55 protein-coding genes, 1 riboswitch and 1 other annotated feature (1 of these 57 running past the window's edge) are annotated in these 57,671 nt (G+C 34.1%); of the genes, 23 read left to right on the top strand and 32 right to left on the bottom strand.

All coding sequences use genetic code 11. The features are described from left to right. A protein-coding gene (gene leuS / locus V7056_RS09085; protein ID WP_499701225.1) for a leucine--tRNA ligase crosses the window boundary here: on the bottom strand, nt 1-2,077 show its 5' portion. Its footprint begins 341 nt before the window's first position; the window shows 2,077 of its 2,418 coding nt (coding positions 1-2,077); it begins with the start codon at nt 2,075-2,077; its stop codon lies off the left edge, out of view. A gap of 87 nt (nt 2,078-2,164) precedes the next feature. After that, nucleotides 2,165-2,382 (bottom strand) — a binding site (T-box leader). Between the two features lie 64 nt (nt 2,383-2,446). Next, a complete protein-coding gene (locus tag V7056_RS09080; RefSeq protein WP_499701223.1) occupies nt 2,447-3,646 on the bottom strand; it encodes an MDR family MFS transporter in 1,200 nt (399 codons plus the stop codon). Between the two features lie 178 nt (nt 3,647-3,824). Here V7056_RS09080 and V7056_RS09075 point away from each other — a divergent pair, with 178 nt between their 5' ends. Then, nucleotides 3,825-5,441, top strand: coding sequence for a cell shape-determining protein (locus V7056_RS09075; RefSeq protein WP_499701221.1), 1,617 nt, complete (start codon nt 3,825-3,827; stop codon nt 5,439-5,441). A gap of 56 nt (nt 5,442-5,497) precedes the next feature. Here V7056_RS09075 and V7056_RS09070 read toward each other — a convergent pair whose 3' ends face one another. Together V7056_RS09070 and V7056_RS09065 are read right to left on the bottom strand one after the other, a co-directional pair. After that, the gene (locus V7056_RS09070) at nt 5,498-5,644 is read right to left on the bottom strand and encodes a glycogen biosynthesis protein GlgD (RefSeq protein WP_142283130.1); all 147 of its coding nucleotides are present in this window, start codon (nt 5,642-5,644) and stop codon (nt 5,498-5,500) included. 65 nt (nt 5,645-5,709) lie between these two features. Continuing rightward, entirely contained in the window at nt 5,710-5,973 is a 264-nt protein-coding gene (locus tag V7056_RS09065) for a DUF2524 family protein (RefSeq protein ID WP_499701306.1), read from the bottom strand. 201 nt (nt 5,974-6,174) lie between these two features. On the opposite strand from V7056_RS09065, the gene mnmL reads away from it, so the two are divergent. The 4 genes from mnmL to V7056_RS09045 all read left to right on the top strand — a co-directional run bounded on the left by mnmL (nt 6,175) and on the right by V7056_RS09045 (nt 12,033). Next, nucleotides 6,175-7,137, top strand: coding sequence for a tRNA modification radical SAM protein MnmL/YtqA (mnmL, locus tag V7056_RS09060; protein ID WP_499701219.1), 963 nt, complete (start codon nt 6,175-6,177; stop codon nt 7,135-7,137). Next, nucleotides 7,134-7,709, top strand: coding sequence for a tRNA 5-(aminomethyl)-2-thiouridylate-methyltransferase MnmM (gene mnmM, locus V7056_RS09055; RefSeq protein WP_499701217.1), 576 nt, complete (start codon nt 7,134-7,136; stop codon nt 7,707-7,709). Before mnmL ends, mnmM begins: the two co-directional genes overlap by 4 nt. A 121-nt stretch (nt 7,710-7,830) precedes the next feature. Beyond that, nucleotides 7,831-8,286: a hypothetical protein gene (locus V7056_RS09050; RefSeq protein WP_499701215.1), complete on the top strand. Its 456-nt coding sequence runs from the start codon at nt 7,831-7,833 to the stop codon at nt 8,284-8,286. 627 nt (nt 8,287-8,913) lie between these two features. Continuing rightward, a complete protein-coding gene (locus V7056_RS09045) occupies nt 8,914-12,033 on the top strand; it encodes an MMPL family transporter (protein ID WP_499701213.1) in 3,120 nt (1,039 codons plus the stop codon). 100 nt (nt 12,034-12,133) lie between these two features. Here the strand turns inward: V7056_RS09045 and V7056_RS09040 are convergent, their stop codons facing one another. Then, nucleotides 12,134-12,430 carry a DUF3817 domain-containing protein gene (locus V7056_RS09040; protein ID WP_499701211.1) on the bottom strand — a complete coding sequence of 99 codons (297 nt, stop codon included), beginning with the start codon at nt 12,428-12,430 and terminating at the stop codon, nt 12,134-12,136. A gap of 416 nt (nt 12,431-12,846) precedes the next feature. Between V7056_RS09040 and V7056_RS09035 the strand changes: the two genes are divergently transcribed. Next, nucleotides 12,847-13,998: a cation:proton antiporter gene (locus tag V7056_RS09035; RefSeq protein WP_499701209.1), complete on the top strand. Its 1,152-nt coding sequence runs from the start codon at nt 12,847-12,849 to the stop codon at nt 13,996-13,998. Between the two features lie 14 nt (nt 13,999-14,012). On the opposite strand, the gene tbcS is transcribed toward V7056_RS09035, so the two are convergent. Then, the gene (gene tbcS, locus V7056_RS09030) at nt 14,013-15,107 is read right to left on the bottom strand and encodes a tetraprenyl-beta-curcumene synthase (RefSeq protein WP_499701207.1); all 1,095 of its coding nucleotides are present in this window, start codon (nt 15,105-15,107) and stop codon (nt 14,013-14,015) included. A gap of 95 nt (nt 15,108-15,202) precedes the next feature. Between tbcS and V7056_RS09025 the strand changes: the two genes are divergently transcribed. The 5 genes from V7056_RS09025 to speE all read left to right on the top strand — a co-directional run bounded on the left by V7056_RS09025 (nt 15,203) and on the right by speE (nt 20,998). Next, nucleotides 15,203-15,733 carry a gamma carbonic anhydrase gene (locus V7056_RS09025; RefSeq protein WP_499701205.1) on the top strand — a complete coding sequence of 177 codons (531 nt, stop codon included), beginning with the start codon at nt 15,203-15,205 and terminating at the stop codon, nt 15,731-15,733. 217 nt (nt 15,734-15,950) lie between these two features. Then, nucleotides 15,951-16,484, top strand: coding sequence for a phosphatase PAP2 family protein (locus V7056_RS09020; protein WP_499701203.1), 534 nt, complete (start codon nt 15,951-15,953; stop codon nt 16,482-16,484). A gap of 11 nt (nt 16,485-16,495) precedes the next feature. Beyond that, nucleotides 16,496-17,650 carry a glycosyltransferase family 4 protein gene (locus tag V7056_RS09015; protein ID WP_499701201.1) on the top strand — a complete coding sequence of 385 codons (1,155 nt, stop codon included), beginning with the start codon at nt 16,496-16,498 and terminating at the stop codon, nt 17,648-17,650. 188 nt (nt 17,651-17,838) lie between these two features. Continuing rightward, a complete protein-coding gene (speD, locus tag V7056_RS09010; RefSeq protein ID WP_499701199.1) occupies nt 17,839-18,684 on the top strand; it encodes an adenosylmethionine decarboxylase in 846 nt (281 codons plus the stop codon). Next, entirely contained in the window at nt 18,671-20,998 is a 2,328-nt protein-coding gene (gene speE / locus V7056_RS09005) for a polyamine aminopropyltransferase (protein ID WP_499701197.1), read from the top strand. The genes speD and speE overlap by 14 nt, the downstream gene beginning before the upstream one ends. A 51-nt stretch (nt 20,999-21,049) precedes the next feature. Here the strand turns inward: speE and V7056_RS09000 are convergent, their stop codons facing one another. From V7056_RS09000 to V7056_RS08985, 4 genes are all read right to left on the bottom strand, one after another. Continuing rightward, complete coding sequence (locus V7056_RS09000; protein ID WP_499701195.1) at nt 21,050-21,475, bottom strand: OsmC family protein; 426 nt, start codon at nt 21,473-21,475, stop codon at nt 21,050-21,052. A gap of 52 nt (nt 21,476-21,527) precedes the next feature. Next, nucleotides 21,528-22,223, bottom strand: a complete 696-nt coding sequence (locus tag V7056_RS08995) for a pirin family protein (protein WP_499701193.1) — start codon at nt 22,221-22,223, stop codon at nt 21,528-21,530. Nucleotides 22,224-22,421: 198 nt separating this feature from the next. After that, nucleotides 22,422-22,850: a FosM family fosfomycin resistance protein gene (gene fosM, locus V7056_RS08990; RefSeq protein ID WP_499701191.1), complete on the bottom strand. Its 429-nt coding sequence runs from the start codon at nt 22,848-22,850 to the stop codon at nt 22,422-22,424. Nucleotides 22,851-22,864: 14 nt separating this feature from the next. Next, nucleotides 22,865-23,200 carry a thioredoxin family protein gene (locus V7056_RS08985; RefSeq protein ID WP_499701189.1) on the bottom strand — a complete coding sequence of 112 codons (336 nt, stop codon included), beginning with the start codon at nt 23,198-23,200 and terminating at the stop codon, nt 22,865-22,867. A gap of 234 nt (nt 23,201-23,434) precedes the next feature. Between V7056_RS08985 and V7056_RS08980 the strand changes: the two genes are divergently transcribed. Then, nucleotides 23,435-23,947 carry a DinB family protein gene (locus V7056_RS08980; protein WP_499701187.1) on the top strand — a complete coding sequence of 171 codons (513 nt, stop codon included), beginning with the start codon at nt 23,435-23,437 and terminating at the stop codon, nt 23,945-23,947. 40 nt (nt 23,948-23,987) lie between these two features. Here V7056_RS08980 and V7056_RS08975 read toward each other — a convergent pair whose 3' ends face one another. Further along, entirely contained in the window at nt 23,988-24,521 is a 534-nt protein-coding gene (locus V7056_RS08975; protein WP_499701186.1) for a cysteine hydrolase family protein, read from the bottom strand. Between the two features lie 249 nt (nt 24,522-24,770). Between V7056_RS08975 and V7056_RS08970 the strand changes: the two genes are divergently transcribed. Continuing rightward, entirely contained in the window at nt 24,771-24,959 is a 189-nt protein-coding gene (locus V7056_RS08970) for a hypothetical protein (protein WP_499701184.1), read from the top strand. A 147-nt stretch (nt 24,960-25,106) separates the two neighbouring features. Next, nucleotides 25,107-25,748: a hypothetical protein gene (locus V7056_RS08965; protein WP_499701182.1), complete on the top strand. Its 642-nt coding sequence runs from the start codon at nt 25,107-25,109 to the stop codon at nt 25,746-25,748. Nucleotides 25,749-25,793: 45 nt separating this feature from the next. Here V7056_RS08965 and metK read toward each other — a convergent pair whose 3' ends face one another. After that, a complete protein-coding gene (metK, locus tag V7056_RS08960) occupies nt 25,794-26,990 on the bottom strand; it encodes a methionine adenosyltransferase (RefSeq protein ID WP_088002496.1) in 1,197 nt (398 codons plus the stop codon). Nucleotides 26,991-27,198: 208 nt separating this feature from the next. After that, nucleotides 27,199-27,311: riboswitch (SAM riboswitch) on the bottom strand. A gap of 321 nt (nt 27,312-27,632) precedes the next feature. On the opposite strand from metK, the gene pckA reads away from it, so the two are divergent. Then, complete coding sequence (pckA, locus tag V7056_RS08955; protein WP_499701180.1) at nt 27,633-29,219, top strand: phosphoenolpyruvate carboxykinase (ATP); 1,587 nt, start codon at nt 27,633-27,635, stop codon at nt 29,217-29,219. A 60-nt stretch (nt 29,220-29,279) separates the two neighbouring features. On the opposite strand, the gene V7056_RS08950 is transcribed toward pckA, so the two are convergent. The 4 genes from V7056_RS08950 to V7056_RS08935 all read right to left on the bottom strand — a co-directional run bounded on the left by V7056_RS08950 (nt 29,280) and on the right by V7056_RS08935 (nt 31,295). Further along, on the bottom strand, nt 29,280-29,402 hold the full coding sequence (locus tag V7056_RS08950) for a hypothetical protein (protein WP_499701178.1): 123 nt from the start codon (nt 29,400-29,402) through the stop codon (nt 29,280-29,282). Nucleotides 29,403-29,629: 227 nt separating this feature from the next. Next, on the bottom strand, nt 29,630-30,106 hold the full coding sequence (locus V7056_RS08945) for a hypothetical protein (RefSeq protein WP_499701176.1): 477 nt from the start codon (nt 30,104-30,106) through the stop codon (nt 29,630-29,632). Between the two features lie 145 nt (nt 30,107-30,251). After that, nucleotides 30,252-30,647 (bottom strand): SRPBCC family protein, encoded by a 396-nt coding sequence (locus tag V7056_RS08940; RefSeq protein ID WP_499701174.1) that lies wholly within the window; start codon nt 30,645-30,647, stop codon nt 30,252-30,254. A 24-nt stretch (nt 30,648-30,671) separates the two neighbouring features. Then, nucleotides 30,672-31,295, bottom strand: a complete 624-nt coding sequence (locus V7056_RS08935) for a hypothetical protein (RefSeq protein ID WP_499701172.1) — start codon at nt 31,293-31,295, stop codon at nt 30,672-30,674. A 268-nt stretch (nt 31,296-31,563) separates the two neighbouring features. On the opposite strand from V7056_RS08935, the gene V7056_RS08930 reads away from it, so the two are divergent. From V7056_RS08930 to V7056_RS08920, 3 genes are read left to right on the top strand one after another with little or no spacing between them, the layout of a single operon-like run. Then, complete coding sequence (locus tag V7056_RS08930; protein WP_499701170.1) at nt 31,564-32,562, top strand: ABC transporter substrate-binding protein; 999 nt, start codon at nt 31,564-31,566, stop codon at nt 32,560-32,562. A 12-nt stretch (nt 32,563-32,574) separates the two neighbouring features. Further along, complete coding sequence (locus tag V7056_RS08925) at nt 32,575-33,339, top strand: ABC transporter ATP-binding protein (protein ID WP_499701168.1); 765 nt, start codon at nt 32,575-32,577, stop codon at nt 33,337-33,339. Further along, the gene (locus V7056_RS08920) at nt 33,299-34,138 is read left to right on the top strand and encodes an ABC transporter permease (protein ID WP_499701304.1); all 840 of its coding nucleotides are present in this window, start codon (nt 33,299-33,301) and stop codon (nt 34,136-34,138) included. The genes V7056_RS08925 and V7056_RS08920 overlap by 41 nt, the downstream gene beginning before the upstream one ends. Nucleotides 34,139-34,403: 265 nt before the next feature. Here the strand turns inward: V7056_RS08920 and ytkD are convergent, their stop codons facing one another. Beyond that, nucleotides 34,404-34,883 carry an RNA deprotection pyrophosphohydrolase gene (gene ytkD, locus V7056_RS08915; protein ID WP_499701166.1) on the bottom strand — a complete coding sequence of 160 codons (480 nt, stop codon included), beginning with the start codon at nt 34,881-34,883 and terminating at the stop codon, nt 34,404-34,406. 164 nt (nt 34,884-35,047) lie between these two features. Between ytkD and ytzI the strand changes: the two genes are divergently transcribed. Continuing rightward, nucleotides 35,048-35,203: a YtzI protein gene (gene ytzI, locus V7056_RS08910; protein ID WP_499701164.1), complete on the top strand. Its 156-nt coding sequence runs from the start codon at nt 35,048-35,050 to the stop codon at nt 35,201-35,203. 9 nt (nt 35,204-35,212) lie between these two features. Continuing rightward, complete coding sequence (yidD, locus tag V7056_RS08905; RefSeq protein WP_499701162.1) at nt 35,213-35,455, top strand: membrane protein insertion efficiency factor YidD; 243 nt, start codon at nt 35,213-35,215, stop codon at nt 35,453-35,455. A gap of 52 nt (nt 35,456-35,507) precedes the next feature. Here the strand turns inward: yidD and menC are convergent, their stop codons facing one another. The 6 genes from menC to V7056_RS08875 form a co-directional block, all read right to left on the bottom strand. Next, nucleotides 35,508-36,620, bottom strand: coding sequence for an o-succinylbenzoate synthase (gene menC, locus V7056_RS08900; protein ID WP_499701160.1), 1,113 nt, complete (start codon nt 36,618-36,620; stop codon nt 35,508-35,510). A 12-nt stretch (nt 36,621-36,632) separates the two neighbouring features. Beyond that, on the bottom strand, nt 36,633-38,072 hold the full coding sequence (locus V7056_RS08895) for an o-succinylbenzoate--CoA ligase (protein ID WP_499701158.1): 1,440 nt from the start codon (nt 38,070-38,072) through the stop codon (nt 36,633-36,635). 87 nt (nt 38,073-38,159) lie between these two features. After that, on the bottom strand, nt 38,160-38,978 hold the full coding sequence (menB, locus tag V7056_RS08890) for a 1,4-dihydroxy-2-naphthoyl-CoA synthase (protein WP_464960543.1): 819 nt from the start codon (nt 38,976-38,978) through the stop codon (nt 38,160-38,162). Continuing rightward, nucleotides 38,975-39,829, bottom strand: coding sequence for a 2-succinyl-6-hydroxy-2,4-cyclohexadiene-1-carboxylate synthase (menH, locus tag V7056_RS08885; protein WP_499701156.1), 855 nt, complete (start codon nt 39,827-39,829; stop codon nt 38,975-38,977). The genes menB and menH overlap by 4 nt, the downstream gene beginning before the upstream one ends. Further along, a complete protein-coding gene (menD, locus tag V7056_RS08880) occupies nt 39,813-41,552 on the bottom strand; it encodes a 2-succinyl-5-enolpyruvyl-6-hydroxy-3-cyclohexene-1-carboxylic-acid synthase (protein WP_499701155.1) in 1,740 nt (579 codons plus the stop codon). The genes menH and menD overlap by 17 nt, the downstream gene beginning before the upstream one ends. Continuing rightward, nucleotides 41,542-42,948, bottom strand: coding sequence for an isochorismate synthase (locus V7056_RS08875; protein WP_499701153.1), 1,407 nt, complete (start codon nt 42,946-42,948; stop codon nt 41,542-41,544). The genes menD and V7056_RS08875 overlap by 11 nt, the downstream gene beginning before the upstream one ends. Nucleotides 42,949-43,093: 145 nt before the next feature. Here V7056_RS08875 and V7056_RS08870 point away from each other — a divergent pair, with 145 nt between their 5' ends. Then, nucleotides 43,094-44,026, top strand: a complete 933-nt coding sequence (locus V7056_RS08870; protein WP_499701151.1) for a 1,4-dihydroxy-2-naphthoate polyprenyltransferase — start codon at nt 43,094-43,096, stop codon at nt 44,024-44,026. Between the two features lie 99 nt (nt 44,027-44,125). Then, nucleotides 44,126-44,875, top strand: coding sequence for a TraR/DksA C4-type zinc finger protein (locus V7056_RS08865; RefSeq protein ID WP_499701149.1), 750 nt, complete (start codon nt 44,126-44,128; stop codon nt 44,873-44,875). 306 nt (nt 44,876-45,181) lie between these two features. Here V7056_RS08865 and V7056_RS08860 read toward each other — a convergent pair whose 3' ends face one another. Further along, nucleotides 45,182-45,382 (bottom strand): cold-shock protein, encoded by a 201-nt coding sequence (locus V7056_RS08860; protein WP_088002455.1) that lies wholly within the window; start codon nt 45,380-45,382, stop codon nt 45,182-45,184. Between the two features lie 474 nt (nt 45,383-45,856). Between V7056_RS08860 and V7056_RS08855 the strand changes: the two genes are divergently transcribed. Beyond that, a complete protein-coding gene (locus V7056_RS08855; RefSeq protein ID WP_499701147.1) occupies nt 45,857-46,648 on the top strand; it encodes a TIGR00266 family protein in 792 nt (263 codons plus the stop codon). Between the two features lie 79 nt (nt 46,649-46,727). Here V7056_RS08855 and V7056_RS08850 read toward each other — a convergent pair whose 3' ends face one another. The 8 genes from V7056_RS08850 to V7056_RS08815 all read right to left on the bottom strand — a co-directional run bounded on the left by V7056_RS08850 (nt 46,728) and on the right by V7056_RS08815 (nt 57,578). Continuing rightward, nucleotides 46,728-47,525: a lipase family protein gene (locus V7056_RS08850; RefSeq protein ID WP_499701145.1), complete on the bottom strand. Its 798-nt coding sequence runs from the start codon at nt 47,523-47,525 to the stop codon at nt 46,728-46,730. A 59-nt stretch (nt 47,526-47,584) separates the two neighbouring features. Continuing rightward, nucleotides 47,585-49,993, bottom strand: a complete 2,409-nt coding sequence (locus V7056_RS08845) for a glycogen/starch/alpha-glucan phosphorylase (RefSeq protein WP_499701143.1) — start codon at nt 49,991-49,993, stop codon at nt 47,585-47,587. Between the two features lie 23 nt (nt 49,994-50,016). Further along, complete coding sequence (gene glgA / locus V7056_RS08840) at nt 50,017-51,450, bottom strand: glycogen synthase GlgA (RefSeq protein WP_499701142.1); 1,434 nt, start codon at nt 51,448-51,450, stop codon at nt 50,017-50,019. Next, nucleotides 51,444-52,463 carry a GlgC family sugar phosphate nucleotidyltransferase gene (locus tag V7056_RS08835; protein WP_088002440.1) on the bottom strand — a complete coding sequence of 340 codons (1,020 nt, stop codon included), beginning with the start codon at nt 52,461-52,463 and terminating at the stop codon, nt 51,444-51,446. Before V7056_RS08835 ends, glgA begins: the two co-directional genes overlap by 7 nt. Nucleotides 52,464-52,511: 48 nt before the next feature. Next, nucleotides 52,512-53,639, bottom strand: a complete 1,128-nt coding sequence (locus tag V7056_RS08830) for a glucose-1-phosphate adenylyltransferase (protein WP_499701137.1) — start codon at nt 53,637-53,639, stop codon at nt 52,512-52,514. Further along, nucleotides 53,587-55,524 (bottom strand): 1,4-alpha-glucan branching protein GlgB, encoded by a 1,938-nt coding sequence (gene glgB, locus V7056_RS08825; RefSeq protein ID WP_499701135.1) that lies wholly within the window; start codon nt 55,522-55,524, stop codon nt 53,587-53,589. The genes V7056_RS08830 and glgB overlap by 53 nt, the downstream gene beginning before the upstream one ends. 600 nt (nt 55,525-56,124) lie before the next feature. Then, nucleotides 56,125-57,027 carry a DMT family transporter gene (locus tag V7056_RS08820; RefSeq protein WP_499701134.1) on the bottom strand — a complete coding sequence of 301 codons (903 nt, stop codon included), beginning with the start codon at nt 57,025-57,027 and terminating at the stop codon, nt 56,125-56,127. Further along, complete coding sequence (locus V7056_RS08815) at nt 57,027-57,578, bottom strand: bifunctional transcriptional activator/DNA repair enzyme AdaA (RefSeq protein ID WP_499701132.1); 552 nt, start codon at nt 57,576-57,578, stop codon at nt 57,027-57,029. The genes V7056_RS08820 and V7056_RS08815 overlap by 1 nt, the downstream gene beginning before the upstream one ends. Nucleotides 57,579-57,671: the final 93 nt, after the last annotated feature.

Below are 57,671 nucleotides of genomic sequence, written 5' to 3'. Positions count from 1 at the left end.
GTTCAGCTTTGTAAGCTTCATTTATGAATACCATCATTTGTGAAATAGCAGTATTGAAACGAAGTCCTTCAAAGTCTTCTGTTACTTTTTTCACTGTTTGGTGATAAGTTTTTTCAAGATTGCTTACTGTTATGCCTTCAACAACTTTATCTGAAATTTGATCGTTATCAGAAACAAATAAACGCCATACTCGATCTAGGAAACGTCGTGAACCATCTAATCCATTTTCTGACCAAGCGATCGAAGCATCTAACGGTCCCATAAACATTTCATATAAACGTAATGTATCTGCACCATGACTTGCTACGATATCATCTGGGTTTACGACATTTCCTTTTGATTTGGACATTTTTTCATTATTTTCACCTAAGATCATTCCTTGGTTAAATAACTTTTGGAAAGGTTCTTTAGTAGGAACGACACCTAAATCATAAAGGAATTTGTGCCAGAAACGAGCATAAAGTAAGTGAAGTACTGCGTGCTCTGCTCCACCGATATAAACATCAACTGGTAACCAGTGTTTTAATAAATCTGTATCTGCAATCGCTTCATTATTTGTAGGATCGATGTAACGTAAGTAATACCAGCAGCTTCCACCCCATTGTGGCATTGTATTTGTTTCACGTCGCCCTTTTTTACCTGTAACAGGATCAACTACATTTACCCATTCTGTAATATTTGCTAATGGTGATTCACCAGTTCCGCTTGGGCGAATATCATCAGTTTTTGGTAGAATTAGTGGTAATTCTTCATCAGGAACAACTGTCATTGTACCGTCTTCCCAGAAAATAACAGGAATCGGTTCACCCCAATATCTTTGACGAGAGAACAACCAATCTCTTAAACGAAACGTAACTTTTTTCTCTCCAGTTTTTGAAGAGTCTAACCACTCTAACATTTTTTCGATTGCTTCTTCTTTATTTAAACCATTTAAGAAATCAGAGTTAACATGTTTACCATCGCCAGTGTAAGCTTCTTTTTGAACATCTCCACCTTCAACTACTTCAACGATTGGTAAGTTAAATTGAACTGCAAACTCGTGGTCACGTTCGTCATGTCCAGGTACTGCCATAATTGCACCAGTACCATAGCTTGCAAGTACATAGTCAGCGATCCAAATTGGAAGCTTTTCATTGTTTACAGAGTTCACTGCATAAGCTCCTGTAAATACACCAGTTTTATCTTTAGCTAAATCTGTACGCTCTAAATCACTTTTTGATTTGATTGAATCGATATATGCTTCAACTGCATCTTTTTGCTCAGCTGTTGTAATTTTGTTTACTAGATCATGTTCCGGAGCTAATACTAAATAACTTGCACCGAATAATGTGTCTGGACGAGTAGTAAATACAGTTACTTTTTCATCGTATCCTTCAACTTTGAAGTAAACTTCAGCACCTTCAGAACGACCAATCCAGTTTCGTTGCATTTCTTTTAAGCTTTCTGGCCAATCTAATTCTTCAAGATCTTCTAATAATCTGTCTGCATAAGCAGTAATTTTTAAAATCCATTGTTTCATAGGACGACGTTCAACTGGATGTCCTCCACGTTCACTCTTCCCATCGATTACTTCTTCATTTGCTAAAACTGTTCCAAGTGCTGGACACCAGTTTACCGGAATTTCATCAACATACGCTAATCCTTTTTCAACCATTCTTGAAAAAATCCATTGTGTCCACTTATAGTAACTAGGATCAGTTGTATTTACTTCTCGATCCCAATCATAAGAGAAACCTAGAGCTTGAATTTGATTTCTAAATGTATTGATATTTTTTTCCGTAAACTCAGCTGGATCATTTCCAGTATCAAGTGCATATTGCTCAGCAGGTAATCCGAATGCATCCCACCCCATTGGATGAAGTACATTATACCCTTGCATTCTTTTCATTCTTGATAAAATATCTGTTGCTGTATAGCCTTCCGGATGACCTACGTGAAGACCCGCACCAGATGGATATGGGAACATATCTAGTGCATAAAATTTTGGCTTGCTTGTATCGTCAGTTGTTTTAAATGTTTTATTATCTAACCAATACGATTGCCATTTTTGTTCAATATTACGATGATTAAAACTCATATTATTGCCTCCTTTTTAATGATTAAATGGCTCGGCTGACAGTATCGCAGGTATTTTTTATGAAAATAAAAAAATCCTCCCGCCCCAAAAAGGGACGAGAGGATTTCCCGCGGTACCACCCAAATTAATGTATAAATACATTCACTTGTTTCCGTAACGTGGAACACGACATTCATTACTTGGTAAAAAACCGTTCACAAATGTGGCTTATGGGCGAGTTCATGAAAAGAAGGGATTGACTTTCACCAGCCGTCAACTCTCTAAACCTCTTCACTTTCATTACTATTCCCAATCATTGCCGATCATTTAGATTTAATTTATACCATTTTATTATAACCAAGGAAAAAGGTCAATTATACATTGCCTATTTTATGAAGCAACAGTTTGTTCTTGTGCATTCATAACCTTTTTTGCAAATTTTTCATACAGTACAGAAAAAAACATACTGATTACTAAGAAGAAAACCAATACTATAAATAATATTTTCATACTAAATGTATCTACTACTGCCCCTCCAAGTAAAGGACCAATCATTCGCCCGACCGTACCAGCACTATTTACGATCCCTTGATACATTCCTAACTTATCCTTTGGAGCAAGCATATTTGCAATTGTTGGAACTGCTGGCCATACAAACATTTCGCCAATTGTTAAAATAATCATTCCAATCATAAACATTGAAAACTGTTCTGCAGTACTGACAAGAATTGTGGACGCAATAAAAAATCCAATTCCAAATAACATTTGCTTTCTCATACTTGTAACATATTTTCGAATAATCGTTGATACAATTGGTTGAGCTAAAACAATCAACGCGCCATTTACTGTCCAAAGAAGACTATAATTTGTTAATCCAATTTTTAAATTAGACATTTCTGAAGCAATTGTCGTCTGCCACTGAACATACACTAGCCAACATAAAACATAAGAACAACAAACAATTAATAAAGCTTTCATTGATGGAGTTAGAGAAAACTTAGGCTTATCTTTCCCTACACTGTCCACTACCTTTTCATCCTTTGTTATTTCCATATTTCTAAATCCAATAGCTGCTACAAAAAAGAAAATAATATATAAGATCAAATTAGCTGTAAAAATATAATTGATATCGAAATCCGCTACGATTCCTCCTAAAGCAGTACCGATTGCAACACCTAAGTTTTGAGCAACATACAGTGCATTAAATGCTTTACGTCCACCCTCTGGCCAAGCAGCCCCGACCATTGCATACATAGATGGAAAGACAATTCCCACACCGAAACCTAATGTGATTAAGAAAAAACTATAAAATGACCAAGAATGATTTATGACTAAACCTAATATTGAAAGAAAAGTAATAATGATCCCTGTTAAAATTGACTTATAACCCCCAAATTTGTCAAAAAGCCAACCGCCGAGCATATTACCAAAAACGCCAGCCAATGAGTTAAACATTAAAATAAGCCCTGCTACTGACAAGGACTTTCCTAAATGTTCATGTATATATATCGCATTGAATGGCCACAAAAAAGAATTTCCTGTTACGTTTAAAATCATACCTATTAATAAAAACCAGAGTTTTTTTGGCATTCTGTACTCCCCTTTAAGCCGACCCTTTTTCTCTATATAACTTATTTATTGTAGAGGAGAAAATGTAACCTTTCAACTAAAAAAACTGGGGAATATTTTTCCTTTTAAAATATACTTAATTCAACACTCAAAAATTCTGTTAAGATTAAATTCAGAATGAAAGAAAAGAGGTCATAGAATGGCATCATCTTTTAAAATGACTAAATACATTACATTTATTATTTTGACGGTAGTCTATTATTTTATCATGCAGTATTTTAACTTATTGCCACATGATACTACGATTAGTTTTATCGGATTTGGTTTAATGAGTATTATTCCATTTGCAATTTTAGCAGTATTGTTCATTATTGATTTTAAAAATTTCAAGGCGCAAGTTAGCGTAATTGGAGCAGCACTGATCGCCATAATCCTATTCATCGTCCTTATAGTTTTGAACTCAAGACTTGGTGATGCTAGCGCTTATCGAAATATGATTGGTGACGTCGAGAAAAAAGAATTTGTGAAAGATATGAAGGTTGCTGATTTAGATCAAATTCCAATCGTTGATCATTCATTAGCATTAAACATGGCTGATAAAAAATTAGGTGAGGTTCCATCACTAGGATCACAATCAGACATTAACCACTTAACACTTCAAGAAGTAAACGGAATCATGTATTACGTTGGTCCATTAGAACATACGGGATTCTTTAAATACTATAAAAATAAAATTGGTACAAAAGGATATTTAATGGTGAATGCCAGTAATCCAGATGATGTTAAATTAGTTACAAATTTAGATGGAAAGAAAATTCATTTACGCTATTTAGATAGTGCCTATTTTGGTGACGATTTAATGAGATATGCATTCCGTCATAATAAAAATACAGGTTTAAAAGACTATACATTTGAAATTGATGATAACGGGAAGCCATATTGGGTTATTTCAAAATTTGATTATCATAAAATCGGTGGTGCAGAAGAAATTACAGGTGTCATGGTAATCGATGCTCAAACGGGTATTACAAAAGAATATTCTTTAAAAAATGCACCAAGTTGGATTGAGCGCATGTACCCTGCTGATACAGCTGTCGAACATTTTGACGATTGGGGCACGCTAATTCATGGTTACTTTAACTGGAGTGACAGGGATAAAATTGCAACTACAGAAGGAATTAAAGCAATTACGAATAATGGAAAGATGTATTACTATACAGGCGTTTCATCAGTTGGTAGAGATGAAAGCTTAAGTGGTTTTACGTTAATCGATACCCGAACTGGGCACACGACAATCTACAAAATTTCTGGAGCAACTGAAAAGGCTGGAATGACATCTGCAGAAGGTAAAGTCCAACAATTTAGATATAATGCAACCTATCCAACATTAATTAATATACAAAATGAACCAACTTATTTTATGGCTTTAAAAGACAAAAAAGGCCTTATTAAAATGTATAGTATGGTAAATGTAAGAAACTACAATATTGTAGGTACAGGAAATACCCTCCAATCAACGCTAAATAATTATATTGAGGTATTAGCTATGAAAGGATCCTCTGCAAACTTAAAGGATTCTGATATGTACCAGGAAATTGAAGGAAAAGTTAGCCGAATCGGATTAACCTTGAAACAAGGTGAAAGTATTTACGATTTAATGCTTGAGAAAGACGGCAGGATTTTCTCTGTTTCAACAGAAATTTCACGTGAAATTGCACTTACAAAAATCGGCGACCCCGTAAAGATTTCATATATCAAAGTTGGTGACACAAGCTATATTTTAGCAAAAACATTTGATAATAAAGCAATCCAGTAACTAATAAAAGAAACTGCCCTAATAGGGCAGTTTCTTTTGTGCTTGATGCATTGTAGTTACTGCTTAGATCTTTGCGGTTGACCTTTTTTTGCATTACTTTGTTTTACTTTGTCGACAGCAGAAAGTTCTCCTGAGAACTCAGTAATTGTAGCGTTTTTTGTTTTTTGTTCTGGATTATTACTTTTTGATCGGTTCTTTGCCATATTATAGTTCCTCCCAAGATACATAAATTCACGAGTGTATTCTTGCATATGTTTTCACCCTCTACTTAGTGCGGAGTTATGATCATTTGATGCTGTAATTGGACTAGTTGTCTGCGTAAACGATTAAATTCGTCTCGGTTTTCTAGGTTTGCTAGTCGTTCTACTTGCTCAAGCTTTTGAATAGCTTGCTCTAGCTGCATTTGTGCATCTGAGTACTCTATCCCATTAAAATGTTCCTGTCTCATACCTTCTTCTAACTGTAGTACTGCATAGTCATAGGCAGCTTTTGCTTGCTTCACTTGTTCTTGTCCGAATGCGCGATCTGTTATTGGCAAAATAATTCCTCCTTCAGACTTTACAAAGTAATATATTTGGGCGGCTTTTTGGCTACCTAAAGGATAGTGTCTCCCAAGCAAGCAAACAAAGTACAAAAATTTGTTTACAGTAAAGAGAGGTTTTTCCATTTGGTTTTCTAATGCGAGCGTGATAAAATCGAGAATAGTGACTTAAATTAAGGGAGGGATGAGGAAATGACAAATAATAATCCTTTTCCATATACAATAGATCATAAAAGATATCATTCGTGGAATTATCATTTAAGACAGCAATTCGGCGAAAAAGTATTTAAAGTTTCCATTGATGCTGGCTTTGATTGCCCAAACAGAGATGGTACTGTTGCGTTCGGTGGTTGTACTTTTTGTAGTGCTTCTGGGTCAGGTGATTTCGCAGGTAACCGTGCGGAAGATGTTGTTACCCAGTTCCATAAAATCAAAGATAGAATGCATGAAAAATGGCAAACTGGAAAGTATTTAGGATATTTCCAAGCCTATACAAATACGCATGCCCCAGTAGAAGTTCTAAAACAAAAATTCGAACCAATTTTAGAACAAGAAGGCGTTGTAGGTCTATCCATCGCAACAAGACCTGATTGTTTACCAGATGATGTTGTAGAATATTTAGCTGATTTAAATAAAAGAACGTATTTATGGGTTGAGCTTGGATTACAAACAGTTCATGAAAAAACAGCAAATATTATCAACCGAGCTCATGACTACAAAACTTATGTTGAAGGTGTCGAGAAATTACGAAAGCATAATATCCGTATTTGTTCACATATTATTAATGGCTTACCACTTGAAACACCTGAAATGATGATGGAAACTGCTCTTGAAGTAGCAAAACTTGATATTCAAGGAATTAAAATTCACTTACTTCATCTTTTAAAAGGAACAGCGATGATGAAACAATATGAAAAAGGTCTAGTTGAATTTATGGACTTTGATGATTATATCAAGTTAGTCGTTGATCAGTTAGAGATCATTCCAAGTGATGTAATTGTTCATCGAATTACCGGTGACGGCCCACCTGATTTATTAATTGGACCAATGTGGAGCTTGAAAAAATGGGAAGTATTAAATGCGATTGATCGTGAATTTGAGCGTCGTAATAGCTGGCAAGGTAAATTTGCAAAAAATCGAGTACAATTAACATGATTTTAGAACGAATTCTACCCTATGCTCGAAAACTTCTTCAATTAGCTGTAAAAGAAGGAGATATTGCCATAGATGCAACAATCGGTAATGGTCATGATACAGCTTTTTTAGCTAATTTAGTTGGAGAAACGGGACATGTTTATGGATTTGATATCCAAGAGTTAGCGATACAAAATACGACTGAACGTATTCAAAAATACAATTTATCTAATCAAGTGACACTCATTCAAAATAGTCATTCCCATGTACAAAATGAGGTACCAAATCATTTACATGGAAAAGTAAAGGGTGCAATTTTTAACTTAGGTTATTTACCTGGTAGTGATAAAACAATTGTCACTGTCCCCTCATCAACAATTTCTGCGATTGATCAAATTCTTGAAATAATGGCACCAGAAGGAATAATCGTTGTAGTGATCTATCATGGTCATGAAGGTGGAGAAATTGAAAAAGATACATTGATGGACTATGTTCAAAATATTCCACAGGATCACGCACATGTATTAACATATCGGTTTTTAAATCAAGCAAACAATCCACCTTTTATCGTTGCAATTGAAAAAAGAGGTTAACTTCTCAAACTGTCTAGTTTTATTACTAGACAGTTTTTTTATGTAATTTTTATTTTTGGTAAATTTTTCTTAAAAAGTTGGGCACTCTAAAAAAATAATAATATGAAAAGGAGTTTTTAGAATGAAAAAATTGATTCTAGCTAGTGCAATGGTAAGTGCTTTAACTTTTGGTACGATTTCAGTAGGTGCACAAGAAGTTGATTGGTCTAAATTTAATCCTAAACATAATGAACCACAACATCATGGACACCCACATCATCATGACAATAAGCATCATGAACTGTTAAATAAGCATAAAAAAGAAGTTGTTAAATATATCTCTAATTATGTTAATCAACCAGAAGCTAATGTGAATAAACTTGTAAATGATCAAAAGATTGAAATGAAAAAACTGATCTTTGTAGCTGTTGTTTCTAAACTGTCAAACCAACCAATGGAAAATATTATCGCAGCTAAAAAGGAAAATAAATCATTTAAAGATTTATTAAGTAAATATAATATTGATCATGAACAATTTCATAATGAAATGAAAAGAGTTCATGAAGATCTTTTTACTAGATTTGCACCAAAAAACTAATCATAAAGCATATCTTCAATATTGTTTTGAAGATATGCTTTTCTTGTATCATTTGAAAAGACCATGATAAATTTAATTTTGTAATGCTGCGAACAAAAATTTAATAAAGCATCCTAAATCCATTTATTGTTAACTACCTCCATATTTAATTACTCTTTAATATCATTGCCTCGCATTTTCAATTATTTAGCCACTTCATTTAGCCTTTATATACTTAAGTATTTTTCGACCTTTTTCGACATGTCCAGTTACTACTCAAATATTACTTTAAAATAAAATACCGTAATAATAGTTTGATTGTAATGAAAACGTTTTCTACGTGTAGTCTATTTGCATTATATACAATAATTCTCTTATGACAAATTGATTATCTCTTATCATTATTTCACAATACGAAAAAAGGAACATTAGACAAGCTTCGAGTTGTAAATTGAAATATTTTTTAAAAACTTTGTCTAATTTTTTGTCTAATTTTTAAAATAAGTCTGAATTAAAATGATATACATACAGTCTTTTTGTACAGGTTTTAGCTCTAATTATTTATTTTAACTAAATTCAGAATTTTCAATCTAAATTCCTGTAACTGTACAAAATGTTGTATTAATTAAATTAAACGGAGGTGTATCAATGTCATCATTTTTCGTAAAACGAAAATACTTAGTTGTTGCTATCTGGCTAGTACTTGCGATCGCACTAAGTTTCTTATCCCCTTCCCTATCTTCTTTAGTTGAAGAAAAAGGAACATTAAAGTTACCCTTAAGCACGCAAGTTATGAAAGCCGAACAGATCCAACTTGATCATGACATGGATCCGAAGAACAAAAAGAGTTTTGCTATTGTTTTTTACAGTAATGAAAAATTATCGGACTCAGATAAAGAGGCTGTAAAAGATGTTGCAAGTAATCTTGAAGATAATAAAGATTCAATTGGTCTTGTTTCTGTATCTAATTCAATTGACGAACCCGCTTTAAAAAATACATTAGAATCAAAAGATGGAAAAGTAATCTTATTATCAGGTACGTTAAATATTAAAGGTAAAAATTTAACAACTCTGTACAAAGAATTACAATCATTGTCAAAAGTTGATGGGTTAGAAAGAATTGTAACAGGTAAGATTTTCGTTGATGAACAAGCAAATTTACAAAACGAAGAAGGGCTAAAAAAAGGGATTATCATTGCTGGAATTCTTGCATTAGTTGCTTCGGTAATAATCACACGTAAACCACTTGTTGTAGTATCTGCTGTTGTTCTAACTTTAGTTAATTATTTAGTAAGCGCTTCGATTTATAGCTTATTAGTAGATAATGGTCAGCTTCCGATTACGAACATCGCTCCACTTGCTTTAGGCTTATTCGCATTTTTACTAAGTATTGTTGCAAGCTTTAGTTTGTACTACCGTTATGCTGGAATTTTGTCTACCCAAAAATCGAATGAACACTCACTCATTTTTGCATTATCAAATAAACAATATAGTTTACTAGTTTCACATGCGGTTTTTACATTACTAAGTATTGGATTACTAAATACAACATTTCAAATCACAAAATCTTTAAGTGCACTAATAGTTTTAGGTGTCGTATCTTATCTTGCTTCAATCTCATTTTTACCTAGCTTATTTGCAGTATTTGGGAAGTCACTCTCTATTCCTAATACTAAAACAGCAGAATTTGTAGGTTGGCAAAAATGGAACAGCTTAGTTGTAAGAAGAGGTGGCATTTTTACTTTAGTAGCTTTATTGATCATTGCACCAATTGTTGGTCTATACCAACAAAAGATTGCTTATAGTACAGTAGATGGTCTTCCAAACGAAGATGCAGCTAAAGGATCAAGATTAGTTGCAAAAGAATTTGGTGAAGGTAAATCTACACCACTGAAACTTGTTATCGAAAATACTGTGCCATGGAATACAGTAACAGGAATGACTACTATCGAAGCATTATCTCGCAGTCTTTCACAAATGGATGGAGTAGAATCCGTAAGAAGTGCTTCTCGTCCATTTAGTAGTGAATTAGATCCATTAATGCTTGTTACACAAGCTGCTACTTTAAAGGATGGTATTGGTAAAGGAAATGATGGAGTTAATCAAATTCGTGAAGGACTTCAAGGAGCAAAGGATGAATTAGAAAGTTCTTCTCCTAAATTAAAAGAAGCAACTGATGGTATTGATCAGTTAGTTACTGGTACAACAAAACTTGAAACAGGTGTTGGTAAATTAGAAGATGGTTTATCACAAATTGAAAATGGTTTAAGAAAGGGTTCTGTTGGAGCTGGTCAACTACATGACGGCTTAGGAACTGCAAAAGATAGTACAAAGAAATTAATAGCAGGAAGTAAAGAATTATTAACAGGATACAAAACAATTGAGAAGAACTTTAAAACACTTTATAACGGTGTTAGTGATATTAAAATGAACCTTGCTAAAATCCAAGCTGGTATTCAAGGTTCTCAACAGTTGGCTGCAGGTCTAGGTAAAAAGTATCCTGAAATCACTTCAGATACATACTACAAAGAACTACAAGGTACGCTTAAACTGTTAGATGATAGTTTAACAGAATTCATTACAAAAGTAGGTACAGCTGAACACGGTGCGGGATTACTTTTAGCTGGTCTTGAAAAAGCTAATGCAGGTATGGGTCAAGTGGTAGATGGCCAAACAAAATTAGTAGCTGGTTTAGAAAAACTGTACGCTGGTATGGGTGAATTAGAAAATGGAATTGAAAGAGCTGCTGATGGTCAATCATTGGTGCTTAAAAATGTTCCTCAAGTTACAAATGGTTTAGGTCAACTAAAGGATGGTCAAGTTCAATTAGGTGATGGTATTGGTCTATTCGTTGATAAAGTTGGAGAACTGAAAGATGGATTAGGTCAAACTGTTGGTGGATTAAATCAAATTTATGATGGCTTAAATAATGCACAAGGCTATTTAGGTGGTTTAACAACAAGCTTTAATCCAAGTTTAACGGGTTGGTACTTACCAGAAGAAGCATTAAGCAAACCAGAATTCCAAAAAATCTTTGATAACTATATGTCAAAAGATTCATTAGTAACAACGCTTGATGTTACATTTGAAAAAACACCAATCTCTACTGAAGGCACTAATTTAGTAGATCAAGCTAGAAAAACTGCTCTTAAATCATTAAAAGATCAAGGCTTAGAAGCCGCTAATTTAGCTTTAGCTGAAGATCCTTCAACAGTATATAGTTTAAAACCAATTATTACTGATGATTTAAAATGGTTAATTACTTATTCATTAATTGCATCTGTTTTATTATTAACAATTGCATATAGAAATATTTTCTATTCTATTATTTCAATTGGTGCAGCAGCGATTGTTTATATCGCTGGGAATGCTTTTGCAGAGCAAGTATTTATCCGACAATACGATCAATTAGGCCTGAAATTCCTAGTTCCAATTTTTGCAATCTACTTAGTGTTTGCTCTTGCTTGTACTTTATTGGCTCACTTATATGTTAATCCTTCTACTGACACAGAAGATAAAGAAGCTTTATTAGCAGGTAATATCGCAAGTATGTTTGCTGTTGGAGTTGTAGGAAGTGCAATTTTTGCAGGATTGTTATTTAGTAGTAGTTACCTGTTTGTTCAATCCGCTCTTGCTTCCTTAATTGGGTTTATTGGATTAACGTTCTTGGTGATTCCTGTTCTATATCCTATTTTCTCGTCTAAATTATTTACAACGAACAAATCACATCATCAAGTAGTGGAACATAACGTAACCCTTTCAGAATAAGAAAAAAGATAGGTAAGCAGAAATCATATCTGCTTACCTATCCTTTTTTATTTACATTAAGCCGATCATATTTGAAATCTGTAAAACCCATCTACTTTAATTATATTGTGAACGAACGACGTAATTTCGCATCAAGTATAAGATTACCAAAAGGAATAAATGCAACAACAAACGCTGATATTGCCCACATGAAAGACCATCTAATTTTAAAGGTAACATATGTAATTGTTATAACATATAAAACAAAAAAGAAACCGTGAAGTGAGCCGACTAATGTCACAACTTCTGGTAAACCCGCGAAGTACTTAAGTGGCATGGCAATAAATAATAATACGAGTAACGATATGCCCTCTATTAACCCCATCAATCTAAATTTTCCAATTGGTGATTTTAGCATGTAATCTCCCCCTGATTGAACCTACTGAATACTGATAAACATTAAAAACAGTCCTAATTTCAACACTACCATAAATTTTCAGTTTATTTTTATAAATATGTGGCAAATTATTTACAAATCTCTTACCTACCAAATATTTATACATTCAATTACTAGGTTCTGGTTCTATCAACCTATAATTTCAAAGACTATATAATAATCTTTGTTCAAAACATCTTTTAGTCCTCCTCTCCCTCCCTCCTCTTTTGCAATTCTATCTTGTATTACTATTCAACCTTCGTTTATACTATACATATAATATATTAATTGAATGCAAACCTTGGAGGAGCCTGTCACATTGGGATAAGTATGTCTTTTACTTATCTTAATGTCGCAGGCTCTTTTTATGCACCAAAATTAGATTGGAGGAAACTTTTATGCTTTATGTTCAATTAGCTATCATATTAATTGCTTCTAAATTGGCAGGTGATGTTAGTACGAAATTTGGTCAACCCGCAGTTTTAGGGAAACTACTTGTTGGGATTCTGATTGGACCAGCAGTGCTTGGTCTAGTTACAGAAACTGACACTCTTCATGAAATCAGTGAAATCGGGGTCATCCTTCTTATGTTCATAGCGGGATTAGAGACTGATGTGAAGGAATTTAAAAGATCATGGAAGGCCTCAACATATGTAGGAATTCTAGGAATTGGTTTTCCACTTTGTATTGGTTATTTATATGGAATGATGATTCATCTATCTAACTTTGAGGCTATTTTTCTAGGACTATTGCTTTCTGCAACTAGTGTCAGTATCTCCGTTGCCACATTAAAGGAAATGGGACAATTAAATTCTAAAGAAGGTGCCACAATACTTGGAGCTGCAGTAATTGATGATGTGCTTGTCATTGTTGCTTTGGCCTTTGTTATGAGCTTTAGTGGAGGCGATGTAAATTTATCTCTTATGCTATTGAAAAAATTCGCATTTTTTATCATTGCCATTTTAGTAGGTTGGAAAGTCGTTCCTTGGATTTTAGTGAGATTTACAAAATTAAATGTATCTGAAACATTAATTTCAGCTGCATTAATTATTTGCTTTGTCTTTGCTATATTTGCTGAAAAAACTGGGGTAGCTGCCATTATCGGGGCATATATCGCTGGCGTTTCTATTTCTGTTACTAATTTTAAACATGAAGTTGTTCAGAAGGTTGAGACGATATCTTACTCAATATTTGTACCTGTATTTTTTACGTTAATCGGTGTATCAGTTCAGTTTGCTGGAATCACAACTTCGATTCCAATGATTATCGTATTAAGTCTGATTGCAATCGCAACGAAACTTATTGGCGGTGCGCTTGGTGCTAAGCTTGCTGGCTTTAATCGTAAAAGTTCATTAGGAATCGGTTCAGCAATGGTTTCCAGAGGAGAAGTTGCACTGATTATCGCATCAACAGGATTAGCAAACCAATTATTAACTGATAAAATGTTTTCAATCATTGTGATCGTTGTGCTCGTTACGACAATCGTTACACCTCTACTGATGAAAATATTCTTCACAGAAAAAAGCACTGACTTAGAAATTTCTGCATAAAGAAAAGTGAAGCATTACACTGAATGCTTCACTTTTTTACTATTCGATTTTAATTCTTTTAATTTAAAATACAATTTTGCGTTTCCATAGAAAAAGAATGAAGTGAATCCGCCGTTTTTAACAATACCTCTTCGTATCTTTTTCATTTCATCAGGACCTGCCATTTTTTTATCTGCTAAATAAATACCAAGCAACCCTTGATAAATCATACGGTGAAAACGATAATCTCTTAAGTTTTTTAATGATTCATCACTTTTCGTTGAAAAATATTCAATGCGATTTAACATGACATCCTTAGATGGATAATAACTACAGAAGTTTAAATCTCCACCATCTTCATCTTCTTTCTGATCAATTACATAATCAAGTAAAATATGTAGCCCTTGAACATATGGAAAGTAGCTATTGTAAACTTGTTCAAATAAATCTTTAGTAATTTTCTCATTAAATGAATACGAAACTAAACAGAAAATACCTAGCGTTGAACCTGCGCATGCAGAGAACTCATACCATTCTAAATCTGGAAGATCCGCCTGATAATTTTCAAACCAATTTGTGAGTCTTGGTACTCGTTCATCCATCTTAACATGCTTATGTATTTGCAATTTACAGTAATAATCTGCTAATTGTATTAAATAATCTTTAATATCACCGTAATACTGTGACTGTCTTAAGCTTTGATGACATTTTTCTACTAGCGCATTTAAATAGCCTCCATCATCCTGCTCATCTCTAAATCGGTAATATTGTTGATCTGACTTTTGACAAGTAACTGCATCAATCATCGATTCGTGCAATGCTTCAAAATCCTTAGGATCAAGTGAGGTACTTCGGTCACATAAGTTATCTAAGTAATCACTAATAGTTTGATAGGCAACTATAAATTCAATAATTGGTTTTATGTTCTTTTCAGAAAGTAATGCTAAAATTGCCCCACCCTCACAATGGAACGTTTTTGTATCAATACTCATTAATGCTTGTTTTCTAAGTTCTGGATCTGGAATTCTACTTGCAAAGTTTTTCCAATAATCTAATTCCTGGTGCACTAAAGGAAATACATTTTTATAAACCTTTGGCATTAATTGAACTGGATTTCTAGGTAGTGACATTTTTTCACTCCTCCCTGTTTTTCATTAATTACAAGTTAGTTAAATAAGTTTATACTCAGTATATAGAATATAAATTATGGAGGCATAGTATAAGTATGATATTACCATATAACGGGAAGCAACCCCAAATTGATTCAACTGCTTTTATCGCTTCAAATGCAACAGTTACTGGTTCTGTCACAATTGGCGCAAAAAGTAGCGTTTTCTTTGGAGCAGTTATTCGTGGAGATGTTAACGACACAATCATTGGAAATGGTGTGAATGTACAAGATTTATGTGTACTTCATCAAAGTCCTAACTATCCACTGATTTTGGAAGATGGAGTTACTGTAGGGCATAGTGTAATCTTACATAGTTGTACTGTTCGTAAAAATGCATTGATTGGAATGGGATCAATTATTTTAGATGGAGCAGAAATTGGTGAAGGTGCAATGATTGGTGCTGGCAGTTTAGTTCCAGGTGGCAAAGTCATTCCTCCAAATTCATTAGCATTTGGTAGACCTGCTAAAGTCGTACGAGAACTAACCAAAGAAGACATTGATGATATGAACCGTATTCGTAGAGAGTATGTGGAAAAAGGACAATATTATAAAAGAGTTGAATCAAATCATTCACCTCAAAGCTAAGAGACTTTTTGATAAGTCTCTTTTTTTATTACATTGCTCGTCCGATCCAATCTGGAAATTTACCATACGCTATTATAACGGCTGTATTTTAAGCAAATCAGGTTTTCTTAACATTTTTTTACACTTTTACATTGTTCATTTACAAAAGGTTCTAATTAAATCCATATTCCTTTTTTATAATTAATTTACAAATAACACTTATAATGAGGGATGAAAAATGAGCGCACTTCTTCAAAAGATTTATACATTCGAATGCCAATTGTTTTATCGCGTTAATTCATTATTCCAAAAGCGTTACTTGAATTTATTTTTTAGTACAATTACTCATCTTGGCGGTGCAACTTTTTGTATTGTGTCAACATTAATCCTATTAATCTTCTCCCGAAATGATTTACATCAGGCATCTATTTTGAGTGCATGTACGCTAACACTTAGTCATATACCTGTACACTTTTTTAAAAAATTTTATCCACGTAAACGACCTTATTTAAAGTTAGAAGGAGCGTTTGTTCCGAAAGAACCTTTAACTGATTATTCATTCCCCTCTGGTCATACAACAGCGATTGTGTCGGTTGCATTACCAATTATGATTTATATACCAATGACTGCAATTTTCATACTACCTATAATCGGATGTGTTGCTTTCTCGAGAATTTATTTAGGTCTTCATTATCCTACTGACGTTTTTTGCGGTCTTGTATTAGGTACTTCTACCGCATTAATTTCACTTTTTTTGATATATAACTTATGAGGGGGAAAAACATGAAAATCGCAATTTTTACCGACACCTATGTTCCTCAAGTGAATGGTGTGGCAAAAACCTTAAATCGTTTCACAAACTATTTAAACGAAAACGGCCATTCTTTTCATGTCTTTTCGCCTGAAGATTGTGGAGCCGGTTCTACTGAGAATGTGACAAGATTAAAAAGTGTTCCTTTTAAAATATATCCCGAATGTAAAATCTCACTTCCTAATTTCTCTAAAATAAAGAAGAAATTAAAAGAATTTAATCCTGACATCATCCATATCGCTACACCTTTTACAATTGGTTTGTGTGGTCTTCAAATCGCAAAAAAACTGAATATTCCATTAGTTGCTTCATACCATACAAATTTTGATTATTATCTTCATTATTATAAATTAACCTATCTAGAAAGCTTTTTATGGAAGTACCTAGATTGGTTTCACCGACCAACAAAAAAAATATTTGTTCCATCAAAAGATACTTTACATCACTTAAATACCAAGGGATTCAATAATCTTTCAGTTTGGACCCACGGAGTAGATTGTTCATTATTTAAACCAGCTGAAGATCAAGAAGAAATTAAGCAAAAATATCAGATTACCTCAAAATATACTATTTGCTTCGTCGGAAGAATTGCACCCGAAAAGGACTTAGATACATTAACAAATATTATGAAATATTCTAAACAGCGTTTTGGAAATCAGCTTACTTGGGTCATAGTAGGAGACGGACCAAAAAAAGAAGAAATGATGAAAAAAACAGGAACAAACCAAATCATCTATACCGGGTATTTACAAAAAAATGAATTAGCTGAAATTTATAGTGTAAGTGATGTAATGGTATTTCCATCAGATACAGAGACCTTTGGTAATGTTGTACTTGAAGCAATGGCATGTGGCACGCCTGTAATCGGTGCAAATGCTGGCGGCGTAAAAAATATCATTAGAGATTATTCAACCGGCATACTTTGTGAACCGAAAAATACATTGTCATTTTGCAGAGCAATTGAAGATTGTTTACAACAAACCAATATGTTAGAACGTATGTCAAAAAAAGCAAGAGACTATGCATTAACGCAAGACTGGAACAGTATATTAAACGCTTTAGTAATGGAATACGAAGAAATCGTCACACCTCCCCTTTCCCCTATGCTTTTCACTCAAAAAGCCTGAGTTTTGAATTTCTCAGGCTTTTTATTTTTTATTCTAAGAAATTTCATTGCTTATTGGAGTTATAACTCTATCGATAGAAGGTGACTACATCGGAACGTCTGAAAAAGATAACTTATGTGAATAATGGATAATTCATAAACAAACAATACATAGGAACTAATTATCTTCGTTACTAGGAGGACTCATAAATGAAGTCATCATCAAACAATAATCATATTCAACTTCATGGTTTTAATAATTTAACAAAATCATTAAGTTTCAATATGTATGATATTTGTTTTACAAAAACAAAAGAAGAGCGAGAAGCTTATATCCAATATATCGATGATCAGTACAATGCGGACCGTTTAACGAAAATATTAACGGAGGTTACTCATATTATTGGTGCACATATCTTAAATATTGCTAAACAAGATTATGATCCTCAAGGTGCCAGTGTTACGATTCTAGTATCAGAAGGTCCGGTTGATAATCCATCCTCTGAAACTTATTCTGAATCACCTGGTCCCTTGCCTGAACTAGTTGTAGCTGCTTTAGATAAGAGCCATATCACAGTCCATACTTATCCTGAATACCACCCTGATGATGGCATTAGTACATTTAGAGCTGATATTGATGTATCTACATGTGGAGAAATTTCCCCACTAAAAGCATTAAACTATTTAATTCATCAATTTGATGCGGATATTATGACAATCGATTATCGAGTTCGTGGTTTTACAAGAGATGTTAGTGGATATAAATTATTTATTGATCATGATATTAATTCAATCCAAAATTATATTCCACAGAAAATCAAAGACATGTATCAAATGATCGATGTAAATGTGTTCCAAGAAAATATCTTTCATACAAAATGTAAATTAAAGCAATTTGATTTAGATAATTATCTCTTTGGCTATACAAAAGAAAAATTGGATCAAAATGAAATTCAAGAAATAGAAGAAAAAGTTAAATATGAAATGGATGAAATCTTTTACGGGAAAAACCTTTGGAATGGTCCTGATGTGGAGGATATTGATGGATCACAATAAAACACCGCTTTTAACAGAATTAGTCCGCTATGCTAAGGAGGATATCACTAGCTTTGATGTACCTGGGCATAAAAGAGGAAACTCACTTGAAGAGTTAAGAGAACTTTGGAGTGATATGGCTCTTAAAATGGATGTAAATTCTTCTAAGCGTGTGGATAATTTATCGCACCCAACAGGTATTATTCAAGAAGCCGAAACGCTTCTGGCTGACGCATTTCATTCAGATCATGCATATATGTTGGTCAATGGTTCAACTTCGGGCGTTCAATATATGATTATGAGTGCCCTTGAACAAGGTGACAAGATCTTATTACCTAGAAATGTTCATAAATCTGCCATTAATGCATTGATTTTAGCAGGTGCAAAGCCGGTTTTTATTGAGCCTGAAATCGATTATGACTACGGCATTGCAAATGGCATTTCAGTTAAAGCAGTCATGCACGCCCTTGACTTAAATTCCGATGTAAAAGCGATTTTAATTATCAATCCAACATATTTCGGGGCAACCTCTAATTTAAAAGAAATTATTGATGTTGCACATTCAAGAAGTATTCCCGTATTGGTTGACCAGGCACATGGTGCACACTTTTCTTTTCATCCAGATTTACCAGAGAATGCTGCATTATTAGGTGCAGACCTCGTTACGTTGAGCTTACACAAAACAGGTGGAGCATTAACTCAAGCTTCTGTTTTACTACATAACGATGGATTCATTACGAAAAATAGAGTTCGATCAACAATTAATTTATTTCAAACTACATCTGCCTCCTATCTATTAATGTGTTCGATTGACGTAGCGCGTAAAAAATTATATTTAGAAGGAAAAGAGCGTTTTGAAAAGCTCCTAAACTTAACTAGAAAAGCAAAACAGGAAATAAATGAAATGAATGGTTTACAATGTATAACCCGGGAATCTTATCGCAATGGTGTTGGTGTTTTCGATTATGATGATTTAAAGCTTGTTGTAAAAGTGTCAGACTTAGGCATGTCTGGCTTCAAGGTTTACGATATGCTGGCAGATGAATATAACATTCAAATTGAACTTGCAGAGCCAAATGTCATTTTAGCCATTATTTCTCTTGGCGATAATGAAGAAACCATTCAAAAACTGTTAGACGCTTTACGGGATATTAGTGAAAGGTTTTACGGAAAATTACCAAAGTTAGATACTGACATTAGTGTCGCCCTGAAGAACCCAAAAATGGTGATGACACCACGCGAGGCGTATTATCATCCAAAACGAATTATCTCAATTCATGATGCTAGTGGTTTAATTAGTGGTGAATCAATTATGATTTACCCTCCTGGCATTCCTTTATGTATACCAGGTGAGCTCATTTCCACAGAACTAATCCAGCATTACTTATACCTTAAAGACGAAGGTACCATCACAATTAATGATGATGATGATCCATATGTAATAAAAGTTGTCGATAGAAGTTTGGAGGAAAACTTAATGGATTTATGGTATACAGAAAATCACCAGGAAGATACAAAGTTTTCAATTAAAGTGCAAGAGCATATGCACTCGGAAAAAAGTGATTTTCAACAAATAGACTTTTTCAGAAGCGAAACATTTGGAACTTTTTTCACGCTAGATGGCTATATGATGGTAACTGAGAAAGATGAATTTATTTATCATGACATGATTACCCACATTCCGATGGCAGTGAATCCAAAAATCAAAAAAGTATTAATTATTGGTGGTGGAGATGGTGGTACTGCACGCGAAGTATTACGTTATCCTTCAATAGAAGTCGTCGACATGGTTGAGATTGACGAAAGAGTTGTTCGTTTATGTCAACAATACCTTCCATTGACCGCTTCACAATTGGACCAGGATAAACGACTAACACTATATTTTGAAGATGGGTTAAAATTCGTACAAGAAGCAGATGATCGATACTATGACTTAATATTAGTAGATTCAACAGACCCAATTGGACCTGGTGAAGGACTATTCACAGTAGCATTCTATAACAACTGCAAACGAGTGTTAAGTGATGATGGAATACTGATTAACCAACATGAAAGTCCGTATTACGAAAGCTATGCACATGAAATGAAACGAGCGCATTCGAAAATTAAAGAAACATTCCCAATTTCTAAAGTATACCAATTTCATATGCCCACTTACCCATCTGGACATTGGCTATTTGGATTCGCATCAAAAAAATATGATCCAATTAAAGACATAAAAGTTGATGAATGGAATGCACTAGGTATCGAAACAAAATACTATAATACTGATCTCCACGTAGGATGTTTTATGTTGCCTACATATGTACAAAAACAATTAGATAATGCGAAATAAAAAAAGAAAAAAGCATCGACATTGATGCTTTTTTCTTTTTTAAAATTACCGTTAAAGTGTCTCATCACTCTTTGTTCCATTGATCGTAAAGCTTGCCGAAATATTTGCATTTAATGAATGGGCCACCGAACAATATTTATCTTTCGAAAGTTTAATGGCTTTTCTAACTTTTTCAACATCTAATTCTCCACCTAAAATATAGTGAAGATGTATATCTGTAAATCTTTTCGGATGCTCATCTGCACGATCACCGCTAACCTCAATTTCAAACGAAGTTAATTTTAATCGCATTTTTTCTAATATGAGTACGATATCAATAGCTGTACATCCTGCAACAGCATTTAATAAAAGTTCCACTGGTGTTGGTGCACTATTTTCCCCACCTAGAGACTCAGCAGTATCCATCTTTAATTCATGACCCGAAGGCGTTATTCCTGAAAAAGCTAATTTACCATCCCATTTAATACTTGTGTTCATGGATCAAATCTCCTTTCACTACAAAAGAAATAAATATCTAATAATATCTTCTTTATTTTTTCAGTTCAACTAATAAATAATGAGAAGAATCTTTAGATTTTATTTGAATGTCTTCTTCAATACTTTTTACTGCATCACCGGCTTCAAACAGTTCTCCATTAATATTAGCATTTCCTTCTAATAATACTAAATAAACTTTTCTCTTTTCAGAAACGTTAAAGGAGATTTCTTCTTCAGCTTTTAATGAAAGAGAAAAAATATTTGCGTCTTGATGAATTGTTATTGGTGCATTTCCATTCTCAGGAGAGACCATATGATAAAACTTTCCTTCTCTTTCGCTCCAATCGGAAACGAGGTCACCATAGTTTGGCGCATAACCAGTTTGATCTGGCATAATCCATAACTGAATTAATCGTAGTTCTTCTTTTCCTAAATTATGCTCACTATGAAATACACCGGTTCCTGCACTCATATATTGTGTATCACCACGACCAATTACATGTTTATTCCCCATACTATCCACATGTGTCAATTCTCCATTAATGACATAAGTGATAATTTCCATATCATTATGTGGATGCGTATTAAATCCTTTGTTTGGTTTAATTACATCATCATTTAATACGCGTAGATCTCCAAAATTCATATTATTTGGGTCATAATAATTTGCAAATGAAAAATGATAATTTGTTTTTAACCAACCATGATCTGCTTTTCCCAATTGGTATCTACTTATTTTTTCAAACATAAATTTTCACTCCTTTTTATTCTAATAGCTCTGTTAAAACAAAATTGTTATAAAAAGAATCTTTAATTCAAGATATTTATTGATGAAACAACCAAGTTTTTTCATTGTTACATCTACAATATATCATGGATTTTATCTTTAATTCAAGATATTTATTTGTTGTAAAAGTAACAATAAAGTTACTTCCACAAACAAGACTCATTCTTCATCATAAAAAGTCATATGTCCCTTTGATTGTTTATAATAAGACATCCGATCCTGTAAAGTACCAGTGTGAAATTCAAACTTATGACCGTCAGGATCCGTAAAATAGATAGATTGTTTATCTCTTTCATCTCTTTCGCGGCTTGTTAGAATGTTTACATTTAGGTTAAATAATTTCTGATACATACTGTCAAATTCATCTTCATCTATCGAAAAAGCAATATGTGTATAAGATTGATATATTTCACTTCTTGGAATGTTTCTTTCTTCATTCAAAGCAAGCCATATCCCATTCAAATCAAAATACGCAGTTGTTCTCCCTTTTAGTAGTAGTTTTGCATCAAAAACCTTATGATAAAATTCAATTGATTTCTGTAAATCTGAAACCGAAAATAGAAAATGATTAATACCCTTTATTCCCACTGTATCACCCTCTTTTAATCTTCATACATTGTTCCTTGAACAGCAAATTCATTAAGTCTGTCGAATTCTTTGATTAATTCCTCTTCTCGAATGAACCGTACTTTCCTAGCAATTTCTTTTCCATTAAAGAAAAACAATATGGCTGGTACAGTGAAAACTTGGTATTGACCTGATAACTCAGGAACCTCATTTCCCTTTGTATGTAGCAATTTGAAACTCGGATACTCTTTTATGAGTTCTTCAACAAGTGGAAATACTGCGTCACAAACAGCGCAATTCAATCCACTCACAAAGATGATGGCACTTTTGTTCTGTGAGATAAAATTTTCTATCTCTAGAAATTTCTTCATATTTTGACCTCTATTTATTTTTTTGTTTTGGTATTGGTGGATACTGTACCAATTTTCTAAGTATATTCATTCATCTTATATATGAACTAATGTAATTTTCAATTCAAAATGAATCACTCATCTTCTCAGTATTTTTTTGAAAATTCATTATTCTATTTACACAATTTTACCATAATGTATACTGAGACTTAGAAGTTTAATTTTACATAAAATGGAAAATTGGAGGAAATTGCTATGTTAAAAAAACCTGAGGCAACAGAATATCCTAATCATTTTAAAGGTTATATCGACCTTGTACCTGAAGGAAATTTAATTGACATTCTTTTAAACCAAATTGACGAAACAAAAAAGTTCTGCCAGTCACTTACTTCAGAACAAGGTAATTATAAATATTCTGAAGATAAATGGACGATTAAAGAAGTACTTGGTCATATGGCTGATACAGAACGAATAATGAGCTATCGTTTATTAGCTATTGCTAGAGGCGAAAAAGCTAATTTACCTTCTTTTGATCAAAATATCTATGCTTCAAATACACAATTCAATGAATTAGAACTACACCAAATTCTATTCGAATTATCAAATGTTCGTCAATCTACTCTGTCGTTACTTTCAACACTTTCTAATGAATCTCTACAAACAATTGGTTCGGTTAATCATGCACCAACTACTGCTCGAGCAATGGCATATGTAATAGCTGGGCATGAGCTTCATCATTTAAACATTCTAAAAGAGCGTTATGTATAAAAGGAAATACCACCGTACTGATTACGGTGGCATTTTTTATTTATTTAAATGATATATCCTTTGTTTCTTTTAACATAGCGAATCTCCCACCACCAAGTATATCATTATGATGATTAATGATTTGAGAGGCTACTAGATTACCATTATTAAAAGTACTATGTGCATCTTTAACTAAAATGTTGTTGTACCCTTTACTAAAGGCACTTCTTACTGTTGTATCTATGCAAAACTCAGATTGCATTCCGACGATGACTAATTTTTCTATTTGTAGTTTACTCAATTCTTCCTGTAGATTCGTCTGATAAAAAGAATCACATGTTCTTTTTTGCACAACGATATCAGTTGAACGTGGTTCAATTCTCCGATGAATTTCCCAAGTCGATAAACCTTCTTTATATTCAGAGTCGTCTTCTGTATGCTGAATATAAACAATCGGCATATTTACTTCTCTTGCTTTTTCAACTAAGCTAGAAATATTATCTAGTACCTTTTCTTCATTATGTAACTTTAAATCAGGGTAAGTAAACATTGCATTTTGAACATCCACGACTAATAGTGCTGTACGATCATTCATTTTACTGTAATAAGGAGTACATTCCCCCTATTACACTCACCTCCGTCCTTCATTTTTATCACGCTAAATTTGAAAATAATACACAATCATATCATCTTACATATTCATACTTTTTGAAAGAAAATTATATAAAAATGTTTCTAAATTTATTCTTAATTCGTATGACTTTATTAATAGCATAGTCTATGCGATAAAGTATTCCGCTTTTAGAAAGAATAATCTACTAATGATGAAGATAGGAGAAACTATGTGAAGAATTTAGGTTTAACTTTCGGCATATATCCTTTAAGTATAGCTGGTACACCGGTGGGATTAGCTACTGGACCAGCTGATGACTTCGAAAAGATTGTAATTGCAGTAAATGAGCTAAAAGGCAAGTCGAAATCGTTTTTACCACGTACTTATGCAGTCTATATGGGACCAGAGTCAGAGGAGTAAGTATTTGCAGCGATCGATCGTTACAACCGTGCCGGTATACTCTGCGACTTAACAATCGGTTGTTTACAAAATCCGGCAATATCCCTCGAGTACTATTTCAAATTTATTCGTCGAGTGATTCAACTATATGGAACTAGTCTAAACTCATTGCAAATTACAAATGAACCTAATTTATCATTTATGGATGGTTTCAAGCCATATGTAATTGATACATTAATAGAAGGTGTACTGATTGCAAAAAAATCAATTGAAGAATGTAATGTAGATGTCAAAATTGGTTTTGGTTCTGTTCCAGAGGGTGAAAAAACATTACCTAATTTTTGGAAAGACCTTGTTAAGAAGGGTGGCAATGAATTTATCCGGGCAGTTGATTATGTAGGTCATAATTTTTATGTCGATGTTTTTGAAAAACCACTAAATATTAATGAAGTAACCTCTTCAGTAGAGAATTTATTGCAAAAGTTTCGAAATGAAATACTAGCTCTTAACGGCTTTCCTAGCTCTTTACCAATTCGAATAACTGAGAATGGTTGGCCAACAGGAAAGAACCCATTTATCCAATTAGAACGGTCATATGATCAACAGGTTAAAGTTATTGAGACAATCCGTACAATCTATCATATTCATCAGCAGCTCAACATTACTCATTACGAATTTTTTAGACTAAGAGATGCCAATAGTTCAAAAGATGACTTATTTCATCAGTTCGGACTCATGAAAGATGATTATACACCCAAACCAGCGTATTATACATTTAAACATTTAATCGATGAATTAAGCTTAAAATAAAAAAGAGACTGTAACAGCATATACTGTATACAGTCTCTTTTTTAATTAAAGACCAGCTTCAGTTTTTAAAGTTTCTGCTTTATCAGTACGCTCCCAAGGAAGGTCGATATCTGTACGGCCGAAGTGACCATAAGCAGCAGTTTGTTTGTAAATTGGACGACGTAGGTCAAGCATTTTGATAATTCCTGCTGGACGTAAGTCAAAGTTATTGCGAATAACTTCCACAAGTTTTTCTTCTGAAACTTTACCTGTACCAAAAGTATCAATTGCAATAGATACTGGTTTCGCAACACCAATTGCGTATGCTAATTGAACTTCAGCTTTATCAGCTAATCCAGCAGCTACGATGTTTTTCGCAACGTAACGTGCAGCATAAGCAGCAGAACGGTCAACCTTAGTTGCATCTTTACCAGAGAATGCTCCACCACCGTGACGAGCATATCCACCGTAAGTATCAACGATGATTTTACGACCTGTTAATCCTGCATCCCCTTGAGGTCCACCGATTACGAAACGGCCTGTTGGGTTGATAAAGAATTTAGTATTTTCATCGATTAACTCAGCTGGTACAACTGGTTTAATAACAAGTTCTTTAATATCATTTTCGATTTGTTCTTGAGTTGCTTCTGGACCATGTTGTGTAGATACAACAATTGCATCAATACGAACTGGTTTGTTGTTTTCATCATACTCAACTGTTACTTGAGTTTTACCATCTGGACGTAAGTATGAAACTGTTTCATTCTTTCTTACTTCAGTTAGACGACGTGCGATTTTATGAGATAAAGAAATTGGAAGTGGCATTAATTCAGGTGTTTCGTTTACAGCAAAACCGAACATTAAACCTTGGTCTCCAGCTCCGATTGCTTCGATTTCTTCATCTGACATGCTTCCTTCACGTGCTTCTAATGCTTGGTCTACACCTAAAGCTATATCAGCTGATTGCTCATCAATAGAAGTTAATACTGCACATGTATCTGCATCAAATCCGTATTTTGCTCGGTCATAACCGATTTCACGAATTGTTTCGCGAACGATTTTTGGGATATCTACATAAGTAGAAGTTGTGATTTCACCTGCAACAAGTACTAGACCTGTTGTAACTGAAGTTTCCGCTGCTACACGAGCATTTGGATCATTAGCTAAAATTGCATCAAGAATTGAATCTGAAATTTGGTCACAGATTTTATCTGGATGTCCTTCTGTAACTGATTCTGAAGTAAATAAACGACGTTGTGACATTGAGTCCCCTCCTAAATTGAATTGACGGATCTCTTTTTTCTCAACATAAGATTAGAAAAATGTTTTCCTATATCTTATGTTTCCCATTTAAGATAAAGATAACTCAGTGTAAATTACGAAATTGCCATCTGTATTTAAGTTTTGAGCAAAAAAAAAGCCTTCCTCTTATCCATATTGCTTGAGGAAAGGTTTTGTTATTTGCCTTTCGCTCTTATCGTCCAAGACAATAAATTGCCTTGCATCAGGTTCAGCACCTTTCACTTAAAGTGAGGTTGCTGGGCTTCGTAGGGCCTGTATCCCTCCACCTACTCGGGATAAGAGAGTATCCGTATGAAAAGTATCATATTAAAAATAAACTTTCTTGTCAACAATTTTCATCATACTTTAGACACATTTCACCATAAATAAAAAATCATCACACACTTTACATTCATTCCTATTAAATGGGTAATACCTAATAATATCTTTCATACAAGCTATTTAACTCCTTTAAGTATACCGTTTTACTCATTTTAAGATTTTTAATAATTTCGTTACACATTTTACCAACTAATAGTATACACTATTAAAATAAATGTGTTATACTAATTAACGAGATACCTACATGGCAGACAAATTATATTTAAAGGATGGTATTAGTATATGAAGACAGTTGATGTAAATATTGAATTGAATGAATTACTTTCAAGTAATCGCATGTATAACCAACTTAGCGTTTCTGAGCTAGTTGAAAAAGTTCTAACAAGACAAGAAGGTATTCTAACGTCAACGGGGGCAGTTAGTGTATCAACGGGAAAATATACTGGCCGTTCACCAAAAGATAAATTTATAGTAAATGAAGCATCTGTTGAAAACTTAATTGATTGGGGAGCAGTAAATCAACCAATCTCTTCAGATGTGTTTGAAAAATTATATAGTAAAGTACTTACTTACTTAAAAGATAGAAACGAATTATTCCAATTTAAAGGATTTGCTGGAGCTGACACTGGATATCGTTTACCAATCCAAGTTATTAATGAATTTGCATGGCATAATTTATTTGCTCATCAGTTATTCATCCGCCCTACTGAAGAAGAATTACTTACACACCAATCAGAATTTACAATTGTTTCTGCTCCAACTTTTAAAGCTGATCCAGTTGTAGATGGTACGAACTCAGAAGCATTCGTTATTATTTCGTTTGAAAAACGTATTATTCTAATCGGTGGTACTGAATATGCAGGAGAAATGAAAAAATCAATTTTCTCAATTATGAATTTCCTATTACCACAGAACAATGTATTACCTATGCATTGCTCAGCAAATGTTGGTAATGAAGGTGATGTAGCATTATTCTTCGGTCTTTCTGGTACAGGTAAAACAACATTATCAGCTGACGCAGACCGTAAATTAATCGGTGATGATGAGCATGGTTGGTCAGACAATGGTGTTTTCAATATCGAAGGTGGCTGCTATGCAAAATGTATTAATTTAACATTTGAAAAAGAGCCTCAAATTTTCTCTGCTATTAAATTTGGCACAGTATTAGAAAACGTAGTTGTCAATCCTGACGGTCGTTTAGCAGATTACGACGATACATCATTAACAGAAAATACACGTGCAGCATACCCAATGCAAGCAATTCAAAATATTGTTGAGCCAAGTGTTGCTGGACACCCACATACAATTATCTTTTTAACTGCTGATGCTTTCGGAGTATTACCTCCAATCAGTAAATTAACGAAAGAACAAGCAATGTACCACTTCTTAAGTGGATTTACTAGTAAATTAGCTGGTACTGAGCGCGGGGTTACATCACCTCAAGTAACGTTCTCAACTTGTTTCGGTTCACCATTCTTACCGCTTCCAGCTGTAGAATACGCAAAAATGCTTGGTGAAAAAATTGAAAAACATAAAGTAAATGTATTCTTAGTAAACACTGGCTGGACTGGTGGAGAATATGGAGTAGGTAAACGTATGAATCTTTCATATACAAGAGCAATGGTACACGCTGCACTTGAAGGAGATTTAAATTACGTTGAAACTACCCAAGATGAATTTTTCGGTCTTGCAATTCCTCAACACGTTCCAGGAGTGCCTGATCAAGTATTAGTTCCATCAACAACTTGGGAAGACAAGTCAGCATATGAAATTAAAGCGCTTGAATTAGTGAATAAGTTCAAAGAAAACTTTAAAAAATTCGAAGGCTTTGATGCTCAACTTGCTGAGCTTGGTGGTCCTATCAAATAATTTTAACATTGAAAGGTCTTCTAATCGAAGACCTTTTTTTGTGCCTATAAAATTCATTCGTTAAAGAAGAGTTTTGAATTCCGCTCCAGGAGCTCGCTTTCCATAGAGCGTGAACGGAGCCTCTTCGAAAAAGGAAGGCATGCTAAAACCACGACGTCCTGTCGTAACGCATGCATGACCCACATCCTGTGGCCTCCCGTGTGGTCTCACCTCCCGCATTTCCCATAGGGGTCGAGCACCTTACATTGCATTTAATTTCTTAAAGTTACATTCTCATTAAGAGATTAATAAGGGAAACTTCAATCTAAATGCACGGTTCCAAGAAGTTGGCGGCGAACATTAACATCTATGGTAACTTCTAGCCTAGAAAGACATGCGTTTTCAATCAGTCTGAATCATATCCTGGTATTTTATTTAGGAGTATATTTCTTTTCGTTTTTGTCATCGAATTTTCTGATCCACTCCATATCAATCGGTCCATTTACAACTTTATAATAGTTCCCAAAAATATTAACGACATTTCCTTGAACAAAAACGATTGCAACATTCGCTCTAGAGTGATTAATAAAGAAATCGAAGTCTCCCTCATTATTTTCGCTTAAACGTGCATTAAACGTTTCATTGCTTATTTTTTTTAGGTGATATTGACTTAAAAACCTCATTAACTCATCAACTTGATTTTGATCACTTGAAACCCAATCCACTGCTCTTGTTGTATCTTCTAAACTTATATCCTTTCGAAAGGATAATGATTCAAACTCCCTATGCTTATACGGTATTAGATCATCAAAATTTCTCTCTCTGTTCTCATTTATTTTTCGTAAAGAAATAAAAACGATGAGTGCAAGGATACCAATTATTATGTATTTAAGTTTTTTGTTTTTCATAATATCCCCTTTATTTTTGTATTTAGGCTCTGAAATGAAGTGTATTAAATTCCACTCAAGATGCTAGCTTTCCTTAGAGCGTGAGCTGAGCCTCCTGCAGGGTCTCACCTTACCCGCATTTCGAGCACCTTCCGCTCCATTCTTCTTACACATTAGGAATCTCATATCCTTCTACAAGTGCTTTCAAATTTTCTAATGAAGGATCGAAGCCTTTTGAGTTCATTGTTACGCTAGTTCCTCTGTCTTCTTCTTTTAGTTGAATCGAGATAATTGTTTTTGGAGTAGATAGACTAAATGAAAACTCTTCTAGGAATTTGATATGCTCAATCGTTAGAATCATTGGAACTCTTTCTGTTAAATGATTATGAATACTTGGCATTAATGTGAAAGTCATTTCTTCACCAACGCTTAGGTTTGGAATTTCCCATGGTGAGCCAGGTGCGTACCATTTCGAAAGTTTGTCTTGTTCTATGATTGCATTCCAGACTTTTTCTATATTGCTATTAATCCAAATAGAACTCTGATCCTCATTGTTCACCACTTTCGTTCACCGTCTCTTTCTTAATCAGCCTAATTTATTGATGACTTTTTCTACCCTTTTTCGTTTCGTTTCTTTTTCAATTTCATTCATTCTTGCGTTCAAGGCCATGATAAATATTTGTTTATTTTGTTGGTCTATAATTGGCATTGCTCTTTCTGCGTACATTGGCAATTGGTTTGTTGGGCTTGTTTGTAGCTGTTGAATTAAGTATTCAAAAGCCCTTTCTTTGTATTCTTCAATAGAGCATAGCTTGATTAAAATGTTCACAACCTGATCCTTTGTAATAACCGAACCTTTCTCGCCTGCAGACAGAATCGTTGGTAAGGCATTGAAAATGGTTTGTGGAATTTCTAATACGATACTACTCAATGCAGTCATTACGCCCCACTGAAGTCTATTATTTTTACTACTAAGTAGATGAAGGAATTCATTCGTGTACTCAATTAATAATGTTGGTTTACGTTCTCCAATTTCATATAAAACTTTGATACAGTCATTTTGAATATCTTTACTTTTATTTGATAGATTTTCGACAAGCTCTTTTATTCCACTTATATCGTTTTCTTCAGAGATTTGAATGGCCAATTCAATATTTGGTTCCTCGTCTCTTCGCTCTAGTGTAGTTGCCAATTTATTTAGAACAGTCACGTATTTTTCCACCCTTCAAGGTATTAGTATTAAGGGATTGTCCATTTCTTTTAGATTCTAGTCCGATTTTTCAATATTTCTAGAATCTATAAGTACTAACCATTTATTTTATCATAGTGATTTTTATTTTTAGGCTCATTTCTAAATTTGATGCTTTATGAAATGAAACATCACTATTGAACTATTCTTAAATAAAACATTTCCATATTCACCCATTTTTTCCTATTGCATAGGCTAATGTATAGTATTTTATGGTAGGAGGGATTACATGAAAACTAAATGGCTATTAGTCTTATTTTTATTAATTGCTTCTGTTTTTGGGGCTTGTTCAAAAGAGCAGTCTAGTGATGGAAAGATAAAAGTCCGTGTTGCTGAGGTGACTCGTTCACTGTTTTATGCTCCAGAATATGTTGCAATCAGTGAGGGAATATTTGAGAAACATGGCCTAGATGTAGAGTTAACAACTACTTTTGGTGGAGATAAAACAATGACTGCTGTCTTGTCTAACGGTGCTGATATTGGATTAGTTGGTCCAGAGACTACTTTATATGTATATGCTCAAGGTGCAAATGATCCGGTAAAAAGCTTTGCTCAATTAACGCAAACAGACGGTACTTTTTTAGTTGCGAGAAATCAAAAAGGAACATTTAATTGGGAGCAACTGAAAGGTACAACATTCTTAGGTCAAAGAAAAGGTGGTATGCCACAAATGGTTGGAGAATATGTTCTCAGCAATCATGGTATCGAACCACATAAAGACTTAAAACTGATTCAAAATATAGATTTCGCTAATATTGCTAATGCTTTTGCATCCGGTACAGGTGATTATGTTCAGTTATTTGAACCAACTGCAAGTATTTTTGAAAAAGAAGGAAAAGGTAAAATCGTAGCATCTTTTGGTTTGGAATCTGGTAAAGTTCCTTATACAGCATTTATCGCCAAAGAAAGCTTCTTAAAAAAGAATGCTAAAACGGCTCAAAAATTTACTGACGCGTTGTATGAAGCTCAAGCGTGGGTAGACTCCCATTCGGCTGAAGAAATTGCCCAAAGTGTTGCTCCATTTTTCCAAGACACTCCAATAGATATTGCAACGAAAGTAATCGATCGTTACAAATCTCAAAACTCATATTCTACAAACCCTATTTTAGAGGATGATGAGTGGAACAATCTTCAAAAGATCATGGAAAATTCCGGGGAGCTACCTAAGGAAGTTCCACATTCTACTTTAGTAGATACAAAATTTGCTGAAAAATCTACAAAGCAATAGTAGGTTATGCATATGAGTTATCTTACAGTTAATGAAATTTCACATGTTTTTCTATCAAAACAAAAAGCAATTAAAATATTAGATAGTTTGACATTTGAAGTTGAAAAAGGTGAATTTGTATCTATCTTAGGTCCAAGTGGTTGTGGAAAAAGTACACTTCTATCAATCATTTCATCTTTACTAACACCTTATGGTGGTTCAGTTCAATTTCAAGGTCATCCTTATGACGTTAAAACTGGAGAAATTGGCTATATGCTTCAACACGATTATTTGTTTCCGTGGAAATCAATAAAAGAGAATATATTTCTTGGACTTGAAATATTAGGAAAAGATTCTGAGGAAAATAAACTAAGAGCTTTAGAATTGCTGAATGAAGTTGGTTTAGAAGGTTATGAAAATGCATATCCAAGGGAACTATCAGGGGGCATGCGTCAACGAGTAGCATTAGTGCGTACCTTAGCTACAAGCCCGTCTATCGTATTACTAGACGAACCTTTTTCTGCTCTTGATTATCAAAACAAAGTAAAACTTGAAGAATTAGTATTTCACTTATTTAAAAAATTAAATACGACTGCTCTATTAGTAACTCATGATATTGAAGAAGCTGTTGCAATGTGTGATCGCGTCATAACGCTAACGAATGTTCCAACGAAGATTTCAAAAATTTTTCACCTACCTGAAGAATTACGGAATGATTCACCATTTGAAGCAAGACGGCAATCACTATTTCCCTCTTATGTTTCTTCGATTTGGAAGGAGCTGGAGAAGCGTGAGTAATATAAAAGACGAGTTACAAGAATACCATGCTTACGTTATGAAAAAAAATCGCAGAAAGAAGCTATTCGTATTCTTCTTTCAATTCCTACTAATCGTATTATTTTTTATTACTTGGCAGCTATTAAGCCATAGACAAATAATCGATCCATTATTGTTTAGTTCCCCTACTAAAATATATGATTTATTTGTTACGAAACTACTTGATGGCACAATTTATCATGATGCTATGACAACAATTACTGAAACATTGGTTGGCTTCGTATTAGGAACACTCATCGGAATCATACTTGCAATTGTCCTTTGGTGGTATCCTTTTGCTTCAAAAGTACTCGATCCGTTTTTAGTAGTCTTTAATGCAATGCCAAAAGTAGCGCTAGGACCTATTATCATTGTTATTTTTGGTCCAACATATTCTTCTATTATTGCAATGGGGATTATTATTAGCTTTGTTATTACAGCTTTGGTCATTTATCAAGCATTTCAACAAGTTGAAGAAAATTACATTAAAGTCATTAAAAGTTTTGGAGCTACAAAATCACAAGTCTTTAAAAATGTCATCTTTCCTGCTAGTATACCAACTGTCATTTCAACATTAAAAGTAAATGTCGGCTTGGCTTGGGTAGGAGTGATTGTCGGAGAATTTTTGGTTTCCAAAAATGGACTCGGCTACTTAATCGTTTATGGATTCCAAGTATTTAACTTCACCTTAGTTCTCACGAGCGTACTCATCATAAGCGTATCAGCCGGTTTAATGTATATTATTGTTGAATATATCGAGAGAAAAACTGTAAAAAAATAAAAATGTGGAGGCGACTGGTTAGCTCCGACAAGCTTACGACCTCGAGGGGCTAACACCTGGAACTAGACATCAAGAAATGTGGAAGGCGTTCGCCCAGCCCCGACAAGCATAAGGCAAGGATCAGGTAAGGTTGCTTTTTAACCTTAACTGGGCATTGACTTATGACCTCGAGGGGCTAACGCCTGGAACTAGACATCATGAAAAGTTATAGCAACTAATTATTATACTCATAAAAAAAATGCTCACTATTTCAGTGAGCATTTCTTTATTTTACATCCTTAACAATTGAGTTCAAATAGCTTAAGCTGTGTGAAAATACTTCGTCACGCATAATGAAACTAAAGCGGCGGTCTTTTTTAATGCTGGGTGGAAAATCTTTAAACAGAACAGGTCCATTTGTTTCAAAATAGTGCTGCTGCGTTAAAAGTTCTCCAATATTAGCAAAGTAAATGTTTTTAATAATTATTTTGTCTTTACCTGTTACACGGTATTGACCAAGATAATTGATTGAGGAGACACTACCACCAGTTTCTTCTAATACTTCACGTACAGCTGCTTGTTCAGGTGATTCACCTTCCTCAACTTTTCCACCTGGAAATTCATATCCTCTTCTTTGGTGGTCGGTCAGTAGCCATTGATCTTTGTATTTACATATAACCCAAACATGTTTTGGATTTGGCGAGAATGGATGCTTTTCAAATGATAGTTCAACCGTGTTATGGTAAAAATCTTTAAATGTATACATTTTAACCTTCCTACATTCATACTTTGTTTTCCATTGTACTATGTCTATTAAAATGTTTCATCTATATTGAGACATTATTCGAAAAACAAAATGAAATATTTGATTGACTTGCATATTCGACAGTATACTATATGATGATAGTATAATCATTAGGAGGTTATATAATGACTGGAGTTTATGTCGTTAGTGCAATCATTATAGTAGTTGTTTTCGGTGCATTTGTTTTGACTGTAAATAAAGGATACGGTGTTCAGCATAAAGTGGACAAACTTGATGATATTAAAATAAAAAACAATCATGATGAAGATGTAAAAGAGTAACTATCATAAATGAAAACATTATTAATTGGTTTTATTAAATTTTATCAAAAATGGATTTCCCCTGCTACACCACCAACTTGTAGATTTTATCCCACTTGCTCACATTATGGTCTAGAAGCACTTCAGACGCACGGAGCGCTTAAGGGGACCTATTTAACGTCTAAAAGAATCCTTAAATGCCATCCATTGCATCCAGGGGGGTTTGATCCTGTTCCGGAGAAGTATACAAAAGATGATATCAAAGAAACTTGAGCGAATAGACAAGTAGGCTTTGATATCATCTTTTTTCATTTATTTTTATTTCTCAAGATTCTTTCAAAAATTTGAATTCTTTTTTACTTAGCTTTTTTATTCTCTCTTCATCGACGGTGATTCCTAATCCAATCCCATTTGGAACTTTCACTTTTCCATTTTCTAATCTTACTTCAGGAATGATAATGTCTTGTTCCCAATGTCTTGATGAAGCTGATATGTCACCAGGTATTGTAAAGCCTGCTAATGATGCAAGTGCCACGTTTTGAATTCTAGATATACCTGTTTCAATCATCCCCCCGACCCAAACTGGTATATTCTTCTCAACACAATAATCGTGAATTTTTAGTGAATCTGTTAAGCCCCCAACTCTGCCAGGTTTTATCGTAATAATCTTGCAGGCCTGAAGAGCAAATGCGATTTCAACATCCTCTAGTGAATAAATGCTTTCATCTAAACAGATAGGTGTCTCTATTTCTTTTTGAAGGATAGCATGCTCCAGAAAATCTCGATCGCCAAATGGCTGTTCAATCATCAATAATTTAAATTGATCTAAACTTTTTAGATGTTCAATATCATTCAATGTATAGTCAGAATTCGCATCAATCATTAATGAAATCGTTGGAAATTTATTACGAATTTTCGAAATCACTTCATAATCATTTTGTTTCGATACCTTTATTTTAAATCGTTCATAACCTTCTTTTTGAAATCTCTCTATTTGCTGAAGCATTACTTCTGATTCATTCATGCTGACAACAACTCCGACAGGAATCTCTTCATTTATTCCACCTAAAGCTTTAGCTAATGAAATGTTATTTATCTTTGAAAATAAATCCCAATAGGCACCTTCAATCCCTGCTTTTGCCATCGGATTACCTTTGAAGATATTTAACGTCTCTGCAACCTCTGAAGGGTGAGTAAATACTTTGTTTAGAATGGTTGGGATCAAAAAGTCCTGCAAAATATGAAGTGATGTTTGAATCGTTTCTGCAGTATACCATGGCTCAGAGAACGCAACTACCTCACCGTACCCTACTGTTCCACTTTCATCAGTTAGTTTGACAATAATTGTTTCTCGATCTTCATAAAGACCATAACTAGTTTTAAAAGGTATTCTAAGCTGCTGTTCAATTAAAAATAACTCTACTTGCTGAATCAACATAATTTGTTCCCCTTATAGTAGCTTATGAAGCTCTCTTCTTACTAACTTGTTTGCGGCATTTCTTGGTAGACTCGAGACAAAGTGAATTTCTTTAGGTATCTTAAACTTAGCTAATTTTTTCTGGCAAAATTCAATCATTTCTTGCTCTGAAGGGTGATTATTTGATTTTGCTATCACAAATGCAATTGGCACCTTTCCCCAGGTTGGATCTTCTCTCCCAATAACGCCAGCCTCAATTAAATCTGGGTGTGATAATAAGATTGACTCAATTTCCGCTGGATAGATATTTTCTCCACCAGAAATAATCAAGTCACTTCGTCGGTCAACAACAAATAAAAAACCATCTTCATCGACATACCCTAAATCACCAGTATAAAAAAATTCAGAAGTATCATTTGTTTTTAGTTTATAATAACCTCTACTTACATTAGGACCTTTTACAACAATTTCACCTACAACTCCAGGAGAACATTTCTTGTCATTTTCACGTATTTCTAGTGAACAACCAAAAAGTGCTTTACCCGCTGAACCGATTTTCGAAAGCATAAATTCTGGTGATAGCGTCGCAATCTGTGAACAGGTTTCAGTCATACCATAGGTTTGATATACAGGTATATTTCGATTTTGAGCTTTCTGTAAAAGCGGTAATGGCGCAGGTCCGCCTCCAAGTAAAGCTGCTCTAATATTACTTAAACCTTCATTCAAATCCTCAAAATTGAGTAAATCACTTAATACTTTCGTTACAACAGATAAAATTGTTATTTTGTATTGATTAATATAATTTAGTACAGTCCTTGCTTCAGCTTTTTCTGCTAGGACAATTTTCATTCCGTAAATGGCACTCTTATATACCGTAGAAAGTCCACCTACATGAAACATTGGTAAGCACACCAGCCATACGTCACTTTGATCTAATCCTAAGTTCAGGACTGATGCGATCGCACTACTCCAATGATTCCCATAAGATTGCAATACAGCCTTAGGAAATCCTGTCGTTCCAGATGTATACATCATTGTTGCAATCTCATCATGATTAAAATACTCTCGAATGACTACAGGTTTTACTTCAAATTGCTGTATATTATTCATTGCAAGTACACGGACTGTTGATGGAAGGGCAATGAAATTTTCATTTTCGACAATTAAAAAGTTTGAATCACTATTCTGGATTTGATAGCTAATTTCGTCTTCACTTAATCTGGTATTTAATAAAATAGCGATTGCTCCAGTATAGTGAATTGCATAGACCGTAACGATAAACTCTATCGAATTATTCATTAGTACAGAAACATGATTCCCTTTTTCAATACCACAACTATGAAACCTTCCTGCAAGCTGTATGACTCTTTCATGAAGTTCTTTAAAAGTAATTTCTTCTTGATCCGATACAACTGCAATTCGATTAGGTGTTAATCTAACTCGTTCGAGTAAAAAATTTGGAATTTGATTCATTTCAACACCTCCTAATAGAATCTTACTTAGTTCACAACATTCAAAAAAAGCTTGATGATTGCTCACCAAGCTTAAATCTTCTACGAATCAAGGGAAACGTGGGAATTGACCAAAATCAGGCTTACGTTTTTCTTTAAACGCGTCACGGCCTTCTTTCGCTTCTTCTGTAGTGTAGTAAAGTAATGTTGCATCCCCAGCTAACTGTTGAAGACCAGCTAGTCCATCTGTATCAGCATTCATTGCTGCTTTTAAGAAACGAAGTGCAGTTGGGCTCTTCTCAAGCATTTCTTCTGCCCATTTTACAGTTTCAGCTTCTAGTTCTTCTAAAGGTACAACTTTATTAACTAAGCCCATATCCAATGCTTCTTGTGCATTATATTGACGGCATAAGTACCAAATTTCACGAGCCTTTTTGTGTCCAACAATACGAGCTAAGTAACCTGAACCGTAACCTGCATCGAAGCTACCTACGTTAGGACCAGTTTGTCCAAATTTTGCATTTTCTGCAGCAATTGTTAAATCACAAACTACGTTTAATACATTACCTCCACCAATTGCATAGCCTGCAACCATTGCGATTACTGGTTTTGGAATAACGCGGATTAAACGTTGTAAATCTAATACGTTTAGACGTGGAATACGATCTTGCCCAACATATCCACCATGTCCTCGAACACTTTGGTCTCCACCTGAGCAGAATGCTTTTCCGCCTTCACCAGTTAGAATAATAACACCAATTTTTTCATCATCTCTTGCCCAAGCAAATGCATCAATCATTTCTGAAACTGTTAATGGTGTAAATGCGTTATGTACGTGTGGACGATTGATTGAAATCTTTGCAATACCATTATATGTAGAATATAAAATCTCTTCATACTTTCTTTCTTGTACCCATTCAATTGTCATGACATTTCCTCCTTTTCACTTTTCAAAAAAAACTCACTTACTATTGTAGCAAATATTTCCGATTGTTCCACATGAATTGCATGTCCAGCACGGGGAATTTTTTTTATTTCACTATTTTTAAACTTCTCATTCATTTTCCCCATAATGAAACAAAACTTTTCATCATATTCACCACAAATCAATAATGTAGCAATTTCCAATGTATCAAGTTGATCCCAAAGAGATGGTTGAATGCCTGTCCCCATTCCCTTCAGACTGTTACTTAAACCGATTGGTGACTGCAATAATCTACCTGCTCGAATCTTTTCTTGATGGCTTTTTGATAATTCCTTTTGAGATGAAAACAAAGGGATGTTCTCCCAATATTCCACAAACGATTTGATCCCCTTAGTTAATAGCATTGTTGCCAACTGATCATCTTGTGTTATTCTCGATAATCTTTCATCTTCCGAAGTAAGTCCAGCTGTACAGCTTTCTAATAACAGTGATCGAATTCTTTGTTGAAAATTCAAGGCAAAGTAAAGCGCAAGCCTACCTCCCATTGAATAACCAAGAAGATGTATACAATCAATATGTTTTTTAGTTAAAAAGTCATTTAAATCCTTAGCTGCTTGTTCCATTACATAACGATCAGGATCGTCAGGGGAATCAGTTTCTCCGTGACCTAATAAATCAATTGCGATTACACGAAAGTTTTGTTTCAGTTTTTCGATGAGTTCAGCCCATGTTTTTTTCGTCCCAGTAAAACCATGAAGTAAAAGAACAGTTTGGCCTTCACCCTCATCTATGTAGGAATAGTGAATGCCATTCAAAGTAATGTTAGAAACACCGTTTTCATTGCTCATACTCATTTTTTACAATGCTCCATACTTTTTGATGTAGCTCATAATTCTCCTTACGGTTTGTTAAAACTTCAATTACATGGAGTTTTTCATGTTTAAGCGCTAATGCATCTTCAAACTCAAACCAGCTTGAAACTTTTGTATGCACACCACCGAACAATGCTGTAGCATGTTGAAAATCCAAACCGAGTGGTGTACCAAATAATGTCTCAAAATGCTTCTCTTCTTTAGATTGAGGTAAAAATGAAAAAATTCCTCCACCATCATTATTCACTAATACAATTTGTATTGGAAGTTGGTGTAATTTAGCTAATACTAAGCTGTTTAAATCATGATAAAAAGATAAATCACCAATTAATAAAGTAATGTTCTCACCCGCTGCAGCCATTCCTAATGCGGTTGCAATCGTACCATCAATACCATTTACTCCTCTATTACAAGCAATTTTTAGTTTTTTGTTTTGCATATGTAAGAAAGTATCTATGTCACGAATCGGCATACTATTAGATACAAATATAGTACTATTTTCAGGTAAGTTTTTAGCGAGTACTTGCACTATTTTCCCTTCAAACAATTCTTCAAAAAGCTCAGCTTTCTGCAAACCTGATTTTGTTTTTTGATTAATTGTCTGCCATTTCATTAACCAGTCATCATCAACTGACTCATTCAATAGAAAATCATGTAAAATCGCATGGCAAAATTCCGTATCATTACATGAAATCATTTGAGTCGCTCTTAATGTCGGATCTCTCCATAAATCCCCTTCATCAATAACGATCATTTCGCAATTCTCCTGCTTTTGAACATACTGATTAAATGTTTTTGATACAGGCATTGCTCCAAAACGAACAATGACCTCTGAATCAAGGGTATCTACATTCTCCCCAAAGCGTAGAAATGTGTCATAGGTATCGATTGTCAGTGCTTTATCATTTATGATAGTTCGACCATTTGAAAGTGGATCACACAGCACAGGATATCCTAATTTTTCGCCTAATTCTAAAATTGAATGTAATGCTTTTTCTTCAACATAAGGTCCACAGATTAATAAGCCTTTTCTTTTTGATTGAAAAAGCTCATGCATTTGATCAATAGTATCTTTTGAAATTGTAGCAAACGATTCAGAAAGGTTTGTATAAGCACGGTCCTGGTGACGTTTTCCTGCTGAAAAAAGGTCCTCGATTTTAAAATTTGGAACTAATGGTTCTCTTAAAGGTATATTTACATGTACTGGCCCCTTAGGTGCAGTCATACATGAACGATATAATCTACTCATACTTGCTCGTGCATATTGATACATTGCTTCAGAAGCCTCTGGTAAAGCAAGCTCAATAAATTTTTTCACAAACGATCCATATAATCCGATTTGATTCATTGCCTGTGGTGCACCGATATCCCTTAATTCATGAGGGCGATCAGCAGTTATGACAATTAACGGAATTCTAGATTCTTTTGCTTCTGATATCGCAGGTAAATAATTTGAAGCAGCTGTCCCAGACGTGCAAATAAGAACAGTAGGTTGCTTCGTGCTTTTGGCAATCCCTAATGCAAAAAATCCAGCGCCTCTTTCATCAATCGCGATAAAAGAATTTAATTTTGGGTGTTCATTTACTAGCATCGCAATCGGTGTAGATCGTGACCCTGGACTGATTACTACATTTTGAATATTTAATGCACTTAGTTCATCCACTAGTGAACCAATGTACTTTGATAGCGCTTCATTATCTTTCATTTCGTAACCCTCCTAATGCATTAAGCATCGGCAGAAACTTCACACCAGTTTCGTAAAACTCCTCTTCCGGTTTTGAATCTTGTACGATCCCACAGCCAGCATATAATTTCGCTTTATTTGCTTTCACTAATGCACTTCGTATTCCCACTGCAAAATCACCATTGCCATTTAAATCAATCCAACCAATTGGTGCTCCATACCATCCTCGTTCAACAGGCTCAAGCTCGCGTATAAGTTTACAAGCAACCTCCTTAGGAAATCCCCCAAGTGCAGGTGTTGGATGTAATGCTTGAATTAATTTAAATAACGAAACGTGTTGTAAAATAGTTCCCTCGACTGGCGTAAAAAGATGCAATAAACTTTTTGTTGCCATAATTCTAGGTGATCTTGGTATCGTTAATTGATCACAATATAGTCGAAGTGTTTCTTTTATATAATTTACGACAAATGCATGTTCGTCATTATTCTTCTTACTATTTAATAACCAATTAGCAGCCTCGCTATTTTCTTCTTTTGTTTTTCCTTTTGCAGCAGAACCTGCAAGGCACATCGAAGAAACTGTATTTTTCTTTTTTGCAATCAATCTTTCCGGCGTTGCACTGATAAATACAGTATCTTTTAGTTGATAGGTAATAACATAATTAACATTTCTTGTTGCTTCAAGTTCGTAAATTACTTTTGATGAATTTACTTCAGATGAGAATGTCGCATTTAATGTACGATTTAAAACAACTTTTTCTAATTGTTCATCCTTCATTTGATGGATGGCTGTTTTCACACTTTGAATCCATTCATTTGGTTCAAACTCATCCTTTTGGATACATTCAGATTGGGTAAATGTTGGTTGTTTCATGCCGTATTGCTCTAAATAGTCATCATATTGTTTATATTGACTTAACAAATCCTCTAAAGTAGTTTGTGCATTAATTTCATAATTAGATGTAATAAATGTCCCATCTTGTGTAACGGTTATCATTAACTTTGGCACAAAGAAATGTGATGTACCAAATTCCTTCCAATCATGGTCATGTTTGTAAGTTTCAAAAAAAGAGAAACCCCCAAGAGCCAAAGGTCCAGTACCAAAGCAATTCTCTTGCTCGATATACACTTCCTCTCCAAAGCGTTTCCATTCTTTTTCTATTGCAGAATACTGTTCTTCTGTACTATGATGAAAAGGAACTAAAGTACCGATTCCTGTGAGAATTAACGAATTTTCTTGGTTTGACCAATAAAAGCGTTCAGTAAAACCCAATTTATGATAAAAATGGTAAACACTTAGGGGATGAATATTCATTATTTTATCCACTTTACAAATAAAGCGTTTTGAACAAGCTTTTGCCTTCTGAAGTGATTGCTCGAAAAAAGCAATCGATTCCAGTTGACCTGTTCTAAGCATAACAGTTCCCCCTAGCTTTAATATACGTAAATACATGATATAACTAAAGATACAACGATGAATGTAGACTGTCAATTTTATGAAGTTCGTCCATACTTTTTTAAACTAAAACGATCTACATTTTCAAATAATATAATTAAGGAGGATGTTAAATATGCAACCAACTATTCAATCTCCAACCTCCTCAACAGGTTTTCGAACATGGTGGAATTTATTAAGACCACATACATTAACCGCGGCCTTCATTCCTGTTGCGATAGGTTCAATATTGGCACATATTGATGATTCATTTCATACACTTTTATTTATTGCAATGCTTGTAGCAAGTTTATTAATTCAAGCAGCTGCTAACATGATTAATGAGTATTATGATTATAAGAGAGGTTTAGACCATGAAGGCTCAGTCGGTATTGGCGGAGCGATTGTAAGAGATGGAATTAAGCCCTCAACTGTATTACAGCTAGCTTTTACTTTTTTTGGTATTTCAGTCCTTTTAGGTATTTATATTTGTATGCAAAGCAGCTGGTGGATCGCAGTCATTGGAATAATTTGTATGACAGCAGCTTATTTATACACTGGGGGACCATACCCAATTGCTTACACGCCATTTGGCGAGTTAGTTGCTGGATTTTTTATGGGTGTTGTGATTATCGGAATTACGTACTATATCCAAGCTGGTAGTGTACCAACAAAAATATTGTTACTATCATTACCAACTTCGATTACAATTGGTGCAATATTAACGGCAAACAATATCCGTGACTTAGATAACGACAAGGAAAATGGACGAAAAACACTTGTTATTTTATTAGGCAAAAAAAATTCAATTATCTTTATCGGTTCAATGTTTGTAGTTGCTTACGCATTAGTTATAGCTTTTGTCATTACAAAATTGATGACGCCATTTGTTCTTATTTCATTAGCAAGTATTCCTTTAGCAATTAAAGCTACTAAAGGATTTATTGGTAAAACTGAACCAATCGAAATGATGCCAGCGATGGCTGCTACAGCAAAGACAAATACAATAATGGGCTTTCTAATCGTAATCGGATTAATAATTGGAAATATTCTTTCCTAAGTAAGTCGATTCAATTCCTCAAAAAACTTAACTCATGTTTTCCTCCTTTTTGAACAAAATATGGTTAGCCATATCCATTTATTGAAAAGGGGGAGCATGATGCTTTCACAAACACAACTTCAAACATTAAAATCCAATCTGTTACAGCAAAAACAACATATACAAGAGAGACTTGAAGACCCTGCCTTTACACCATACTCATTAAGAGACTCTGTTGATGAGCTTTCTCTTGCAGATAATCATCCAGGTGATTTGGGTACAGAATTATTTGAACGTGAAAAAGATATCGCACTTCACGAACACCTAAGAAATGAATTAGTTGATGTTGATGCTGCTTTACAAAAAATCGAAAACGGGACATATGGTATTTGTGAAGTAAGTGGTGAAGAAATTCCATTTGACCGACTAGAAGCACTTCCAACAGCTAAAACAATGATTGAGCATGCTCATGATCAACATATTTCTAGTTCCAATAGAGAGTACGATCGTCCAATTGAAGAAGAAGTTTTAACTCCTCCATTTGCTAGAGATAAAAAAGATCGATCAATGATGTTCGACGCTGAAGATTCTTTACAAGCTGTAGAACGATATGGAAGCTCTCAAACACCATCAGATTTCGAATTTAATAATATTCAGGAATATGATGACACATACACTGAAAGTTATGAAAACGTCGGTTATGTGGAAGAGTTTGAGAACTTTATCGGTACAGATATGTATGGAAACAATCGAACAGTCTATCCAACAAAAAAACATGAGCAATACGAAAGAGAACTCGATGATTATGAAGAACAAGCACTAAATGGTGAATTGGATAGCATCGATGCAAAGGACATCGACAAATATTGATATTCTCACAAAACACGCATTTTTAGAATGCGTGTTTTAGTTTGTAGACAAAGTATAATAACCAAGAGATTCAGACTGATTGAAAACGCTTGTCTTTCGAGGCGTGAAGCCCTGGTTAGGATCAGAGTTACTTTAGACGGTAATGAGCACAGGCGAAACAACGAAGAAAGCGAGCGTTGATCCACGAGATATAGACTGCCCGCCAAATTTCCTATTCACACATATCGTGGATTGGAGGAAATGAATAGATTATTAGTTTCATAATAAAAAGGCATCCTACATGAGGATGCCCTAGACATAACAAAATTATTTTTTGTTTACGTTAGCAGCTTGTGGTCCACGGTTACCTTCGATGATTTCGAAGCTAACTTCTTGACCTTCTTCTAATGTTTTGAAACCTTCGCCTTGAATAGCAGAGAAATGTACGAATACGTCGTTTCCACCTTCAGTTTGGATGAATCCAAAACCTTTTTCGCTGTTAAACCATTTAACTTTACCGAATTCCATCGATAATACCTCCTAGAAATACATTTATACACTATTAAAACGTGCATAAAGAGGGATTAAGAAAAAGAACGTCATTGTCAATCAACTTAAGGTTGCTACAACATTGAAAGTGGTCATTACTTCTTTTCAAGACAAAGAAAAATATGAGCAGTACTATAAATTTTGTAGTGCAAATGGATCGTTAATTTCTTACCTTCAAATGAATATGCAGTTAATAGTAATTTAAATATATCATAGATAAAAAAAGGCGTCAATGAAACTAAATCTCATTTTCTGGTAAAATTTTTATATAATTCATACAATTATTCTTTTAAAATATAGATAGATATTGTAAGGTTTTATTATGATTTTTTTCTGTTATTTTAAGTTATAATAAAACATAGATTTATGTAAAATTTTGGTTATTTTCTTTATAAAAACCTAGAAATTGGTATTTAAAAAGATGTATATTTATTCTTTAGGAGGAATGTAAAAATGAGAAAAGCACATGAGGTTACATACAAAATCCATGGACATGATATGCAGTTTGTTCAAGTTGAATTAGATCCAAAAGAAAGTGTTGTTGCTGAAGCTGGCGCAATGATGATGATGGATGATGGCATCGAGCTTGAAACAATTTTTGGAGATGGTTCTTCACAACAATCTAGTGGTCTTTTTGGAAAATTAGTAGGTGCTGGTAAACGCTTAGTAACAGGTGAAAGCTTGTTCATGACGAGCTTTACAAATAACGCTAATAGTCTTAAAACAGTTAGCTTTTCTGCCCCTTACCCGGGATCTATCATTCCATTAGACTTACAAGAGTATGGAAATAAAGTAATCTGTCAAAAGGACTCATTTTTAGCCGCTGCAAAAGGTGTTTCTGTTGGCATTGAGTTCCGAAAAAAATTAAGTACGGGTTTATTTGGTGGAGAAGGTTTTATTATGCAAAAGGTTGAAGGTGATGGCCTTGCTTTCTTGCATGCAGGTGGTTCAATTTATCAAAAAACACTTCAACCTGGTGAAAAAGTTAAAATTGATACTGGTTGTATCGTTGCCTTTACTGGTGATGTGAACTATGAAATCGAGTATGTTGGAAATGTAAAGACTGCACTATTTGGCGGTGAAGGATTATTCTTCGCTACATTACAAGGACCTGGAACGATTTGGGTTCAATCATTAACATTAGCAAGATTGGCATCAAGAATTGGTCAGTATTTACCTTCTTCATCAAGCGGTGAAGGAAGCATCCTTGGAGGAATCGGAAACTTACTAGACGGTAATGATTAATTTTGAATAAAAAAAAGAAGATCCACTTAATGTGGATCTTTTTTTGAATTAGTTAAAAATAGATATGATTGTGTTCATTTCATTTTGTTTGCTCTGTCAATTGTTCTTCTTCATCACGGAATTTAAACGTAAAGGTTGGTGTATAGTCATACTTAAGCTTCATCTTATTGACACCATCTACATATGTCATGATATTGTGACTTTTTGAAATCGAACCCTTATTGATCGCGAATGTTATAGCCTGTTGAACGTGTAAATATTCTAAATTAAGATTTAGTGGCTTGATTTCAACTTTAAAAGGTGGACTGAGTGGGACAACGTCATAAATATTAACGAATCTAATACTTTGGCGAACAAATTCATCATATTTCTCTTTGAATACTTTGTTTCCAAGCTTGGGTGCTCCAAAACTATACACATTCGGAGTACATAAGTTTGTCATTGCTAACTCAAATCCAAATAAAGTAGCGAGAGAGCCTCCTAAGCTATGACCTGTAATATATACTTTTTTATTGGCAGCTCTTTCTTTTACAATACTTAACAATTCTTCTCTACAAGATTTATAAATAGATAGAAATCCAGAATGAACACTACCACTGTTCATTACATAAGGAAATAATTCTTGTTCAACCTTTAAATCCGCTAGCCAATCTAAGTCTGATTTTGTTCCTCTAAAGGCAATAATGAGTGAGTTTTCATTTTCAATAACATATCCAAACCACTCCATCTCAATAATTGCACAAGCTTTAAATCCACAAACTAGTGAGTAATTTGCTGGTACCATAAATTTCCCATTATTTTCCCATTGTTTATAAGTCTGTATACAACACTCTACTAATTCTAAAGAAAGATCGTAATCAACTGAAAGGAATTTCAACTTAACTCCCCTTTCTGTTTCACTATTAAGTGAAAAACCTCCTTAAAACAAAAAGGAGGTTAGGAATGATGAAAACTTCTTTGCTGTATGTTCCAAATATCAGATGCATACTCACGAATTGTACGATCACTTGTAAAGAAGCCTGATTTCGCTATATTATAGAGACTTTTTGTAGCCCACTCTCGTTTATTTTGGTAAGAATGATTTATTTTCTCATGTGCTTTAACATATGATGAAAAATCTCTTAGTAAGAAATATTCATCATTATATGACATGAGTGAATCAAATATTTCTTCAAACTCAACTCTTGGTAATGGAAATAATCCATAAAGTAACTGATCAAGAACTTTTTTAATACGAGAATCGTGGTGATAATAGTCACTACTTTTGTACCCTCCATGCTGATAATAATTTAAGACCTCATCAGCTGAGAGTCCAAACGTAAATATATTGTTCTCGCCAACTTCTCTTAAAATTTCAATATTGGCACCATCTAATGTTCCAATAGTTAATGCCCCATTCATCATAAATTTCATATTGCCAGTTCCTGAGGCTTCCTTACTCGCAGTCGAAATTTGTTCACTGACATCTGCCGCTGGAAAAATCATTTCTCCTAATGAAACTCGATAATTCTCAACAAATATAACTTTAATGAATTGATTAATGTAACGATCATTATTGACAATATTAGCAACAGAATGGATGAGTTTTATTATTTTTTTCGCGTAATAATACCCTGGGGACGCTTTTGCACCAAATATGAATGTCCTCGGATGTATTTTAAAATGTGAATCCTCTTTTAATCTATTATATAAATACATTATGTGAAAAACATTCAATAACTGACGCTTATACGCATGCATTCGCTTCACTTGAATATCAAAAATTGAATCCGTATCTAAAGCAATCCCATTCGTGTAATGAACATAGTTTTCTAATACTTCTTTTCGTTTTTTCTTAACTAACATCAATTCATTTAAAAATGATTCATCATTTTCATATTTTAATAGATTGTCTAATTGAGTTGGTTCATAGATCCAGTCATCACCAATTGAGTCCCTAATAAGACCACTTAACTCTGGGTTACACTGGAGTAACCACCGCCTATGAGTGATTCCATTGGTTTTATTATTAAATTTAGCTGGTTCATATTCGTAAAATAACTTCATTTCTCTTTGCTTTAAAATTTCTGTATGAATTTCGGCTACGCCATTAACACTTTTACTCCCTACAATTGCCAAATGTGCCATTTTGACAACTCCATGAGCAATTATGGCCATATTTTCTATACGATGCCAATCACCAGGATATCTCTTCCACAACTCTTTGCAATATCTCTCATTAATTTCTTCAACAATCATATAAATTCTTGGCAACAATGGCTGAAACAATTCAATTCTCCACTTCTCAAGTGCTTCTGATAATGTGGTATGGTTTGTGTATGAGATTGTTTGTGTTGTAATCTCCCATGCTTCATCCCAAGAGAGCTTTTCAATATCTATTAAAATTCTCATTAATTCGGGAATTGCCAATACAGGATGAGTATCATTCACATGAATAGCGATTTCATGATGAAACTTTCGAATATCACCATATTGTTCTTTATATGAATCTATTATTCTTTGTATACTTGCAGAGACTAAAAAGTACTGCTGCTTTAATCGTAAAATTTTCCCTTCGTCATGCGTATCATCTGGATATAAGAATTCTGAAACTGCTTCTGCTTCCCGTTTATATTTCATCAAAGATTTATTTGATGAATGAGAAGAAGCTTCAGCACTCCAAAGTCTTAAAGTATTTATAGTATTTGTATGATAGCCGATGATTGGTAAATCATAAGGAACAGCCTTTATTGCCTCAGCTCCATGTACGCGAAACTCTAAACGATCTTTACTCTTATATGCTTCAACTTCTCCTCCAAATAACACATCAATTGATTGATCATCTCTTCTAACTTCCCAAACATTCCCATACTTAAGCCACTGCTCAGGAAGTTCAACTTGATACCCATCAACTATTTTTTGGTCGAATAGGCCATGTTTGTAGCGAATGCCACATCCATGACCTGGTAAATTCTGTGAAGCTAATGAATCTAGGAAACAGGCAGCTAATCTTCCTAGTCCTCCATTTCCAAGTCCAGCATCGCTTTCAAATTCCTCTAATGTAGCTAGCGATATCCCAAGCTTATTCAGACCAGATTCACATAATTCTCTTAGTCCTAGATGGATTAAATTACTCTTCAAAAGTTTTCCTAAAAGGAACTCAATTGATAAGTAATACACTTGTTTTTTTCGTTCTAAACGATACTGCTCACTTGTAGCCAACCAGTCTTCGCTTATATATTCTCGAATCATTGTTCCAAGCGTTTCATATTGTTCTTGAATAGAACTTTCAGAAATACTTTTTCCATGCATACTTTCTAGTTTTTCTTTATAATTCCATTCAAATTCCTCCACACTAGAAAACATGGAACCACCTCGCCTTAAATGATTTACTTTGTAGATTGCAAATATAGTTTTGTATACTCTTTTGCAGACTGCAACCAGCTTGAGTCTCGATTCATAGCATTTTTAAGAACCGCTTTTCGATGTTGTTTTTGGTTATAAATAGTAAGCGCACGTTCGATTGTAAAAAGCATTTCGTGTGCATTATAGTTACTGAAAGAAAACCCATTACCGCTCTTCGTCTTTTCATTATATGATTGGACGGTATCGTTTAGGCCCCCAGTTTCTCTAACAATTGGCACACAGCCATATTTCATCGCGATCAACTGTCCTAATCCACATGGTTCAAATAAAGATGGCATAAGAAATAAATCAGCACCTGCATATATTTGATGAGCAAAATTTTCGTCAAAGCCGATATAAGACCTTACTTTATCATAATAATTATGTTCCATCGCTTTAAAGAAATGTTCAAATTCTTCTTCACCAGTACCCAAAATAATGACTTGCACATTGTGATCCATTAGTTGTGGAAATACATGCTGAATCAGGTCAATTCCTTTTTGACTAGTTAAACGAGAGACCATAGCGATAATTGGAATATTTTCATCTACTTGCAATGCTAATGATTCCTGTAATTTCGTTTTATTTTCAGCTTTCTTTTCAATTGTAAACTCATCATAATTCGTATGAATTTTTGAATCTGTTGCTGGATTATAAATCGTTTCATCAATACCATTTACAATTCCAAATAATTTATGGTCTTGAGATCTTAGAAGACCATCTAATTGCTCTCCAAAAAACTCATGTTTAATTTCTTCTTTATAAGTAGGACTTACAGTTGTGACTATATCACTAGCAATAATGCCAGCCTTCATAAAGTTGATACAGTCATAAAATTTCAAATAATCATTGTTGAAATAAACTTCATCAATTCCCAAAATATCATCCATTACCATTTTTGGGAAAACACCTTGGAATTGCAAATTATGAATCGTAAAAACTGACTTTATATCCGGATTTACATCTTTTAGCGCTCCATATTCCTTTATAAAAAATGGAATCATAGCTGTATGCCAATCATGGCAATGAACAACATCAGGTATAAAATCTAGCTCGCGAATACATTCAATAGCTGCAATAGAAAAGAACGCAAAGCGCTCTCCATCATCGTATTGTCCATATAATTTATCACGATTAAAATAGTACTCATTATCAATAAAATAATAAGTCACTCCTTCAACCTGTAATTCATATAGACCACAATATTGATTTCTCCAGCCTAGGTTTACCTCAAGTTCTTTCACTAATTTCGCTTCTTCGCGATATTTAGCAGGGATTTGAGAATAAAAAGGAAGCATTACACGTACATTCAAATTTAGCTTATTTAAATATTTAGGGAGGGCACCTGCAACATCTGCAAGCCCTCCTGATTTAACAAATGGTACACATTCCGAAACAATATATAATACATTTACCACTGAATCAACGCTCCTTGAACTGAGCCTTTCTGTAGAACGATTGGCTCATTTAAACTCCCTTTCATTTCGACACCTTCTTCAATCCGTACATCTTTATCTAAAATAACACCATCTAATATACAGTTATCTCCAATGATTGATTTTTGCATAACAACACAATTACGAATTATTGTATTTTTTCCAATTTTCACAGCTCGAGAGATAATACTATTTTCTACAGTACCTTCAATTACACATCCATTAGCAACAATTGAATTTTTTACGACTGCTTCTTTTGAATATTTCGTAGGTGGTTCATCTTTTACTTTCGTAAAAACAGGATAAGATTTTAAGAATAATTGATTCCAAACTTCTGGATTTAATAATTTCATACTGTTCTCGAAATAGTCCTCAATCGTCTGAATGATTGCTACTTGCTGTGGAATTTCGTATCCACTTAACATTACTCCATTATTTTTATCACGAACAACGTCCATAATTGTCTCGTATCCTTTTTCATGGAAGTTTTCAAATAACTTCAACAATAGATCTTTCTCAAGGAAATAAATATTTAAAGATTTCCCAAATTGTGTCAGCTCAGTAATCGCTGCATCTGTATCAATATGACGTTTTAAAATTGGTCTAAAATCTACAGAACAAATTGTATATGTATTTGCAACAACTACATACTTTTGTGTAGAACGTTGTAAAAATTGAATATGTTTTTCGATAAAATCAAACGTGCCAAATGCTCCATCAGTTGGTTCAGGCGTAAATATGAATAAGCCATCATGCTTTCTATTCAAATCCCAGTGCTTACCCGAACCTAAATGGTCAATAATTGAACGATAAGGCTGATCAGGAAATACAGCTACACTTGTAATTCCTGAGTTCACCATATTACTTAACATAAAATCAATTAAGCGATAACGACCTGCGTAAGGAAGCGTTGCAAGTGGTCGATGCTTTGTTAATGGTTTTAAAGATTCAAAATGTGTAGAAGCCTCAATTATACCCAGCATAGTTTGTTTCATCGAATACCCCTCTCAATCTATTATTCTATTTGAGGAATGAGCCACCTCTTATACTTCGTTTGTCACTAATATGACTTCTTCGTATTCTTTTTCTGGACGTAATACTGATCCATCAGCTACTACCATACCTGGAGCGACAACCGCATTTTCTATTTTTACATCCTTACCTATTACACACCCAGGCATGACAACTGAATCTTTTATAAAACTGCCTTCACCAATTGTCACTCCTTGGAATAATACAGAATGTGAAATATAGCCTTCTACAACACAACCTTCGTTAATAAGAGAATCTTCAACAATTGCACTAGGTGCAATATATTGTGGAGGTTGATTTGGATTCACAGAATAAATACGCCAATCACGGTCATAAATATTCAGTTCACTCTCTTCATTTAATAAATCCATATTTGCTTCCCATAAGCTTTTTACTGTTCCAACATCCTTCCAATATCCTTGGAAAGGATAAGCAACAATTTTCTTCTTTTCTTCTAATAAAAGTGGAATGACATCTTTACCAAAATCATTGCTTGATTCCGGATTACGATCATCCATTTCTAAAAATTCCTTTAAGACATTCCATTTGAAAATATAGATTCCCATTGAAGCTAAATTGCTTTTAGGAAATTGCGGCTTTTCTTCAAATTCAATAATGTCCAATTCTTCATTCGTATTCATAATTCCAAATCGACTTGCTTCTTCAATTGGAACTTCGATTACTGAGATTGAAACATCAGCATCTTTTTCAATGTGATAATCTAGCATTTTGCTGTAATCCATTTTATAAATATGGTCACCTGACAGAATTAATACGTATTCAGGCTGGTATTGCTTAATATAGTTTAAGTTTTGATATATAGCACTTGCTGTACCTGTATACCATTTGACACCAGATGCTTCTGAATATGGTGGTAAAACAGTAACTCCCCCATTCAAACGATCCAAGTCCCATGCACTGCCTATACCAATATATGAATTTAGTACAAGTGGTTGATATTGCGTTAGAACACCAACAGTATCAATTCCAGAATTTGTACAGTTACTCAATGTAAAATCAATTATTCGATATTTTCCTCCAAAGGCTACTGCTGGCTTTGCTAATTCTTTTGTAAGGGAACTAAGTCTACTTCCCTTCCCTCCTGCTAGTAACATTGCTACGCATTTTTTCTGAACCATTGCTGCTAATCCCCTTTCGCATTTTAACTGGACGAATGATTGTAAAACTAAAAGCAGGTAGTGCGATTTCAATGCTATATGGTTGACCATGGAATGGCGTTTCATCAGTCTCAATAACCGAACGATTTATTTTGCTTTCTCCACCAAATCTTACATAATCACTAGATAAAATTTCTTTGTAACGATGCTTAAATGGTACGCCGATTCGATAAGTTTCATAAGAAATTTCTCTGAAATTGCAAATGACAATAACATAATCAGCTTTGTTTTTACCTTTTCGAATAAACGTGAAAACACTTTGTTCTGCGTTATTTGCATCTATCCATGAAAAACCATCCCAATGGTTATCAACTTCGTATAATGATTTATTTTTCTTATAGATTGCTAGTAATTCCTTAACATAATCGTTCATTTTTGAATGGTATTCATAGTCAGAAATCATCCAATCTAGTTGCCCCAGATCCTTCCATTCATCAAATTGACCAAATTCACTTCCCATAAATAAAAGCTTCTTTCCAGGATGAGCTAAGTAATACCCTAATAAAACTCTTAGTTGAGCAAACTTATCCTCATATTTTCCAGGCATTTTATTTAGTAATGATTTCTTGCCATGAACTACTTCATCATGTGAGAAAGGCAAAACGAAATTTTCTGAGAAGGCATATAAGAATGAAAATGTCATTCTGTTATGATGATATTTTCTCTCAGATGGCTCAGTTTCCATATAGGTTAAAACATCATTCATCCAACCCATATTCCATTTAAAATTAAATCCTAAGCCGCCTTCATATGTAGGAGCCGTTACTAAAGGCCAATCTGTGGAATCTTCTGCAATCATCAATACTTGCTGATCATACTCAAAGACTACTTCATTTAGTTTTCTTAAAAATGACACTGCAAAAGGATTCTCTTCTTTGTTGTGCCCTTCTTTCCAATACAAAATATTTGCTACAGCATCGACTCGGAAACCATCGACGTGAAAATTTTCTAGCCAAAATAATGCATTAGACAATAAAAAAGACCTTACTTCTGGTTTTGATAAGTCAAAATTCGCTGTACCCCACACTTCATTCTCTCTTACATCATAACTTTCATATTCATATGTAGGCTCCCCATCAAACATGTATAAACCATGTGAATCCTTACAAAAATGACCAGGCACCCAATCTAAAATGACGCCTATACCTTGCTGATGACATTCATCAATAAAGTTCATTAATTCATGTGGATTACCATATCGACTTGTCGCTGAATAATATCCGACTCCTTGATACCCCCAAGAACGATCGTATGGATGCTCAATTACAGGTAGCAATTCTATATGAGTAAAACCATGCTCTTTTACATAAGGTACTAGCTCGGTAGCTAATTCAGCATATGTGTAAAAATCCCCATTACTTTTCTTTTTCCAAGTACCCAAATGTACTTCATAAATTAAAACTGCTTCTTCATAGACTACTTTTTTTGATTTTTGTTTACGGTATTTTGAATCCTTCCACTTATATCCGGAAAGATCGTATACAACTGAGGCTGTGTACGGGCGAAGCTCACTATAAAATGCAAATGGATCACTTTTTAGTAGAACTTCTCCATTATTTGATACAATCTCATATTTATAAATTGTTCCGTGCCCAATTTCAGGAATAAAAATTGTCCATATTCCTTCATTGTTTAATTTCTCCATTTTATGATCTGAACCATTCCAGTCATTAAAATCCCCAACAACTGAAACACACTTTGCATGTGGTGCCCATACTGTAAAATGTGTTCCTTTTTTATTCCCCTTCTTACCTATATGTGCTCCAAAGCATTCATGGCTTTTGAATAGATTACCTTCATGGAATAAATGCACATCAAATTCAGTTGGTCGTGTCAAAAGCAACATCCTCACCTCATTACAATNNCTTAATATTCTACAAACATATATATTTCCCTTGTAATTATGCAAAAAAAATTCATAAACAAATATTGGAAAATGAATGGTTGTTCATGAAAACGTTGTCACAATTGACTTTGTCGTTTTTATGTAATTTTTGTCGAATGAATAATACAGAATAAATATTCACGTTCATTCTGTTAATCCTTAAAAAAATTCAATAAATTGTTATTTACTATAAAATTTCATACATATTTTTCATATTTAAAACAGGAAATCAATGAATTTAATAAACTATGTTGAAGATTGTCGGATTATAAGGAAGAAGAATTTTTTGATATTTTTTGAAATGATTTTTGTGATTAGTATCGATTACCCATTTTTAGAATATAAACCGAAGAATTAATACTCACTAAAAAAAGATCTTCTTAAAGAAGATCTTTTTTGGTCTACACTTCATATAAAATTAGTTTTTAAGACTGATTGAAACGCTTGTCTCTCGAGGCGTGTAGTCTGGTGATGAGTAATTTACTTTAGAAGGTATTGTGGGCACCGCAGACAGGCGAAACAACCTAGAAAGCGAGCGTTTGGCTGGCAGTCAGAATACATTTACAATTCATCATGCCTCAAAACCTTTGATTTAGTAGGTAATTTAATATCTGAAATAAGAAACACACTCACTAAAATCACTATAAACCCTACAAACATTCCCATTGTGATTTTCTCATGTAGTATCAGTACTCCCCATATCATTCCGAAAACTGGAATTAAGAAAGTAACACTTAAAGTTTTTGTTGGTCCTACATTTTCTATTAAGTAAAAATATAATAGATAGGCAATGGCAGTACAAAACAGTGCCAATGAGAGGACTGCTAATATTGGAATTAGTGAAAAGTTACTTGTAGTGTTAGGAAGATAAAAGAATGTAAACGGAATTAATAGAATGGATGCTGCTATTTGTTGACCTGCTGCTAGTGATAGTGGTGCTATGCCTACAAAAGTCTTTTTAGCATAGACACCTGCTAGCCCATATGAAATTGTCGATAAAACCGCTAGTCCAATGGCAATGATTGTTTCTTTTGTGAATGGAATCGTACTCCATCCAACTAATAGAACCACGCCTATCACTCCTACTAATATGCCAAACCATTTTCTAGTACTAAGGCTTTCATTCATCCATCCCCATACAATGATAGCCGTGAATAACGGCGTTAATGAATTAAGGATAGAAGACATTGAAGCAGTTAAATGGAGTGCAGATGTTGCGATTAATGTAAAGGGAATCGCTGCATTTAATGCACCAATTATGATATATTGTTTCCATCTCTTTCTAAAATCTAAAGACCTTCTGATAATTACTAGATATAATACCAAAGCCAGCGCTGCTATAGAGACTCTTCCTTGAATTGTAAGGACAGGTCCAAATATCGGTGCAGCAATTCGAATGAATAAGAAAGATGCTCCCCATAGAGCAGCCAGTCCAATTAAGGCAATTAACTCTTTAAATGACATCACTTTCCATCCTTTCTATATTCCGTCGGACTGTAGCCCGTATGTTGACGGAACAAATTCGAAAAATGGGAAGAACTCTTGAATCCAAGATGCAATGCTATTTCAGTGATGGTATCTTCTGTGTGAAGCAGGCGTTCAATTGCATCAGACATTTTTAACTGTGTTGCATATTCTAACGGTGACAATCCTGTATTTCTTTTAAATAAACGCTGAAGATGATATTTACTTACACCGACATGTTGAGCAAGTCGATCCAATGTGATTGAATTGCGATACTGCTCTTCTATATATTGTTTGGTAGAATAAATAATTTCCTCTTCATTTGATTGGATCAAATCAGGACGGCATCTTTTACAAGGACGGAATCCATCTTCTATTGCTAAAGTGATAGTTGCATAAAATGAAATATTACCTCTTAAAGGTGCTCTTGATTTACAAGAGGGCTTACAACAAATACCAGTAGATTTGACAGCATATATAAACAGTCCATCATATTTTTCATTACATTGAATAATTGCATCCCACATATCATGATCACTTGGTAACCCCATATCCTCACCTCACTCAATCTATTCACATTTTAGCATGATGAAATAAACTCTGCTTTCATTATCTTGCTTTGTAATTTACATTTGGATTCATAC

It is taken from the genome of Bacillus sp. JJ664, from assembly GCF_036962205.1.
Taxonomy (GTDB): Bacteria; Bacillota; Bacilli; order Bacillales; family Bacillaceae_G; genus Gottfriedia.
This window is presented reverse-complemented; position numbering and strand designations above follow the sequence as displayed.

Excerpts from the sequence above, each read along its gene's own strand:
- V7056_RS09080 (WP_499701223.1), bottom strand. The coding sequence starts at position 3,646 with ATGCCAAAAAAACTCTGGTTTTTATTAATAGGTATGATTTTAAACGTA.
- V7056_RS09075 (WP_499701221.1), top strand. The coding sequence starts at position 3,825 with ATGGCATCATCTTTTAAAATGACTAAATACATTACATTTATTATTTTG.
- V7056_RS09070 (WP_142283130.1), bottom strand. The coding sequence starts at position 5,644 with ATGGCAAAGAACCGATCAAAAAGTAATAATCCAGAACAAAAAACAAAA.
- mnmL (WP_499701219.1), top strand. The coding sequence starts at position 6,175 with ATGACAAATAATAATCCTTTTCCATATACAATAGATCATAAAAGATAT.
- mnmM (WP_499701217.1), top strand. The coding sequence starts at position 7,134 with ATGATTTTAGAACGAATTCTACCCTATGCTCGAAAACTTCTTCAATTA.
- V7056_RS09050 (WP_499701215.1), top strand. The coding sequence starts at position 7,831 with ATGAAAAAATTGATTCTAGCTAGTGCAATGGTAAGTGCTTTAACTTTT.
- V7056_RS09045 (WP_499701213.1), top strand. The coding sequence starts at position 8,914 with ATGTCATCATTTTTCGTAAAACGAAAATACTTAGTTGTTGCTATCTGG.
- V7056_RS09040 (WP_499701211.1), bottom strand. The coding sequence starts at position 12,430 with ATGCTAAAATCACCAATTGGAAAATTTAGATTGATGGGGTTAATAGAG.
- V7056_RS09035 (WP_499701209.1), top strand. The coding sequence starts at position 12,847 with ATGCTTTATGTTCAATTAGCTATCATATTAATTGCTTCTAAATTGGCA.
- tbcS (WP_499701207.1), bottom strand. The coding sequence starts at position 15,107 with ATGTCACTACCTAGAAATCCAGTTCAATTAATGCCAAAGGTTTATAAA.
- V7056_RS09025 (WP_499701205.1), top strand. The coding sequence starts at position 15,203 with ATGATATTACCATATAACGGGAAGCAACCCCAAATTGATTCAACTGCT.
- V7056_RS09020 (WP_499701203.1), top strand. The coding sequence starts at position 15,951 with ATGAGCGCACTTCTTCAAAAGATTTATACATTCGAATGCCAATTGTTT.
- V7056_RS09015 (WP_499701201.1), top strand. The coding sequence starts at position 16,496 with ATGAAAATCGCAATTTTTACCGACACCTATGTTCCTCAAGTGAATGGT.
- speD (WP_499701199.1), top strand. The coding sequence starts at position 17,839 with ATGAAGTCATCATCAAACAATAATCATATTCAACTTCATGGTTTTAAT.
- speE (WP_499701197.1), top strand. The coding sequence starts at position 18,671 with ATGGATCACAATAAAACACCGCTTTTAACAGAATTAGTCCGCTATGCT.
- V7056_RS09000 (WP_499701195.1), bottom strand. The coding sequence starts at position 21,475 with ATGAACACAAGTATTAAATGGGATGGTAAATTAGCTTTTTCAGGAATA.
- V7056_RS08995 (WP_499701193.1), bottom strand. The coding sequence starts at position 22,223 with ATGTTTGAAAAAATAAGTAGATACCAATTGGGAAAAGCAGATCATGGT.
- V7056_RS08985 (WP_499701189.1), bottom strand. The coding sequence starts at position 23,200 with ATGAAGAAATTTCTAGAGATAGAAAATTTTATCTCACAGAACAAAAGT.
- V7056_RS08980 (WP_499701187.1), top strand. The coding sequence starts at position 23,435 with ATGTTAAAAAAACCTGAGGCAACAGAATATCCTAATCATTTTAAAGGT.
- V7056_RS08975 (WP_499701186.1), bottom strand. The coding sequence starts at position 24,521 with ATGAATGATCGTACAGCACTATTAGTCGTGGATGTTCAAAATGCAATG.
- metK (WP_088002496.1), bottom strand. The coding sequence starts at position 26,990 with ATGTCACAACGTCGTTTATTTACTTCAGAATCAGTTACAGAAGGACAT.
- pckA (WP_499701180.1), top strand. The coding sequence starts at position 27,633 with ATGAAGACAGTTGATGTAAATATTGAATTGAATGAATTACTTTCAAGT.
- V7056_RS08945 (WP_499701176.1), bottom strand. The coding sequence starts at position 30,106 with ATGAAAAACAAAAAACTTAAATACATAATAATTGGTATCCTTGCACTC.
- V7056_RS08930 (WP_499701170.1), top strand. The coding sequence starts at position 31,564 with ATGAAAACTAAATGGCTATTAGTCTTATTTTTATTAATTGCTTCTGTT.
- V7056_RS08925 (WP_499701168.1), top strand. The coding sequence starts at position 32,575 with ATGAGTTATCTTACAGTTAATGAAATTTCACATGTTTTTCTATCAAAA.
- V7056_RS08920 (WP_499701304.1), top strand. The coding sequence starts at position 33,299 with ATGTTTCTTCGATTTGGAAGGAGCTGGAGAAGCGTGAGTAATATAAAA.
- ytkD (WP_499701166.1), bottom strand. The coding sequence starts at position 34,883 with ATGTATACATTTAAAGATTTTTACCATAACACGGTTGAACTATCATTT.
- ytzI (WP_499701164.1), top strand. The coding sequence starts at position 35,048 with ATGACTGGAGTTTATGTCGTTAGTGCAATCATTATAGTAGTTGTTTTC.
- yidD (WP_499701162.1), top strand. The coding sequence starts at position 35,213 with ATGAAAACATTATTAATTGGTTTTATTAAATTTTATCAAAAATGGATT.
- menC (WP_499701160.1), bottom strand. The coding sequence starts at position 36,620 with ATGTTGATTCAGCAAGTAGAGTTATTTTTAATTGAACAGCAGCTTAGA.
- V7056_RS08895 (WP_499701158.1), bottom strand. The coding sequence starts at position 38,072 with ATGAATCAAATTCCAAATTTTTTACTCGAACGAGTTAGATTAACACCT.
- menB (WP_464960543.1), bottom strand. The coding sequence starts at position 38,978 with ATGACAATTGAATGGGTACAAGAAAGAAAGTATGAAGAGATTTTATAT.
- menH (WP_499701156.1), bottom strand. The coding sequence starts at position 39,829 with ATGAGTATGAGCAATGAAAACGGTGTTTCTAACATTACTTTGAATGGC.
- menD (WP_499701155.1), bottom strand. The coding sequence starts at position 41,552 with ATGAAAGATAATGAAGCGCTATCAAAGTACATTGGTTCACTAGTGGAT.
- V7056_RS08875 (WP_499701153.1), bottom strand. The coding sequence starts at position 42,948 with ATGCTTAGAACAGGTCAACTGGAATCGATTGCTTTTTTCGAGCAATCA.
- V7056_RS08870 (WP_499701151.1), top strand. The coding sequence starts at position 43,094 with ATGTTAAATATGCAACCAACTATTCAATCTCCAACCTCCTCAACAGGT.
- V7056_RS08865 (WP_499701149.1), top strand. The coding sequence starts at position 44,126 with ATGCTTTCACAAACACAACTTCAAACATTAAAATCCAATCTGTTACAG.
- V7056_RS08860 (WP_088002455.1), bottom strand. The coding sequence starts at position 45,382 with ATGGAATTCGGTAAAGTTAAATGGTTTAACAGCGAAAAAGGTTTTGGA.
- V7056_RS08855 (WP_499701147.1), top strand. The coding sequence starts at position 45,857 with ATGAGAAAAGCACATGAGGTTACATACAAAATCCATGGACATGATATG.
- V7056_RS08845 (WP_499701143.1), bottom strand. The coding sequence starts at position 49,993 with ATGTTTTCTAGTGTGGAGGAATTTGAATGGAATTATAAAGAAAAACTA.
- V7056_RS08835 (WP_088002440.1), bottom strand. The coding sequence starts at position 52,463 with ATGAAACAAACTATGCTGGGTATAATTGAGGCTTCTACACATTTTGAA.
- V7056_RS08830 (WP_499701137.1), bottom strand. The coding sequence starts at position 53,639 with ATGGTTCAGAAAAAATGCGTAGCAATGTTACTAGCAGGAGGGAAGGGA.
- glgB (WP_499701135.1), bottom strand. The coding sequence starts at position 55,524 with ATGTTGCTTTTGACACGACCAACTGAATTTGATGTGCATTTATTCCAT.
- V7056_RS08820 (WP_499701134.1), bottom strand. The coding sequence starts at position 57,027 with ATGTCATTTAAAGAGTTAATTGCCTTAATTGGACTGGCTGCTCTATGG.
- V7056_RS08815 (WP_499701132.1), bottom strand. The coding sequence starts at position 57,578 with ATGGGGTTACCAAGTGATCATGATATGTGGGATGCAATTATTCAATGT.